Source organism: Aeromonas encheleia (assembly GCF_900637545.1).
GTDB lineage: Bacteria > Pseudomonadota > Gammaproteobacteria > Enterobacterales > Aeromonadaceae > Aeromonas > Aeromonas encheleia.
The window spans coordinates 67,501-123,582 of record NZ_LR134376.1; the positions used below are offsets into that span (position 1 = coordinate 67,501).

Annotated in this window: 52 protein-coding genes and 2 rRNA genes (1 of these 54 only partly in view); 33 read left to right on the forward strand and 21 right to left on the reverse strand. The window is 64.0% G+C overall.

All coding sequences use genetic code 11. From position 1 onward, the window contains the following. Both EL255_RS00320 and rrf read left to right on the forward strand, forming a co-directional pair. Positions 1-947, forward strand: a 23S ribosomal RNA gene (locus tag EL255_RS00320) (it extends 1,943 nt beyond the left edge of the window). Between the two features lie 124 nt (positions 948-1,071). Next, positions 1,072-1,186, forward strand: a 5S ribosomal RNA gene (gene rrf / locus EL255_RS00325). Positions 1,187-1,311: 125 nt separating this feature from the next. On the opposite strand, the gene EL255_RS00330 is transcribed toward rrf, so the two are convergent. The 3 genes from EL255_RS00330 to ilvY all read right to left on the reverse strand — a co-directional run bounded on the left by EL255_RS00330 (position 1,312) and on the right by ilvY (position 5,188). After that, the gene (locus tag EL255_RS00330; protein ID WP_042654469.1) at positions 1,312-3,885 is read right to left on the reverse strand and encodes a bifunctional acetate--CoA ligase family protein/GNAT family N-acetyltransferase; all 2,574 of its coding nucleotides are present in this window, start codon (positions 3,883-3,885) and stop codon (positions 1,312-1,314) included. Positions 3,886-3,976: 91 nt separating this feature from the next. Next, positions 3,977-4,168 (reverse strand): hypothetical protein, encoded by a 192-nt coding sequence (locus EL255_RS00335; protein WP_042654468.1) that lies wholly within the window; start codon positions 4,166-4,168, stop codon positions 3,977-3,979. A gap of 129 nt (positions 4,169-4,297) precedes the next feature. Next, complete coding sequence (gene ilvY, locus EL255_RS00340) at positions 4,298-5,188, reverse strand: HTH-type transcriptional activator IlvY (RefSeq protein ID WP_042654467.1); 891 nt, start codon at positions 5,186-5,188, stop codon at positions 4,298-4,300. Positions 5,189-5,418: 230 nt separating this feature from the next. On the opposite strand from ilvY, the gene ilvC reads away from it, so the two are divergent. Continuing rightward, complete coding sequence (gene ilvC / locus EL255_RS00345) at positions 5,419-6,900, forward strand: ketol-acid reductoisomerase (protein WP_042654466.1); 1,482 nt, start codon at positions 5,419-5,421, stop codon at positions 6,898-6,900. 235 nt (positions 6,901-7,135) lie between these two features. Here the strand turns inward: ilvC and pgi are convergent, their stop codons facing one another. After that, positions 7,136-8,785, reverse strand: a complete 1,650-nt coding sequence (pgi, locus tag EL255_RS00350) for a glucose-6-phosphate isomerase (protein WP_042654465.1) — start codon at positions 8,783-8,785, stop codon at positions 7,136-7,138. A gap of 408 nt (positions 8,786-9,193) precedes the next feature. Between pgi and EL255_RS00355 the strand changes: the two genes are divergently transcribed. Beyond that, on the forward strand, positions 9,194-9,382 hold the full coding sequence (locus tag EL255_RS00355; protein ID WP_042654464.1) for a hypothetical protein: 189 nt from the start codon (positions 9,194-9,196) through the stop codon (positions 9,380-9,382). Between the two features lie 140 nt (positions 9,383-9,522). Here the strand turns inward: EL255_RS00355 and EL255_RS00360 are convergent, their stop codons facing one another. From EL255_RS00360 to coaBC, 5 genes are all read right to left on the reverse strand, one after another. After that, positions 9,523-10,359 carry a mechanosensitive ion channel domain-containing protein gene (locus EL255_RS00360; RefSeq protein WP_042654463.1) on the reverse strand — a complete coding sequence of 279 codons (837 nt, stop codon included), beginning with the start codon at positions 10,357-10,359 and terminating at the stop codon, positions 9,523-9,525. A gap of 154 nt (positions 10,360-10,513) precedes the next feature. Continuing rightward, entirely contained in the window at positions 10,514-10,708 is a 195-nt protein-coding gene (locus tag EL255_RS21765) for a hypothetical protein (RefSeq protein ID WP_408608791.1), read from the reverse strand. Further along, complete coding sequence (slmA, locus tag EL255_RS00365) at positions 10,623-11,219, reverse strand: nucleoid occlusion factor SlmA (protein WP_042654462.1); 597 nt, start codon at positions 11,217-11,219, stop codon at positions 10,623-10,625. The genes EL255_RS21765 and slmA overlap by 86 nt, the downstream gene beginning before the upstream one ends. Positions 11,220-11,288: 69 nt before the next feature. Then, positions 11,289-11,747, reverse strand: a complete 459-nt coding sequence (gene dut, locus EL255_RS00370; RefSeq protein WP_042654461.1) for a dUTP diphosphatase — start codon at positions 11,745-11,747, stop codon at positions 11,289-11,291. A 98-nt stretch (positions 11,748-11,845) separates the two neighbouring features. Continuing rightward, positions 11,846-13,048, reverse strand: coding sequence for a bifunctional phosphopantothenoylcysteine decarboxylase/phosphopantothenate--cysteine ligase CoaBC (gene coaBC / locus EL255_RS00375; protein ID WP_042654483.1), 1,203 nt, complete (start codon positions 13,046-13,048; stop codon positions 11,846-11,848). 147 nt (positions 13,049-13,195) lie between these two features. Here coaBC and radC point away from each other — a divergent pair, with 147 nt between their 5' ends. The 6 genes from radC (at position 13,196) to EL255_RS00405 (ending at position 16,858) form a co-directional block, all read left to right on the forward strand. Next, a complete protein-coding gene (gene radC, locus EL255_RS00380) occupies positions 13,196-13,870 on the forward strand; it encodes a RadC family protein (protein ID WP_042654460.1) in 675 nt (224 codons plus the stop codon). Positions 13,871-14,009: 139 nt separating this feature from the next. Continuing rightward, positions 14,010-14,246, forward strand: coding sequence for a 50S ribosomal protein L28 (rpmB, locus tag EL255_RS00385; RefSeq protein WP_005307492.1), 237 nt, complete (start codon positions 14,010-14,012; stop codon positions 14,244-14,246). An 11-nt stretch (positions 14,247-14,257) separates the two neighbouring features. Further along, positions 14,258-14,425: a 50S ribosomal protein L33 gene (rpmG, locus tag EL255_RS00390; protein WP_005323752.1), complete on the forward strand. Its 168-nt coding sequence runs from the start codon at positions 14,258-14,260 to the stop codon at positions 14,423-14,425. A 93-nt stretch (positions 14,426-14,518) separates the two neighbouring features. Then, positions 14,519-14,974 carry a hypothetical protein gene (locus EL255_RS00395; protein WP_042654459.1) on the forward strand — a complete coding sequence of 152 codons (456 nt, stop codon included), beginning with the start codon at positions 14,519-14,521 and terminating at the stop codon, positions 14,972-14,974. Positions 14,975-15,002: 28 nt separating this feature from the next. Further along, a complete protein-coding gene (mutM, locus tag EL255_RS00400; RefSeq protein WP_042654458.1) occupies positions 15,003-15,815 on the forward strand; it encodes a bifunctional DNA-formamidopyrimidine glycosylase/DNA-(apurinic or apyrimidinic site) lyase in 813 nt (270 codons plus the stop codon). A 176-nt stretch (positions 15,816-15,991) separates the two neighbouring features. Continuing rightward, positions 15,992-16,858, forward strand: a complete 867-nt coding sequence (locus tag EL255_RS00405; RefSeq protein WP_084228390.1) for a VirK/YbjX family protein — start codon at positions 15,992-15,994, stop codon at positions 16,856-16,858. 38 nt (positions 16,859-16,896) lie between these two features. On the opposite strand, the gene coaD is transcribed toward EL255_RS00405, so the two are convergent. Then, complete coding sequence (coaD, locus tag EL255_RS00410; RefSeq protein ID WP_042654456.1) at positions 16,897-17,379, reverse strand: pantetheine-phosphate adenylyltransferase; 483 nt, start codon at positions 17,377-17,379, stop codon at positions 16,897-16,899. Positions 17,380-17,547: 168 nt separating this feature from the next. Here coaD and EL255_RS00415 point away from each other — a divergent pair, with 168 nt between their 5' ends. Further along, positions 17,548-18,594, forward strand: a complete 1,047-nt coding sequence (locus EL255_RS00415) for a glycosyltransferase family 9 protein (protein ID WP_042654455.1) — start codon at positions 17,548-17,550, stop codon at positions 18,592-18,594. Positions 18,595-18,656: 62 nt separating this feature from the next. On the opposite strand, the gene EL255_RS00420 is transcribed toward EL255_RS00415, so the two are convergent. Further along, complete coding sequence (locus EL255_RS00420; RefSeq protein WP_042654482.1) at positions 18,657-19,445, reverse strand: glycosyltransferase family 2 protein; 789 nt, start codon at positions 19,443-19,445, stop codon at positions 18,657-18,659. 217 nt (positions 19,446-19,662) lie between these two features. On the opposite strand from EL255_RS00420, the gene waaF reads away from it, so the two are divergent. The 3 genes from waaF to EL255_RS21285 all read left to right on the forward strand — a co-directional run bounded on the left by waaF (position 19,663) and on the right by EL255_RS21285 (position 22,775). Further along, complete coding sequence (gene waaF, locus EL255_RS00425; RefSeq protein ID WP_042654454.1) at positions 19,663-20,763, forward strand: lipopolysaccharide heptosyltransferase II; 1,101 nt, start codon at positions 19,663-19,665, stop codon at positions 20,761-20,763. Between the two features lies 1 nt (position 20,764). Then, positions 20,765-22,030 carry a lipid IV(A) 3-deoxy-D-manno-octulosonic acid transferase gene (waaA, locus tag EL255_RS00430; protein ID WP_042654453.1) on the forward strand — a complete coding sequence of 422 codons (1,266 nt, stop codon included), beginning with the start codon at positions 20,765-20,767 and terminating at the stop codon, positions 22,028-22,030. A 226-nt stretch (positions 22,031-22,256) separates the two neighbouring features. Next, positions 22,257-22,775 (forward strand): tetratricopeptide repeat protein, encoded by a 519-nt coding sequence (locus EL255_RS21285; RefSeq protein WP_048823180.1) that lies wholly within the window; start codon positions 22,257-22,259, stop codon positions 22,773-22,775. Positions 22,776-22,854: 79 nt separating this feature from the next. Here EL255_RS21285 and EL255_RS00440 read toward each other — a convergent pair whose 3' ends face one another. Further along, positions 22,855-23,718, reverse strand: a complete 864-nt coding sequence (locus tag EL255_RS00440; protein WP_042654452.1) for a YicC/YloC family endoribonuclease — start codon at positions 23,716-23,718, stop codon at positions 22,855-22,857. Positions 23,719-23,864: 146 nt separating this feature from the next. Between EL255_RS00440 and rph the strand changes: the two genes are divergently transcribed. The 9 genes from rph (at position 23,865) to EL255_RS00485 (ending at position 33,512) form a co-directional block, all read left to right on the forward strand. After that, positions 23,865-24,581, forward strand: a complete 717-nt coding sequence (rph, locus tag EL255_RS00445) for a ribonuclease PH (RefSeq protein ID WP_042654451.1) — start codon at positions 23,865-23,867, stop codon at positions 24,579-24,581. An 87-nt stretch (positions 24,582-24,668) separates the two neighbouring features. Beyond that, positions 24,669-25,322 (forward strand): orotate phosphoribosyltransferase, encoded by a 654-nt coding sequence (gene pyrE, locus EL255_RS00450; RefSeq protein WP_042654450.1) that lies wholly within the window; start codon positions 24,669-24,671, stop codon positions 25,320-25,322. A 133-nt stretch (positions 25,323-25,455) separates the two neighbouring features. Then, positions 25,456-27,855, forward strand: a complete 2,400-nt coding sequence (locus EL255_RS00455) for a heavy metal translocating P-type ATPase (protein WP_042654449.1) — start codon at positions 25,456-25,458, stop codon at positions 27,853-27,855. A gap of 10 nt (positions 27,856-27,865) precedes the next feature. Continuing rightward, a complete protein-coding gene (cueR, locus tag EL255_RS00460) occupies positions 27,866-28,255 on the forward strand; it encodes a Cu(I)-responsive transcriptional regulator (RefSeq protein WP_042654448.1) in 390 nt (129 codons plus the stop codon). 182 nt (positions 28,256-28,437) lie between these two features. Further along, the gene (locus EL255_RS00465; protein ID WP_042654447.1) at positions 28,438-29,592 is read left to right on the forward strand and encodes a GGDEF domain-containing protein; all 1,155 of its coding nucleotides are present in this window, start codon (positions 28,438-28,440) and stop codon (positions 29,590-29,592) included. A 31-nt stretch (positions 29,593-29,623) separates the two neighbouring features. Further along, on the forward strand, positions 29,624-29,887 hold the full coding sequence (locus EL255_RS00470; RefSeq protein ID WP_042654446.1) for a YihD family protein: 264 nt from the start codon (positions 29,624-29,626) through the stop codon (positions 29,885-29,887). 196 nt (positions 29,888-30,083) lie between these two features. Further along, positions 30,084-31,532 carry a cytochrome c oxidase accessory protein CcoG gene (gene ccoG / locus EL255_RS00475; protein WP_042654445.1) on the forward strand — a complete coding sequence of 483 codons (1,449 nt, stop codon included), beginning with the start codon at positions 30,084-30,086 and terminating at the stop codon, positions 31,530-31,532. 142 nt (positions 31,533-31,674) lie between these two features. Further along, positions 31,675-32,664, forward strand: a complete 990-nt coding sequence (locus EL255_RS00480) for a serine/threonine protein kinase (protein ID WP_042654444.1) — start codon at positions 31,675-31,677, stop codon at positions 32,662-32,664. Between the two features lie 239 nt (positions 32,665-32,903). Beyond that, positions 32,904-33,512 (forward strand): thiol:disulfide interchange protein DsbA/DsbL, encoded by a 609-nt coding sequence (locus tag EL255_RS00485; RefSeq protein ID WP_042654443.1) that lies wholly within the window; start codon positions 32,904-32,906, stop codon positions 33,510-33,512. Between the two features lie 103 nt (positions 33,513-33,615). On the opposite strand, the gene phnE is transcribed toward EL255_RS00485, so the two are convergent. The 5 genes from phnE to EL255_RS00510 form a co-directional block, all read right to left on the reverse strand. After that, positions 33,616-35,154, reverse strand: coding sequence for a phosphonate ABC transporter, permease protein PhnE (gene phnE, locus EL255_RS00490; RefSeq protein WP_042654480.1), 1,539 nt, complete (start codon positions 35,152-35,154; stop codon positions 33,616-33,618). Further along, positions 35,151-35,912: a phosphonate ABC transporter ATP-binding protein gene (locus EL255_RS00495; RefSeq protein ID WP_042654442.1), complete on the reverse strand. Its 762-nt coding sequence runs from the start codon at positions 35,910-35,912 to the stop codon at positions 35,151-35,153. The genes phnE and EL255_RS00495 overlap by 4 nt, the downstream gene beginning before the upstream one ends. After that, on the reverse strand, positions 35,909-36,754 hold the full coding sequence (locus EL255_RS00500) for a putative selenate ABC transporter substrate-binding protein (RefSeq protein WP_084228388.1): 846 nt from the start codon (positions 36,752-36,754) through the stop codon (positions 35,909-35,911). The genes EL255_RS00495 and EL255_RS00500 overlap by 4 nt, the downstream gene beginning before the upstream one ends. A gap of 123 nt (positions 36,755-36,877) precedes the next feature. Then, entirely contained in the window at positions 36,878-38,056 is a 1,179-nt protein-coding gene (pncB, locus tag EL255_RS00505; RefSeq protein WP_042654440.1) for a nicotinate phosphoribosyltransferase, read from the reverse strand. 180 nt (positions 38,057-38,236) lie between these two features. Then, positions 38,237-38,872 carry a nicotinamidase gene (locus tag EL255_RS00510; protein ID WP_042654439.1) on the reverse strand — a complete coding sequence of 212 codons (636 nt, stop codon included), beginning with the start codon at positions 38,870-38,872 and terminating at the stop codon, positions 38,237-38,239. A 74-nt stretch (positions 38,873-38,946) separates the two neighbouring features. Between EL255_RS00510 and EL255_RS00515 the strand changes: the two genes are divergently transcribed. Beyond that, on the forward strand, positions 38,947-39,597 hold the full coding sequence (locus EL255_RS00515) for an NUDIX hydrolase (protein WP_042654438.1): 651 nt from the start codon (positions 38,947-38,949) through the stop codon (positions 39,595-39,597). Next, the gene (locus tag EL255_RS00520; protein ID WP_042654437.1) at positions 39,594-40,076 is read left to right on the forward strand and encodes a 2-thiouracil desulfurase family protein; all 483 of its coding nucleotides are present in this window, start codon (positions 39,594-39,596) and stop codon (positions 40,074-40,076) included. Before EL255_RS00515 ends, EL255_RS00520 begins: the two co-directional genes overlap by 4 nt. Here EL255_RS00520 and EL255_RS00525 read toward each other — a convergent pair. The 3 genes from EL255_RS00525 to EL255_RS00535 form a co-directional block, all read right to left on the reverse strand. After that, positions 40,022-40,975 carry a 1-acylglycerol-3-phosphate O-acyltransferase, YihG family gene (locus EL255_RS00525; protein ID WP_042654436.1) on the reverse strand — a complete coding sequence of 318 codons (954 nt, stop codon included), beginning with the start codon at positions 40,973-40,975 and terminating at the stop codon, positions 40,022-40,024. The two genes, EL255_RS00520 and EL255_RS00525, sit on opposite strands and share 55 nt — an antisense overlap. Positions 40,976-40,984: 9 nt before the next feature. Beyond that, positions 40,985-41,884 (reverse strand): 1-acylglycerol-3-phosphate O-acyltransferase, YihG family, encoded by a 900-nt coding sequence (locus EL255_RS00530; protein WP_033129035.1) that lies wholly within the window; start codon positions 41,882-41,884, stop codon positions 40,985-40,987. 137 nt (positions 41,885-42,021) lie between these two features. Beyond that, the gene (locus EL255_RS00535; protein WP_042654435.1) at positions 42,022-43,536 is read right to left on the reverse strand and encodes a YifB family Mg chelatase-like AAA ATPase; all 1,515 of its coding nucleotides are present in this window, start codon (positions 43,534-43,536) and stop codon (positions 42,022-42,024) included. Between the two features lie 383 nt (positions 43,537-43,919). On the opposite strand from EL255_RS00535, the gene ilvG reads away from it, so the two are divergent. The 6 genes from ilvG to ompA all read left to right on the forward strand — a co-directional run bounded on the left by ilvG (position 43,920) and on the right by ompA (position 51,722). Then, positions 43,920-45,566 carry an acetolactate synthase 2 catalytic subunit gene (gene ilvG, locus EL255_RS00545; RefSeq protein WP_042654434.1) on the forward strand — a complete coding sequence of 549 codons (1,647 nt, stop codon included), beginning with the start codon at positions 43,920-43,922 and terminating at the stop codon, positions 45,564-45,566. Next, a complete protein-coding gene (gene ilvM / locus EL255_RS00550) occupies positions 45,563-45,811 on the forward strand; it encodes an acetolactate synthase 2 small subunit (RefSeq protein WP_033129032.1) in 249 nt (82 codons plus the stop codon). The genes ilvG and ilvM overlap by 4 nt, the downstream gene beginning before the upstream one ends. Positions 45,812-45,823: 12 nt before the next feature. Next, positions 45,824-46,756, forward strand: a complete 933-nt coding sequence (locus EL255_RS00555; RefSeq protein WP_042654433.1) for a branched-chain amino acid transaminase — start codon at positions 45,824-45,826, stop codon at positions 46,754-46,756. A gap of 147 nt (positions 46,757-46,903) precedes the next feature. Then, on the forward strand, positions 46,904-48,745 hold the full coding sequence (gene ilvD / locus EL255_RS00560; RefSeq protein ID WP_042654432.1) for a dihydroxy-acid dehydratase: 1,842 nt from the start codon (positions 46,904-46,906) through the stop codon (positions 48,743-48,745). A gap of 88 nt (positions 48,746-48,833) precedes the next feature. Then, a complete protein-coding gene (ilvA, locus tag EL255_RS00565; protein WP_042654431.1) occupies positions 48,834-50,354 on the forward strand; it encodes a threonine ammonia-lyase, biosynthetic in 1,521 nt (506 codons plus the stop codon). 246 nt (positions 50,355-50,600) lie between these two features. Beyond that, positions 50,601-51,722 (forward strand): porin OmpA, encoded by a 1,122-nt coding sequence (gene ompA / locus EL255_RS00570; RefSeq protein WP_042654430.1) that lies wholly within the window; start codon positions 50,601-50,603, stop codon positions 51,720-51,722. 75 nt (positions 51,723-51,797) lie between these two features. On the opposite strand, the gene priA is transcribed toward ompA, so the two are convergent. Further along, the gene (gene priA / locus EL255_RS00575) at positions 51,798-54,005 is read right to left on the reverse strand and encodes a primosomal protein N' (protein ID WP_042654429.1); all 2,208 of its coding nucleotides are present in this window, start codon (positions 54,003-54,005) and stop codon (positions 51,798-51,800) included. A gap of 147 nt (positions 54,006-54,152) precedes the next feature. Between priA and rpmE the strand changes: the two genes are divergently transcribed. After that, positions 54,153-54,368, forward strand: a complete 216-nt coding sequence (rpmE, locus tag EL255_RS00580) for a 50S ribosomal protein L31 (protein ID WP_042654428.1) — start codon at positions 54,153-54,155, stop codon at positions 54,366-54,368. A 116-nt stretch (positions 54,369-54,484) separates the two neighbouring features. Next, entirely contained in the window at positions 54,485-55,918 is a 1,434-nt protein-coding gene (locus EL255_RS00585) for a DUF2867 domain-containing protein (RefSeq protein ID WP_042654479.1), read from the forward strand. The last annotated feature ends 164 nt before the right edge of the window (positions 55,919-56,082 follow it).

Consider the following 56,082-nt stretch of genomic DNA (forward strand, 5'->3'; position numbering starts at 1 on the left):
GACCTGCACGAATGGTGTAACCATGGCCATGCTGTCTCCACCCGAGACTCAGTGAAATCGAATTCGCCGTGAAGATGCGGTGTACCCGCGGCTAGACGGAAAGACCCCGTGAACCTTTACTACAGCTTGGCACTGAACATTGAACCTACATGTGTAGGATAGGTGGGAGGCTTTGAAGGCGTGACGCCAGTTGCGCTGGAGCCGTCCTTGAAATACCACCCTTGTATGTTTGATGTTCTAACGCAGGGCCCTGAATCGGGCTCGCGGACAGTGCCTGGTGGGTAGTTTGACTGGGGCGGTCTCCTCCCAAAGAGTAACGGAGGAGCACGAAGGTTGGCTAATCCTGGTCGGACATCAGGAGGTTAGTGCAATGGCATAAGCCAGCTTAACTGCGAGACGGACAGGTCGAGCAGGTACGAAAGTAGGTCATAGTGATCCGGTGGTTCTGAATGGAAGGGCCATCGCTCAACGGATAAAAGGTACTCCGGGGATAACAGGCTGATACCGCCCAAGAGTTCATATCGACGGCGGTGTTTGGCACCTCGATGTCGGCTCATCACATCCTGGGGCTGAAGTCGGTCCCAAGGGTATGGCTGTTCGCCATTTAAAGTGGTACGCGAGCTGGGTTCAGAACGTCGTGAGACAGTTCGGTCCCTATCTGCCGTGGGCGTTGGATGATTGAAGGGAGTTGCTCCTAGTACGAGAGGACCGGAGTGAACGAACCTCTGGTGTTCGGGTTGTCACGCCAGTGGCACTGCCCGGTAGCTAAGTTCGGAATCGATAACCGCTGAAAGCATCTAAGCGGGAAGCGAGCCCTGAGATGAGTCATCCCTGACCCCTTGAGGGTCCTAAAGGGCCGTTGGAGACCACAACGTTGATAGGTGGGGTGTGTAAGCGCGGCGACGTGTTGAGCTAACCCATACTAATTACCCGTGAGGCTTAACCATACAACACCCAAGAAGTGTTCTGGGCCTTGTAGCAGATGAAGAACTACTTACTTAATTCAGTGATAGTGACCAAGCTAAGCGCTTAGTCGTTATTCACGTCAGCTTTCCGAGATTGAAGTTTTTGCCTGGCGGCCATAGCGCCGTGGAACCACCTGATCCCATGCCGAACTCAGAAGTGAAACGCGGTAGCGCCGATGGTAGTGTGGCATTCGCCATGCGAGAGTAGGACACTGCCAGGCTCCCAATTGAAGAAGCCCGCTCAATCGAGCGGGCTTTTTTATTGCCTGAAATTGGCCGTTTTCGTCTGATGCGCGGCCAATCCATATACTGCTTACTGCTTACTGCTTCCTGCCTTTATATGCCTTTATATGCCTTTATCTGCGCAGGGCAGCGCCATATTGACCACCCCGTCTTCCAGCTGGATGTCGATCTGAAAACCCAGCCGCTTGGCCAGATTGATCATGCCGCGATTGCTGGGCATGGTCATGCCGGAGAGCTGGCCGATGCCACGCTCCCTGGCGTAGCGGACTATCTTCTCCATCATCAGCTTGCCCAGCCCCATACCTTTCAGGTCCGAGCGGATCAGAATGGCAAATTCCGCATCGGACAGATCCGGGTTGGAGATGGCGCGCACCACCCCCAGGATCTGCTGGTTGAAGGCGCCATCCTGTCCCACGGCGACGAAGGCCATCTCCCGGTCGTAGTCGATCTGGGTCATGCGGGCCAGTTCCTCGTGGCCCAGCTCCCCCACATCGGCGAAGAAACGCTTGTACCTGTCTTCATCGGAGACCTTGAGCACGAACTGCTTGTGGGCTGGTTCGTCCTCCGGCCGGATTGGGCGCAGCAGGACATGGCTCTGATCCTTGAGCCAGGCCCCCTCCTCCAGCTCGGTGGGATAGGGGCGAATGGCTAGGGGGAGTGCCTGCTGGCCCTCCGCCAGCAAGACGAGCCTGGCATCCAGGATCACCATCTCGTCGGCGCAGGCCTGCAGTGGATGTAGATCGAGCTCCTGGATCTCGGGGAAGGCCAGCAGCAGCTCCGACAGCTGACACAGCACCCGGCCGAGGGCATCGATATCGAGCCGCGCCGGACTGGCTTGCTCGCGGATCTTGCCCTGCTTGAGGGCGCCGATGATCTGGTAGCGGGCCAGCGCCTGGTTGAGCGGCGGCAGGGCGGCGACCATCTCGTGTGGAGCGGCGCCGGATTCACCGAGCAGGATGACGGGGCCGAAGACGGGATCCTGCTGCAGGCGGATGCGCAGCTCGAGTCCACCGCTGCGTTTTGCCATGCGCTGCACCAGCAGGCCTTCGATGCGGGCCCCCGGATCGTGCTGACGGACCCGGTCCAGGATGGCATCCGCCGCCTGGGCCACCTCGGCCGAGGTGCGCAGGTTCAGCATGACACCGTGTACCTCGGACTTATGGGTGATATCCGGCGAGCGCAGCTTCACGGCTACCGGATAACCGATCTGCTCTGCGGTCAGCGCTGCCTCGATGGCGTCCGAGACGATCCAGGTTGGCAGGGTGGAGAGCCCGGCGGCCTGCATGATGGGGTGAACCAGGTGGGTATCGAGCACCCGTTGCTTGCGATCCAGCGCCTGCTGGATCAGCTGCTGGCAGCGTTCGACATCGAGTTGGCCAGCTTGCAGGGAGGCGGGGGTTTCCATCAGCTGCTTCTGGTTGCGGCGATATTCCACCATGTGCATGAAGGCGGTGACGGCACTCTCCGGGGTGCGATAGGTGGGAATGCCCGCCTCATTGAACAGGCGGCGGCCGGCTTGCGCCGAGTATTCCCCGGCCCAGTTGGTCAGGATGTTGAAACGCCTGGCTCTGGGATGCTGCTTGATAAAGTCGATCAGGTTGCCAGCCAAGGCGGCGCCCCGTGCGGTGAGGGAGGGGGCATGGATCAGCAGGATGGCGTCGGCGCCGTCCCCCTGCAGCAAGGCATCCAGCGCCTGCCGGTAGGCATCGACATCCGCATCGCTGCCGATGTCTTGCGGCGGCATGGCCAGCTTGCCACCGCGCTCCAGCAGCACATCGGCGGCCATGTTGGCCAGCCCACGGCCGTTGGAGAGGATGGCGAGCCGCTCCCCCTTGAGGGTCAAGGAGTGGCTGAGGGTCTCGACGGTGGCAAACAGCTCATGGGTATCCCGTACCCGCAGCATGCCGGCCCGGCGGATGGCCGCGTCGTAGACGTTGTCGAGCCCGTTGGCCGGATCGTGGCGACCGCTCTTGAGCACCAGGATCGGCTTGTTGCGCGAGGCGGCGCGGGCGGCCGAGAGGAAGTGGCGGGCATCGTGCAGCTTGTCCATGTAGATCAGGATGGCGCGGGTCGAGCCGTCGCGGGAGAGCTGATCCAGCAGCTGGCCAAAGTCGATGTCGCAATGATCCCCGAGGGAGACGAAGGCCGAGAAACCGATCTCCCGCTGTTTGGCCCAGTCGAGGATGGTGGTGCTGACCGCCGCCGACTGGGAGAGGAAGGCCACCTGCCCTGGGGTGGCGGCGATGGGGGAGAAGCTGGCGTTGATGCCCTGCCCCGGCAAGAGCATGCCCATGCTGTTGGGGCCGAGCAGGCGGATGCCGTATTGGCGGCACAGCCTCTGCAACTGATGGCGATCCTCGGCGGAGAACTGGGCGGCCAGTATGATGGCGGCGCCTGTGCCCTTCTTGCCGAGCTCCTCGATGAGTGGCAGTACCCGCTCGCGCCGGGTGCAGACGATGGCAAGGTCGGGGGACAGCGGCAGGCTGGGGATATCGGGATAGGCGAGCACGCCGGCGATGGCCTGGCTGTGGGGGCTGACCGGCAGTATGGGGCCCTTGAACTGACCCGCGAGCAGGTGCCTGATCACCACATGGCCCGCCTTCTGCGGGTCGGTCGAGGCGCCGATGACGGCAATCGATTGGGGTTTGAAGAGCCGATCCAGGCCGCTTGGTTTCATGGGCACTCCTCATGGCGACCCCCGGAGGCGAGGGTGACGGATGGTGCCAGTCTAATACGCTTTCAGGGTATGTTCTGTGACCGATTGCGGATCATGGCCGGACCAGGGCGTTGGCTCTCAGGTAGAACCGCAGTTCCCCCTGAATGCGCCTGATGGTGGCCAGGTGCCGATCCTGCAGATAGATCTCCTGCTCCCGATCGAGCGGGCAACGGCGGACGCCAAGGCTCTGCAGATACTCTTCAAACAGGATGGACCCCTTGATCTCGACAAGATGCTGGCTCACGGCGTGCTCCTCTGTGGCTGATGTGCTCGTCGGGCAAGTCTCCGCTCTTAGCGGGTACTTTCCTACTGACACATCTGACACCTGATAGGAGCGCCATCCCGTCTGCGCTTGCCGGGCCTGATCCTTCCCTCAGCGCAGGGGGTGGCCGCGAGCCGTATCCCAGAAGGCGCGGATCAGCGGCTCTTCCAGCCGCTTCTTGAGCACGGCGATGCCCACGTCGAACGGCTTGAGGGTGGGTTTGGGCTCGACGATACGCACCTTGTCCCCCATGGGACTGTGATCGATCACGGCGGCAGGCACCAGACCCACCCCGAAGCCGAGCGCCACCATGGCGACTATGCCCTCGTTGCCGGCGACCTCGGCGTAGATGTTGGGGGCTATGCCCTTGTTGCGAAACCACTGGTCACAGCGTTTGCGAGCCAGTCCCTGCTCGGAGAGGATCAGCGGCAGCCGCTCCCAGTCCGGCTCGCCCTGCAGGAACCACTGGTTCGGTTGGGGGGCATTGCGTGGCGCGATAAACACCAGCGGCACCTGCTGCAGGCTGGCAAACTCCAGCTTGGCGGAGAGGGCATCCGGCCTCGCTGCGATGGCGAGATCGGCCTCGTCGGCCAGGATCTTGTCCACCGCCAGCGCCGGGTCGCCGGTCTCGAGCTTGATCTCGAGCTGGGGATAGCGGCGGCGGAAGCGTTCCAGCACCTCGGGCAGCAGAAAATAGCTGGCGGTGACCGAGCAGAACACCCGCAGTCGACCCTGCAGCGGTTCGTCGCTGCGCTTGAGCTCCTGCTTGAGCCGGCGCCACTCCTGCAGCAGGCTACCGCCGAACTCCCGCAGCTTCTCGCCGGCGGAGGTGAGCCGCACGCTGCGGTTGTCCCGCTCGAACAGCACGCAGCCGGTTTCCTGCTCCAGCCGCTGGATGGCGCGGCTCAGGGTGGAGGGGCTGACCGCCATGGCATCGGCGCTCTTGCCGAAGTGAAGGGAGTCGGCGAGGTGGAGAAACAGCTCGAGATTGCGAAGGTCCATCTTTCATTCCTGCAACGGCATCGGGTGCCGAATTGTTCAGCTCAGGCAACAACCCCTCCGGCGCTCTTGCCGAACTGGGGGAGATCCCGCCTGAGATTGCGCAGAATCATCTTTCAATTTCTGCAACGTACTGTTCCGAATATATCAGTTCAGGCAATAAGTGTCCCGCGCTATAGTGGTTCAGACAACGCCGCCATCCGGCATGGAATCAATCGAACGGAGCAATCACCATGGCTAATTATTTCAACACCCTGAACCTGCGTCAGCAGTTGGCCCAGCTGGGCAAGTGTCGTTTCATGCAGCGCGAAGAGTTCGCTGACGGTTGTGCGGCGCTCAAGGGCAAGAAGGTGGTGATTGTGGGTTGTGGCGCCCAGGGTCTGAACCAGGGCCTGAACATGCGCGACTCCGGGCTGGACATCTCCTACGCCCTGCGCAAGGCCGCCATCACCGAGAAACGTGCCTCCTGGCAGAAGGCGACCGACAACGGCTTCGTGGTCGGCACCTATGAAGAGCTGATCCCGAGCGCCGATCTGGTGCTGAACCTGACTCCGGACAAGCAGCACGCCGACGTGGTGAAAACCGTGATGCCGCTGATGAAGCAGGGCGCGGCCCTGGGTTACTCCCACGGCTTCAACGTGGTGGAAGAGGGTCAACAGATCCGCGCCGACATCACAGTGGTCATGGTCGCTCCCAAGTGCCCGGGTACCGAGGTGCGTGAAGAGTACAAGCGTGGCTTCGGCGTGCCGACCCTGCTCGCGGTACACCCGGAGAACGATCCCCAGGGTGAGGGCATGGCCATCGCCAAGGCCTGGGCCTCCGCCACCGGCGGCGATCGCGCCGGGGTGCTGGAATCCTCCTTCGTGGCGGAAGTGAAATCCGACCTGATGGGCGAGCAGACCATCTTGTGCGGCATGCTGCAGGCCGGCTCCCTGCTGTGCTATGACAAGCTGGTCGCCGAGGGGACGGATCCGGCCTACGCCGGCAAGCTGATCCAGTTCGGCTGGGAGACCATCACCGAGGCCCTGAAGCAGGGTGGCATCAGTCTGATGATGGACCGCCTCTCCAACCCGGCCAAGCTGCGTGCCTTCGAGCTGTCCGAGCAGCTGCGCACCCTGATGCGTCCGCTGTTCGAGAAGCACATGGATGACATCATCGCCGGTGAGTTCTCCCGCGGCATGATGGCCGACTGGGCCGAGGATGACGCCAAGCTGTTCGGCTGGCGCGAAGAGACCGGCCAGTCCGCCTTCGAGAATGCCCCGGCTTATGCGGGCAAGATCGCCGAGCAGGAGTACTTCGACAACGGCGTGGTCATGGTGGCCATGGTCAAGGCGGGGGTGGAGCTGGCGTTCGAGACCATGGTGGCCTCCGGCATCTATGAAGAGTCCGCCTACTACGAATCCCTGCACGAGCTGCCGCTCATCGCCAACACCGTTGCTCGCAAGCGTCTGTATGAGATGAACGTGGTGATCTCGGATACCGCCGAATACGGCAACTACCTGTTCGCCAACGCCGCCGTGCCCTTGCTGCGCGAGCACTTCATGCCGACCCTGCAGGCCGGCGATCTGGGCAGCTCCCGTGCCGAGAGCAAGGGGATCGACAACCAGGCCCTGCTGGCCGCCAACGAGGCGACCCGCAGCCACCCCATCGAGCAGATCGGCCAGACCCTGCGTGGCTACATGAAGGATATGAAACGTATCGCTGTCGGTGGCTAATGAGGCTGCGGCCCGTAACCATGCCCTTGTCAGACCCTGCGTTGTTATAGATGAAAGACATGAAGCGCATCGCCGTCGGCGGTTAAGCTTCATCGGGGTGGGGGTGACGATCCCCGCCTGCTGGCTGGCTTAGACACCTGGCCAGGTGCCCGGAGTATGCAAACAAGCCGGTTATCGGCCACAAAAAAGCCCCGCTCATCGAGCGGGGCTTTTGCATTCAGGCAAGCACCGGAAATCAGGCTTTCCAGGCTTTCCAGGTGTTGATCAGGCCGTTGGTGGAGCAGTCGTGGCTGGTGACCGCCGCCTCGGTGTTGAGCTCCGGCAGGATCTTGTTGGCCAGCTGTTTGCCCAGCTCCACGCCCCACTGATCGAAGCTGAAGATGTTCAGGATGGCGCCCTGCACGAAGATCTTGTGCTCGTACATGGCGATCAGGGCACCCAGCGTCTTCGGGGTCAGGCTCTTGAACAGTATGCTGTTGGTCGGGCGGTTGCCTTCGAACACCTTGAACGGTACCAGATCCTTGACCTGCTCCAGCGTCTTGCCGGCGGCCAGGAACTCGGCCTCGACCTGTTCCTTGCTCTTGCCGAAGGCCAGCGCCTCGGTCTGGGCGAAGAAGTTCGCCAGCAGTTTCGGATGGTGGTCGCCGATGGGGTTGTGGCTGATGGCCGGGGCCAGGAAGTCACAGGGGATCAGCTTGGTGCCCTGGTGGATCAGCTGATAGAAGGCGTGCTGGCCGTTGGTGCCCGGCTCACCCCAGATGATGGGGCCGGTCTGGTAGTCCACCGGCTTGCCGTTGCGATCCACCTGCTTGCCGTTGGACTCCATGTTGCCCTGCTGGAAGTAGGCAGGGAAGCGGTGCATGTACTGATCGTACGGCAGTATGGCCTCGGACTCTGCGCCATAAAAGTTGTTGTACCAGAGGCCGATCAGCGCCAGCAACACAGGTACGTTCTGCTCGTAGGAGGCGGTGGCGAAGTGCATGTCCATCTCGAAGGCGCCTTGCAGCAGGGCCTCGAAATTCTCGAAACCGATCGACAGGGCGATGGGCATGCCGATGGCAGACCAGGAGGAGTAACGGCCGCCGACCCAGTCCCAGAACTCGAACATGTTCGCGGTATCGATACCGAACTCGGCCACGGCCTTGCCGTTGGTGGAGAGCGCGGCGAAGTGCTTGGCGACGTGGGCCTTGTCACCGGCGATCTTGATGAACCAGTCGCGGGCGGTCAGGGCGTTGGTCATGGTCTCCTGGGTGGTGAAGGTCTTGGAGGCCACCAGGAACAGGGTGGTTTCCGGATCGATCTTCTTCAGGGTCTCGGCGATGTGGGTGCCATCGACGTTGGAGACGAAATGCATCTGCAGGTGGTTTTTGTACGGGCGCAGTGCCTCGGTAATCATCACGGGGCCGAGGTCAGAGCCACCGATACCGATGTTGACCACATGCTGGATCGCCTTGCCGGTATAACCCTTCCACTCGCCTCCGATTACCTTCTCGCAGAAGCCCTTCATCTTGGCCAGCACGGCGTTCACTTCCGGCATCACGTCCTTGCCATCGCACTCGATCGGGCGATCGGAGCGGTTGCGCAGGGCCACGTGCAGCACGGAGCGCCCCTCGGTCATGTTGATCTTGTCGCCGTTGAACATGGCGTCGATGGCGCTGCGCAGGTCGGTCTCTTTGGCCAGATCCACCAGCAGCTTGAGGGTCTCTTCGGTGATCAGGTTCTTGGAGTAGTCGACCAGGATGTCACCGCCGAAGGTGAGGGAGAACTTGTCGAAACGCTGGGGATCCTGTGCGAACAGATCCTTGAGCCGGGTCTCTTTGTGAGCCGCGAAGTGGGTTTCCAGGGCCTGCCAGGCCTTGGTCTGGGTTGGATTGATGTTTTTCATAGGATTCCTGAGATTCCAAGTTGTGTTTGAACCTTGCAGGCAAGGCTCCCGCCAAACCTTATTATTCGAACATTATACCGAGCCCTGCGTGTGGCCCGTGTAACAGAGCTTTACCAATTGTCTGTCATCGAAGGAGTTTACATCCAAAACGCTGCGATTATGAGTCAGCAGGGGCCATCAGATCTTGCGCTTGCGCATGCTTCCCCGGCCTCGTCCGGCTGAAAGGGCTTTCAGTGCAGGGTGTGGGCAGATCGGCCTTGCCTCCGCTTCAAAGCAGGCATGGAGAGGCATCTTTCCGTCTATTTTATGAGCAAACGCAACTTTACCCCGCCAACGGCTGGTTATCATCTGAGCCAGATGGACGAGTCTCCCAGGGATGGCCAATGTTGTTGGAACGAGGAGATCGACATGAAACGCGCTTTATCCCTGTTTGCCCTTAGCCTGATCGCCACCGGCCTCATCGGCCTGCTGACCCTGGTGCTGACCAGCGCCGCCCCGACCCTGGAGATGCGGGTGCTGGCCGTGATGGCCGCCGTGCTGGGAGGCTATGTGCTGGTGCAGCCGCTGCTCAACCGGGTCGCCCGCCGGCTGGTGTGAGGGCTCGCCGGCCCGAGGCCGCGGGTGATAGTGACTGGCTTATCTCCGGCCCCGGTGGCCGGATTTTTTATGGCCACGCCCGGGGCCCGAAAACGACAATGCCAGCCCGGAGGCTGGCATTGTCGTCATCAGGTCTGGATTCAGGCCTGGGACTTTTGCATGTGCATGACCATCTGCGGGAAGGGGATCTCGACGCCTTCGGCATCGAAGGCCAGCTTCACCTTCTCGTGGAAGTCGAACCAGACACCCCAGTAGTCGGCGGTCTTGACCCAGGGGCGCACCACTATGTTGACCGCGGAGTCGGCCAGGGCGGCGACGGCGATGACGGCTTCCGGATCCTTCAGGATGCGCGGCTCCTCGTTGACCAGTTGCTCCAGGATCTGTTTGGCCTTGCGCAGGTCAGAGCCGTAGCCGATGCCGAAGGTCATGTCGACCCGACGGGTATCCATGCGGGAGTAGTTGACTATGGTGCCGTTGAGGATGGCGGAGTTCGGCACCACCACCATCTTGTTGTCACCGGAGGTGAGAGTGGTGGTGAACAGTTGCACCGACTGCACCACGCCCGCGGTGCCGGCCACTTCGATGAACTCGCCCGCCTTGATGGGGCGGAAGATGATCAGCAGGAAACCGGCGGCAAAGTTGGAGAGGGAGCCTTGCAGCGCCAGACCGATGGCCAGACCGGCGGCACCTATGATGGCGACGAAGGAGGCGGTCTGTACCCCGACCCGGCCGAGGGCGGCGATCACCACGAACACCAGGATGGTGTACTTGAGGATGCTGCCGACGAAGTGGGTCACGGTAGTATCCAGCTTGCGGGTCTGCATCACCTTGACCACGCCACCGCTGAGGATGTTGGCGGCGATGTAACCGATCAGCAGGGTGAGCAGAGCGGCGGCGATATTGACCGCGTACTCGATGATCAGCCCCTGGTTATTGGTCAACCAGGTCTGTGCTTCTGTGATGATCTCGGGTTCCATAGGATATCCTGTTGGTATAAAGGTTTATGGCGCATGAATCTAACACCGGGACGCGACAACCTGGGTCGCATCTGGTGCTTATTTTGTGCCATAGAAAGCTGCCACAAAAAACAAGGGAGGCCAAGGCCTCCCTCTTTGTTCAATCCCGGTTGGCTCAGCTTTGCAGCAGCTGGCTGCGCATGAATTGCCACTGATCCTCGAACCCGGCGGTGGGTTTGAGTTTGAACTCGGAGCGGACAAACTGGCTGATCCGCCCCTTTGGCTCAGCTCTGCAGCAGCTGGCTGCGCATGAATTGCCACTGGTCTTCAAACCCGGCGGTGGGTTTGAGTTTGAACTCGGAGCGGACAAACTGACTGATCCGCCCCTCGGCATAGGCCAGCAGCAGGTTGGCCAGCATGGTCTCGTCGAGCTGGAAACCCTGGCCTTCCCGCAGCCGCTTCTCGCGCAGCGCCTGTTTGAGCTGGGTCTCCAGCTTGTCGAACAGGGTGCTGATGCGATCTCGCAGCCGATCGTGCTCGCCCAGCAGGGCATCGCCGTTGAGGATGCGGGTGATGCCGGGATTACGCTCGGCGAACACCAGCAGCAGCTGCAAGATGTGGTGGCAGCGGGCCATGGTGTCCTTCTCCTCGGCCATGATCAGGTTGACCCGTGACAGCAGGGAATCCTCGATAAAGTCGATCAGCCCCTCGAACATCCGCGCCTTGCTGGGAAAATGTCGATAGAGGGCGGCCTCGGACACGCCCACCTCGGCCGCCAGACGGGCCGTGGTGATGCGCTGGCCCGGGCTGCTTTCCAGCATATGGGCGAGTGCCTGCAGGATCTGATCGCGCCGACTCTGTTTCTGGTTACTGCTTGCCATGGATTCCCCTAAAAAAACAATGGCTTGATTCCGTTATTAGGCACCGGTCACGAGGACTGGTGTGGTCTGTTATTGGCGACCAGAGGAACCAAACCCGCCTTCACCCCGTTCACTCTGATTGAATTCGTCGACCAGCTGGAAGCTGGCCTGCACCACCGGCAGGATCACCAGCTGGGCGATGCGCTCGCCGGGCTGCATGGTGAAGCTGTCGTTGCCGCGATTCCAGACCGAGACCATCAGCTGGCCCTGGTAGTCGGAATCGATGAGGCCGACCAGGTTGCCGAGCACTATGCCGTGCTTATGGCCGAGGCCGGAGCGGGGCAGTATGGTGGCGCACAGGCCCGGATCCTGGATGTGAATGGCGAGGCCGGTCGGCACCAGGCTGGTGTCCCCCGGTGCCAGGGTCAGCGGCGCATCCAGCAGGGCGCGCAGATCCATGCCGGCAGAACCCGGTGTGGCGTAGGCAGGCAGCGGGAATTCGGTGCCGATGCGGGCATCCAGGATTTTCAGTTCAATTTGTGTGTTCATGAATCGTTCGTTTTCAATGAGTGCTTGTGTGGACGCCCAGAATTTTCAATGCAATCTGCGCCGTCATGAATCTTTCGTCAGTTGGAATGGGCCGGGGCTCAGGGTCGATAGTGGCGTGCAATCAGGGCAATGAGATGACGAGCCAGCGTCAGCTTATCGGCCAGGGGCAGGGCGGCTTGACCCCCTTGCCAGAAGACGGTCAGGGCGTTGTCATCGGCATTGAAGCCTTGGCCTGCGCGGGACACGTCGTTGGCGGCGATCATATCCAGCCGTTTTCGCTGCAGTTTATCGAGGGCGTATTGTTCCACATCCACGGTTTCGGCGGCAAATCCGACGGTGAAGGGCTTGTTCGGCAGCGCCCCCACGGCGGCGATGATGTCGGGATTCTTGACCAGGGTCAGCAGCATCTGGTCGTTGCCACCGGTCTTCTTGATCTTCTGCTCGGCGACCCGCTCCGGGCGATAGTCCGCCACGGCGGCGCAGCCGATGAAGAGGTCGCACTCGGCAACTCGGCTCATCACCGCCTGGTGCATCTGCTCGGCGCTCTCCACCTCGACCCGTTCCACCCCCTGGGGGGCGGCCAGGGTGACCGGGCCGCTCACCAGCGTCACCTCGGCGCCCGCCTCACGGGCAGCGCGGGCGATGGCATAGCCCATCTTGCCGGAGCTGTGGTTGCTGATGTAGCGCACCGGATCCAGTGCCTCGCGGGTCGGCCCGGCGGTGAGCAGCAGTTTGACGCCCGCCAGCAACGGCTCGGCGGCAAGCTGCTGGCAGCAGCGTTCGACCAGTTCGAGGGGATCCAGCATCCGGCCTGGGCCGACATCACCACAGGCCTGGCTGCCGGAGTCCGGCCCCCACAGCAGGATGCCACGGCTGGCCAGGGTATCGAGGTTGGCCTGAGTGGCGGCGTTGCGATACATCTGCTGGTTCATGGCCGGGGCCAGCGCCACCGGTGCCGGCGTCGCCAGGCAGAGGGTGGTCAGCAGCTCGTCGGCCATGCCGGCGGCCATGCGCGCCATCAGATTGGCGCTGGCGGGGGCGATCAGCACCAGATCGGCCCACTTGGCCAGCTCGATGTGGCCCATGCCCGCCTCGGCAGCGGGATCCAGCAGGCTGTCGGCGACCGGGTGGCCGGAGACCGCCTGCAGGGTCAGCGGGGTGATGAACTCCTTGGCGGAGCGGGTCATCACCACGCGCACCTCTGCCCCCTGATCTTTCAGGCGGCGTACCAGCTCGGCACTCTTGTAGGCGGCGATCCCGCCACTGACACCCAACAGGATGCGTTTATCGGCCAATCTCATCTGCTGCATCTCTTCCGGCTCACTCTGACTGGTCGGCTAAGATACCACAGGCGACGGGCGACGACAGAGGCTGACATGGGGGAGTTGTGGTCGGGCTCCCGTGATTTTTTGCTATGGTTTCTCTCAATAGGGATGAGGGAGAGACAAATGAGCATCAAGGAGTGGCCGGAGGAGGAACGCCCGAGAGAGAAGCTGTTGCGGCGGGGGGCGGGGGTACTGTCCGATGCCGAATTGCTGGCCATCTTCCTGCGTACCGGGGTCAACGGACTGAGTGCGGTGGACCTCTCCCGCCAGCTGTTGCAGCAGTTTGGCTCGCTGCGGGCACTGCTCGGCGCCGAGCAGCAGAGCTTCTGCAGCGCCCACGGACTGGGGCCTGCCAAGTACGCCCAGTTGCAGGCGGTGCTGGAGATGGGCAAGCGCCATCTGGCCGAGCAGTTGCAACGGGGGGATGCGCTCACCTCGCCCCAGCTGACCCGGGATTATCTGCAGGCCCAGCTGCGGGATAGACCGCGGGAGGTGTTCGCCCTGTTGCTGCTGGACAACCAGCATAGAGTCATTCAATTCGTTGAACTTTTCTACGGCACCCTCGATTCGGCGAGCGTCTGGCCCAGAGAAATCGTGCAGATCGCGCTCAAACATAATGCAGCCGCCGTGATTCTGGCGCATAATCACCCGTCCGGCGTAGCCGAGCCCAGTCGGGCCGACCGCCAACTCACGGATCGGATCTTGGCCGCCTTGGCCCTGATCGATATCAGAGTGCTGGATCACTTGGTGATCGGTGATGGCATCACGGTTTCTTTCGCAGAGCGTGGTTGGTTGTAACTGGGCTCTGGCACTGTATTAGTTGATCTTTGATCACGGATGCTGTATAAAATGCCGCCTTCTGTTTGCCCCGCAATCGAAGGCCAGCGGGGCAGATATTTGCTCGAGCAATAATGAAGTAAGATTTGGAGAGACTGACATGTCTAGAGTATGCCAAGTAACCGGCAAGCGCCCGGCAGTTGGTAACAACCGTTCGCACGCTAACAACGCGACCAAGCGTCGTTTCCTGCCGAACCTGCACACTCACCGTTTTTGGGTTGAGAGTGAAAAACGCTTCGTGAGCCTGCGCGTATCCGCAAAAGGCATGCGTATCATCGACAAGCGCGGCGTTGAAGTGGTTCTGGCTGAACTGCGTGCCAGCGGCGTTAAGGTATAAGGAATTAGATCATGGCTAAAGGTATTCGCGATAAGATTCGTCTGAACTCCAGCGCCGGTACTGGTCACTTCTATACCACTACCAAGAACAAGCGCACCATGCCCGAAAAAATGGAGATCAAAAAGTTTGATCCCGTGATTCGTCAGCATGTGATCTACAAGGAAGGCAAAATCAAGTAATTACTTGATGCTGCATTCCCAAAAGCCCGGCTTCGTGCCGGGTTTTTTTATGGCCGGAATTCAGTACACTGCCGGTTGAAAGGGAGGCTTGTCATGTTCAAATTGAGCCGTAAAGGCTGGAATAACGTGATCATCGTGGTGGTGCTGATCGTGATCACCCTGCTGCACCGGTTGGAGCAGGCCCAGCAGGAGAACAGCGCCCAACGGCCGCGGCCCCTGTTGCCGGACGCCGCCGTGGTGCTGACCTGGCAAGGCCCGAGCTGGCAGATAGAACGCATCGGCCAGGGCTGGCGCAGCGGGCCGGATCTGGGGCTGAGCAGCGCCCAGCTGGCCGCCCATATCGAGGCGTGGCAAGGCTGGTTGCTGCCACCCGGCGACGCCGTGCGCGGCACCCCTGTCACCCTCAAGGTGTGGATCGCCGGCCAGAGCGATCCGATCGAGCTGGGGCTCTATCAGGACAGCGGCAAGTTTGCCGCCCTGCTGCCCCCCTCAACCTGGCTCAGCCTGAGCCAGGCGCAATACCGCAGCCTGCTGCGGCCAACCCCCTGATCCACACTCATTAGCGTGAGAGCCATTTATGCCTGAATTACCGGAAGTCGAAGTCAGCCGCCAGGGTATCTCCCCCTGGCTCACCGGCATCAAGGTGACGCGCGTGGTGGTGCGGGACGGGCGCTTGCGCTGGCCGGTGCCCGGCGAGATCCAGGAGCTGGTGGATCTGTGCATCAACCGGGTCAGCCGCCGCGCCAAGTACCTGCTGCTGGAGACCGACTTCGGCACCGCCATCCTGCATCTCGGCATGTCCGGCAGCCTGCGGGTGCTGGACATCGGCACCCCGGCCGAGAAGCACGATCACGTGGATATCGAGCTCGCCAACGGCAAGCTGCTGCGGCTCAACGATCCGCGCCGCTTCGGGGCCCTGCTGTGGACCCGCGAGCCGGCCGAGGCCCATGCGCTGCTGGCCAAACTCGGCCCTGAGCCGCTCACCGAGGCCTTCAGTGCCGAGTACCTGCAGGGGCGCGCCAAGGGGCGCAGCACCACCATCAAGACCTTCCTGATGGACAATCACGTGGTGGTCGGGGTGGGCAACATCTACGCCAACGAGGCGCTCTACGCCGCCGGCATTCACCCCAAACGGGCCGCGGGCAACATCAGCGCCGAGCGGCTGGCGACCCTGGTGGCCGAGATCAAGCGGGTGCTGGCCGCCGCCATCCAGCAGGGGGGCACCACCCTCAAGGATTTCACCAGCGCCGATGGCAAGCCCGGCTATTTCGTGCAGCAGTTGCAGGTCTATGGCCGCGGCGGCCAGCCCTGCTACCAGTGCCATACCCTGCTCAGCGAAGTGCGGCTGGGGCAGCGTACAACAGTGTTCTGTTCTCATTGCCAGCGCTGATCCGGACCATTTGGGGGTAGACGCGGCGAAGTTGTAACGACGTATTTCCAGTCTGTTGAAGCCCCGGCTGTCGCTGACTAGTATCTCGCTGTACACGCAGAAGAGATAATAAAATGACAGCAAAATCAATGGACTGGGATCATTTATCCCGGCAGGGGCACTATTGCGCCCAAAAAATGGCCCGCTTCCTCTACCCCGACGACAGCGCCCGCAAGACCTTCAATCGCGGCAAGTTCGTGCTGCGCAGCCTGCTCTACCGGCCACAGCTGAGCCGGGTGTTCGAACTGTTCCAGGCAGAACCCCTGCGGGCCCTCCCCGCCCAGCATCCCGAGTTGCTCGACAAGCCGATGCGACCCTATCGCTTCGCCTGCTCGACCGTGCAGCAGCGGGTCGAGATGGTGGAGGCACACTATCGGCTGCTGCTGGCCCGCTACCCGGCGCAGATCGACCCGCTCTATCTGGGGGAGGGGATCGAACTCGGCCGTTACCCCGACAGTGAGCATCGCATCGTGCTGCGCCACGATGGCACCTTCCGCCGCGAGGCCGAGCTGGCCCTCTCCATCGTCAACGCGCGGGGCGAGCGGCTCTACAGCTGCGCCTTCTCGCTGGCCGGCAGCAGCACCGAGCTGGCGCTGGTGATAGGTTCGGTGCAGGGGCCAGAACCCGGCGTTTCGCAGCCGCAACAGCAGGTGCGGGCGCTGACCAAGGCGGGCCATGGCCTGAGGCCCAAGTCGCTGGTGGTGATGATGGTGCTGGCGCTGGCCGAGGCGATGGGGGCCGCGCGTGTCTCGGCGGTGCGGATGAAGGCGCATATCTTCCAGGCCAAGCGCTACAGCAAGAAGAAGAGAGCCTGTCTGCAGGCGGATTATGACGAGCTGTGGCAGGAGTTCGGCGCTATCTCGCAGGACGCCAACTTCGTGCGGTTGCAGCCGGTGGTGCGCAAACCGCTGGAGGAGATCGCGGCCAAGAAGCGCGCCATGTACCGGCGCCGCTACGCCTGGCTCGACGAGTTGCAGCTGGCCTGCCGTCAGGCCCTGAGCTGACGCCAGGGCCCTGGCTGGCTATGACGGGCCACTGGTCGTCACTTGCCTCGCTTGGCGGCAATCGCCTTGGCGACGAGGGGATCGACGAACTGGTGAATGTCGCCACCGTGCAGGGCGACCTCCTTCACCAGGGTGGAGGAGATGAAGGAGTTCTCCTCCGCCGGGGTGAGGAAGACGCTCTCCAGCTCCGGCATCAGGCGACGGTTCATGTTGGCCAGCTGGAACTCGTACTCGAAGTCGGAGACGGCGCGCAGGCCCCGGATCAGCACGTTGGCCTGCTGCTCCCTGGCAAAATCCACCAACAGGCCGGAGAAGCCGACCACCTTGACGTTGGGCAGATGGGCGGTCACCTGGCGAGCAAGTTGGACACGTTCTGCCAGATCGAACAGCGGTCGCTTGCTCGGGCTGTTGGCCACCCCGACCACCACCTCGTCAAACAGCCTGGCGGCCCGGCCAATCAGGTCGGTATGGCCATTGGTGATGGGGTCGAAGGTGCCGGGATAAATTACCTTGTTGGTCATGCTGTTGAGTCCTGCAACCGGGAAATTTGGTCGCATTATAGGGGCTGTTGAGGTTTTGTCGCGACCGCGACTGAGTCATCGCTTGAGAATAGCAGTGCATCAGGCAAGAATACCGGCACCGCGCATCAAGCCTTCCTGCATTGGTGACAGGAAGCATAGGGATTTCTTATGAAACGCATTCTGGTAGTACGCAATGACAAGATTGGCGACTTCATGCTGGCCTGGCCGAGCTTTGCCATGCTCAAGCGCTCCATGGATTGTCATGTGACTGCCCTGGTGCCTGCCTACACGGCGCCGCTGGCCCGCCTCTGCCCCTGGATCGACGAGATCATCCTGGACCCGGGGGCCCGGGCCGACAAGGAACAGCAACGGGCCTTGCAGGCCCGCATCAAGGCCGCTGCCTTCGATGCGTCCATCTGCCTCTTTTCCAACTCCCGCAACGCCATGCTGGTGTGGAAGGCGCACATCCCTTACCGGCTGGCGCCCGCCACCAAGCTGGCCCAGGTGCTCTACAACCAGCGCCTGATCCAGCGCCGCTCCCGCTCCCAGAAGCCGGAGTACGAATACAACCTGGACCTGGTGCGCCGCTTCCTCGCCGATCAGCAACAGAGCGTGGTGGAGCCGCAGGCTCCCTACCTCAGCTTCGATGAGCAGAGCCTGCAGCAGGTGCGCGAGCAGGTCGCCAGCCGGCTGAAGCTGGACGCCAGCCGACCCTGGCTGATGGTCCATGCCGGCAGCGGTGGCTCGGCCAACAACCTCTCCATCGAACAGTACTCGCGGCTCATCATCAAGCTCAACCAGGCCTGCCCCGAGTTGCAGTGCGTGCTGACTGCGGGACCGGGGGAGGAGGGCAAGGCCGAGCAGCTGGCGGCGGAACTGCTGGCCCACGGCGGCAACGGCTGGATCTACCGCTCCGACGAGGGGCTGCCCAAGTTCTGCCAGGTGATGGCCAACGCCGCCCTGTTCGTGGCGGGCAGCACGGGGCCGCTGCACATAGCCGCGGCGCTGGACGTGCCGACCATCGGCTTCTTCCCGGCCCACCGCTCCGCCACCCCCCTGCGCTGGCGGCCGCTCAACAGTGAGGGGCGCCATCTGGCGTTCAGCCCGCCGGAAGACAGCGATCACCCGGATGACATGAGCCAGCTCGATCCCAAGACCATGGCGGCGGCGATCGCCCGCTGGGCCTCGCCGTTCTGGCAGGAGAAAAACGGATAGACAGCAACAGGGCCCTCGCGGGCCCTGTTTCATCATGCTGGTTTATCCGGTTGGGGCCGGCGTTACTTGTCCGCTTGGTCCGGCGCCTGGGGCTGCTGCCGGATCCAGAGATCCGCGTACTTCACGAAGGTGGAGTGGGCGGAGAGGATGGCCAGCAGCAGACCCTGCTTGCCATCGAGGAAGCCGGCCTTGAGCAGGTACATCTTCAGGAAGCAACCCAGCGCATGCACCAGCCCCTGGCCGAGGGAGCCTTTCTTGCCGCGGACGGTGCGCTGATCGGCCCAGGCCCTGGCGTAACCGGCTGACTTCACCAGATAGTGCTCAAGATCCCGATAGGTGAAGTGAAGCAGGTCGCCGTGCAGGTTGACTATCTTCATGTTGGCGCGCACCTCCACCTTCTCGTGCACCAGCACCTCGTTGTAGCTGGTCAGCGCCTTGGGATAGAGGCGCAGCACCCGATCCGGATACCAGCCGCTGTGGCGGATGAAGCGGCCGAACACCCAGGAGAGGCGTGGCAGGGAGTAGATGGTGTCCTGGGCCGGGTTGGCCATGACGGTGGCGATGGCCGCTCTCAGTTCGGGGGTGAGCCGCTCGTCCGCGTCCAGCCACAGCACCCATTCCGACTGGACGTGGGACTGGGCGAGGCGGCGCTGGCGGCCGAAGCCGGGCCACTGGGCGTTGACGAAGAAGCGAGCGCCGAATTCGGCGGCGATGGCGGGGGTCTCGTCCTGGCTGCCGGAGTCCAGGATGACGATCTCGTCCACCAGATCTTCGAGGGAGGCGAGGCAGGCGCGCAGGTTGTCGGCTTCATTCTTGACGATCAGGACGGCCGCCAGGGTCGGTTTTTTCACGGGTTCAGGGCTCTCGTTGGCGCCCGGCGGGCGGGTCATGCTCAGATTGGCGCCCATTCTAGCCTAAAACACCGGCCGGAGCATGGGTCTGCGACCAGGTTCGGGCATGTCCTTTTGGCATGTGCTGAGCGGGTTATCGGGGATCTTCGGCCATTCTTGGGGCATAATCTCGCCCAGCAACGATTAACCGCAGGGCTTGGCCCAAGAGACGCGTGAGATGAAGATATTGGTGATCGGCCCCTCCTGGGTCGGCGACATGGTGATGTCCCAGAGCCTCTACAAGGCGATCAAGGCCAATCACCCCGACAGCGAGCTGCATGTGATGGCCCCGGCCTGGTGTGTAGCCCTGCTGGAGCGGATGCCCGAGGTGGACAAGGCGATTCCCATGCCGCTCGGCCACGGCGACTTCAAGCTGGGGGCCCGCCGCCGGCTCGGCAAGCAGCTGGCCGCCGAGCAGTACGATCAGGCCATCATCCAGCCCAACTCCATGAAGTCGGCGCTGATCCCCTGGTTTGCCAACATCCCGGTGCGTACCGGCTGGAAGGGGGAGCACCGCTTCGGCCTGCTCAACGATCTGCGCAGCAACAAGAAGGCCTTCCCGCTGATGGTGGAGGCCTATCTGGCGCTGGCCTATCCCAAGGCGCAGATGAAGAGCCGGACCGACATCCCGACCATTCCCCATCCCTCCCTCCATGTGGACCTCATCAACCAGGACAAGGCGCTGGTGCGGCTCGGGCTGGATCGCGCCCGCCCTGTGCTGGTGCTCTGTCCGGGGGCCGAGTTCGGGCCGGCCAAGCGCTGGCCTGAGGGGCACTACGCCGTGGTGGCCCAGAAGCATCTGGATGAGGGCTGGCAGGTGTGGATCTTCGGCTCCGGCAAGGATGTGGAGGTGGCCAACACCATCCGCGATCGGATCAATCCGCTGTCGCGCTCCAACTGCCACGTGCTGGCGGGCAAGACCAGCCTGCACGAGGCGATCGATCTGATGGCACTGGCCGGTCGGGTCATCGCCAACGACTCCGGCCTGATGCACGTCGCCGCCGCCCTCAACCGGCCGCTGATCGGCGTCTATGGTTCCACCTCGCCGCTCTACACGCCGCCACTGGCGGATCGGGTCGAGATAGTGCACACCGACATCGAATGCCGCCCCTGCTTCAAGCGCATCTGCAAGTTTGGCCACCTCAAGTGCCTGATCGAGCTGATGCCGGAGCAGGTAATTGAGGCGGGTAAACGCTTGGAGCGGGGCGAGTCGGCGGAGCTGGTCATCGCGCTGCAACCGGTCAACGACGGTGCCGCCGGCTCGGGACAGGGCCAGTAGCATGGGGTACCGGCTGCTCTACAACCTGCTGATCCATTTGGGCTTGCCGCTGGCGCTGCTGGCGCTCTACCGGCCGAAGAAGGGCAAGCCGGGCTTCGGGGCACGCTGGGCCGAACATCTGGGTCGCTCTCCCGCCAGCGGGCAGGAGGCGCCACTCTGGATCCACGCGGTCAGCGTGGGCGAGACCCTCGCCATCACCCCCTTCATCCGTGCCCTCAAGGCCGAGCGGCCGGATCTGCCCATTCTGCTCACCACCACCACCCGCACCGGTGCCGAACAGGCGGCCAGGCTCGGCGAGCTGGTGGTGCATCGCTACGCGCCCCTCGACTACCCCTGGGCGATCGCGGCCTTCCTCAAGCGCTTCCAGCCCCGCGCCCTCTGGGTGATGGAGACCGAGCTGTGGCCGAACTGGCTGGCCGCCTGCGAGGCACACCACCTGCCGGTGACCATCCTCAATGCTCGCCTCTCCGAGCGATCCTGCCAGCGTTATGCCCGTTTCCAGGGGGCGTTCGATGCCCTCAGCCGGCCGCTGACCCACCTGCTCTGCCAGCATCAGGACGACGCGGATCGCTTCCATCGGCTTGGGCTGGGGCGCGAGCGGCTGGCGGTGACCGGCTCCATCAAGTTCGATATCCAGCTGGGGGACGAGCTGCTGGCCAAGGGCCACAGCCTGCGCCAGACCTTGGGGGAGGCGCGCCCGGTGTGGATCGCCGCCAGCACCCATCAGGGCGAGGACGAGCAGGTGCTGACCGCCTTCGAGCGGGTGCTGCGCACTCATCCCGAGGCGCTGCTGATCCTGGTGCCGCGCCATCCCGAGCGTTTCGATCGGGTGGCCGAGCTGTGCGCCCCCTATGGCTGCGTGCGGCGCACCAGCGCGGCATCGATCAGGGCCACCGATCAGGTCTACCTGGGGGACACCATGGGCGAGCTGCCGCTGATGCTGGCGGCGGCCGATCTGGCCTTCGTCGGTGGCAGCCTGGTGCCCGTCGGCGGCCACAACCTGCTGGAGCCGGCGGCGCTCGGCAAGCCCTGCCTGACCGGTCCTGCCTACTTCAATTTCAGCGACATCACCCGCCAGCTGGTGGCTCAGGGCGGTGCCGCCCTGGTGGCGGACGCCGCCGCCCTCGGCGACAAGGTGAGCGAGCTGCTCAGCGATGGCGGTGCCCGCCGCCAGATGGGCGAGCAGGCCCGCGCCGTGGTGCTGCGCAATCAGGGGGCGCTGGCGCGCACCCTGTCCCACTGCCTCGCCAGCCTGGAAAACGACTGACCCCCGGGGCCGGCAAGCCGTCGGCCCTTATCACCCGCCGCCGCGGTTCTCTCTTTCCCCCCTCACTGCGTGCTTCGCCTGCCGGTATCCTGGTGCCTGCCATTTCCTTGCCTCTGCTCCCGGGGCTGGTCAGTTGCACCATGGCTGCCCGGCCTCGCTTATTCGGGCCCAAGAGGGGTCTAACCTAGTAGTTGGGATCCTGATATCGAACCTGTGGAGGCGAGTCATGAAAGTCCTGAGCATATTGTTGGTGGGCATCCTGTGCTTCAGCAGCAGCGGCCTGGCGCTGGCGGCAGGGGGCGGCGGCAGCAGTGGTGGAGGGAGCAGCGGGGACGGTGGATCAGGCTCGTCGTCGACCCAGCGGCAGTTGCAGCGGGTCGAGCAGCTGGTCGGGGCGCAGCAATGGCAGCAGGCCGAGGCGCTGTTGCGGGATCTGCGCCAGGACGCGGCCAACTCCGCCGACGTCTGGAACTGGTCAGGCTACGTGGCCCGCAAGTCTGGCCGGTTGGCGCAGGCCTTTCCCTATTACGACAAGGCGCTGAGGCTAGATCCGGAGCACCGCGGCGCCCACGAGTATCTGGGGGAGGCCTATCTGCAAAATGGTGAACCCCAGAAGGCGCAGGAGCAGCTGCGGATCTTGCAGGGCCTGTGCGGGCGATGCGAGGAGGCTGACGATCTGTCCGCCGCGCTGAGGGCGGCGCCCCAGCCGAAGAAGCCGAGCTCCTCCTTCCTGCTCGGCGGTTGACTTGGTATCGCGAGCCACGACACCCACAAAAAAGCCCTTGTTAACAAGGGCTTTTCAATCAGTTCGGCAACCGAAGCGATCACTCGATGTTCTGGATCTGCTCGCGCATCTGCTCGATGAGGACCTTCAGCTCGACCGCGGACTGGGTCACCTCGGCGTTGATGGACTTGGAGCCCAGCGTGTTCGACTCGCGGTTGAACTCCTGCATCATGAAGTCGAGGCGACGGCCACAGGCGCCGCCCTTCTTCATGATCTTGATGGTCTCGCTGATGTGCATCTCCAGGCGATCCAGCTCCTCGGCCACGTCGATCTTCTGGGCCAGCAGCACGATTTCCTGCTCGATGCGGGCCGGATCCAGCTCGACCTTGGCCTCGGTCAGGCGGTCGGTGAGCTTCTGGCGCTGCCACTCAATGATCTGCGGCAGGTGTACCCGTACCTTCTTCACTTCCACCTGGATGCCGTCCAGACGCTGCTCGATCAGCGCCTTGAGGTTGGTCCCTTCGCTGGCGCGGGAGGCGAGGAAGTCTTCCATGGTCTGATCAAAGCCGCCGAGCAGCTCGGTGGCGACCGCGTCCATGTCCTGCTCGGCGGCAGCCATGACGCCGGGCCAGCGCAGCACGTCGACCGGGTTGAGCTGGCCCTGACCGGCCTCTTTCATCACCCAGTTGGCGCTGTCGATGATCAGTTTGGCCAGCTCTTCATTGATGTGCAGCTGGCTGGCGGCAGCCTGGGCCGCCTCGAACCGCAGGTTGCACTCCACCTTGCCGCGCTGCAGCTTGGCACGGAAACGCTCACGCAGCACCGGCTCCAGGCTGCGCAGCTGCTCGGGCAGGCGGATGTAGGTTTCCAGATAGCGCTGGTTGACCGAACGAATTTCCCAAACGGCTGTGCCCCAGTCGCCCTTGAATTCCTTGCGGGCGTAGGCGGTCATGCTGTGAATCATTGATAGTTCCGGGCTTGATGAAGTGTGGGGCCAGTATACTCAGCCAGGCTTGCCCCGTCAGCCGACAGCGTGGTTTTAGCGGCTGATATTTGGGCTGGGATGGCTTATACTCCTGCGCCAATTCAGCCAGCCCAGAGGTCAGTCCCATGTCCCGTCCCAGCGATCGCAGTGCCGCGCAAGTGCGCCCGGTTACCATCACCCGCCACTTCACCAAACATGCAGAAGGCTCGGTACTGGTGGAGTTCGGCAGCACCCGCGTACTCTGCACCGCCAGCGTCGACACCAGCGTGCCGCGCTTCCTGAAGGGCAAGGGCCAGGGCTGGGTCACCGCCGAGTACGGCATGCTGCCGCGCTCCACCCATTCGCGCATGAACCGTGAAGCCGCCGCCGGCAAGCAGAGTGGTCGCACCCTGGAGATCTCCCGGCTGATCGCCCGCTCCCTGCGCGCCGCCGTGGACCTGACCGCCCTGGGCGAGCACTCCATCACGGTGGACTGTGACGTGCTGCAGGCCGACGGTGGCACCCGCACCGCCGCCATCACAGGTGCCTGTGTGGCGCTGGTGGACGCGCTGAACTGGATGGTGGAGAAGGGTCTGCTCAAGCAGAGCCCGCTCAAGCACATGATCGCGGCTGTCTCCGTCGGCATCTTCCAAGGGGAAGCCATCTGCGATCTGGAGTACCTCGAGGACTCCGCCGCCGAGACCGACATGAACGTGGTGATGACCGAAGATGGCCGCATCATAGAGGTGCAGGGCACCGCCGAGGGCGAGCCCTTCACCCACGAGGAGCTGCTGGCCATGCTGGCGCTCGCCAAGGGCGGCATCGACGACATCATAGCGCTGCAGAAGCAGTCGCTCTCCTGATTTTGAAAACGCGGCATTGGCCGCGTTTTTTATGCCTATGACTTTTACCCCCACAATGTGCAAAGACGACACCCGCAAGGAGCCAGAATGAAAGCCTACCAGCGTCAATTTATCGAGTTCGCCCTGGAGAAGCAGGTTCTCAAATTCGGTGAGTTCACCCTGAAATCCGGCCGCAAGAGCCCCTACTTCTTCAACGCCGGCCTGTTCAACAGCGGTCGCGATCTGGCCCGCCTCGGTCGCTTCTACGCCGCCGCCCTGATGGATGCCGGGATCGAGTTCGACGTGCTGTTTGGCCCGGCCTACAAGGGGATCCCCATCGCCTCCGCCACCGCGGTGCAGCTGGTGGAGCAGCACGATGTGGACGTGCCCTGGTGCTTCAACCGCAAGGAGGCCAAGGATCACGGCGAGGGCGGCAACCTGGTGGGCAGCCCGCTCAAGGGGCGCATCATGCTGGTGGATGACGTCATCACCGCCGGCACAGCCATCCGCGAGTCCATGGATCTGATCCAGGCCAACGGTGCCTCCCTGGCCGGCGTGCTGATCGCGCTGGATCGCCAGGAGAAGGGCAAGGGCGAGCTCTCCGCCATTCAAGAAGTGGAGCGCGACTACGGCGCCCACATCATCGCCATCATCCAGATGGGGGATCTGATCAAGTATCTGGAAGAGAAGCAGGCAGAGCAGCCCGCGCTGGCCGAGCAGCTGGCGGCCATGAAGGCCTACCGTGCCCAGTACGGCATCTGATCGCCGTCTCCGGAGTGTTAAATGCGGCGCCTTTTGGCGCCGTTTTTTATGCGAGCAAAAAGTGAGTGCGGTCGCTTGAGCTTACCCTTACTGTAAAGGTTAAGGTTTGCTGGTCTATCCGAGGAGGATTGTCATGACCATGCATATTCAACTTCCCATCAGCGGCATGAGCTGCGCGAACTGCGCCAGCCGGATCAGCACCGCCCTCAACAAGCTCGACGGGGTGCAGGCCACCGTCAACTTCGCGCTGGAGCAGGCGGCCATCGAACTGAGCCAGGATGCCCGGCTGCCCGAGGTGCTGGACAGCATAGAGGCGCAGGGCTACGGCTATGGCAGCGAGTCGTTGTCGTTCCAGATCAGCGGGATGACCTGCGCCGGTTGCTCGGCCCGGCTCGGCAAGATGCTGACCGCCTTGCCGGGTGTCCTCTCGGCCGATGTGAACTTCTCCCTCGAGCAGGCCCGCATCACTCTGGTACCCGGGGCGCAGACGCCGGCCTCGCTGCGTGGGCAGATCGAGGCGCTCGGCTTCGGTGCCCAGCTGGCGCAAGGCAGTGCCAGCGCCCGCCGTCAGCAGTTGCAGGAGCGTGAGGCGCAGGAGGCGGCCATCGCCCACAAGGCCTTGATCCAGGTGGTTGTCTCGGCCCTGCTGACGCTGCCGCTGCTGGTGGGGATGGTCGCCATGGCCGGGCTGCTGCCCTGGCATCTGCCAGCCTGGCTGGAGCTGGCGCTCGCCACCCCGGTGCAGTTCTGGATCGGGGCCCGCTTCTATCGCGGCGCCTGGCTGGCCCTCAAGAACCGCTCCGCCAACATGGATGTGCTGGTGGCGACCGGGACCAGCGCCGCCTACTTCTACAGTCTCTACCTGTTGCTGACCCTGGGGGCGGCCGCCAGCGGCAAGCTCTACTTCGAGGCGAGTGCCATCATCATCACCCTGATCTCGTTAGGGAAGTTGCTGGAGGCGCGCGCCCGGCGCAGCACCCAGTCCGCCATTCGCGAGCTGATGGCGCTGCGTCCCGAGACCGCTACCGTCTGGCGCGGTGAGGCGTGGCAGAGCCTCTCTGTCGACGAGGTGCTGCGCGGCGATCGGCTGCGGGTGCTGGTCGGTGAACGGGTGCCGGTGGATGGCAAGATCACCAGCGGCGAGAGCGAGCTCGATGAATCCATTCTAACCGGCGAGAGCCTGCCGGTGCTGCGCACCTTGGGTGACAGCGTGCTGGGCGGGGCCATCAACCGCTCCGGCGTGCTGGAGATCGAGGCCACCACAGTGGGGGAAGACTCCAGCCTCAGCAAGATCATCGCCCTGGTGGAGAGTGCCCAGATGGGCAAGGCCCCGCTGCAACAGCTGGTGGACAAGGTCTCCGCGGTGTTCGTGCCGGTGGTGATGGCCATCGCCCTGCTCACCTTGCTGGTGTGGTACGCCATCGGCAACGACTTCGGCCAGGCGCTGCTGGCGGCGGTGGCCGTGCTGGTGATCGCCTGTCCCTGCGCCCTGGGGCTGGCCACGCCGGCCGCCATCGTCACCGGCACCGGGGTGGCGGCGCGCCACGGCATTCTGATAAAAGACGTGGATACCCTGCAAAAAGCCCACGCCATCAAGGCGCTGATCTTCGACAAGACCGGCACCCTCACCCAGGGCAAGCCAGTGCTGGCGAGCTGGAGCGGCACCCCGGCGCAACTGCGCCTGGCCGCCGCCCTGCAACAGGCGAGTGAACACCCGCTGGCGCTGGCCATGCGTGAGGCGGTCAGTGGCGATGCCCTGCCGCAACCGGACGAGGTGGAGGTGCGGGTCGGTGCCGGCATCCTCGGCAAGGTGGCGGGTCATGAGGTGGCCATCGGCAACCCCTCCCTGCTGAGCGCGCTCGGGATCTCGATGCCGCAGCAGGATGAGGCGGACGGTGATGGCGCGACCCGGGTTTGGGTCGCCATCGACGGCGTGGCGGTTGGCATCGCCGCCCTGGCCGACACCCTGCGCCCCGAGAGCCCGGCCGCCATCGCCACTCTGCGCCAGCGCGGCATCGCCTGCTGGCTGGTGAGTGGCGATGCGCCGTCCCCCGTGGCCCATATCGCCGCCAAGCTGGGGTTGGACGGGGCCTTCGATTCTGTGCTGCCCGCCGGCAAGGTGGCCAAGGTCGAGGCGCTGCGCGCCCAGGTCGATGGCCTGGTGGCCATGGTCGGGGACGGGGTGAACGACGCCCCGGCTCTGGCGGCGGCCGATGTGGGGATCGCCATGGGCTCAGGCTCCGACGTGGCGATGGAAACCGCCTCCATCACTCTCATGAGATCGGATCCGCGGCTGGTAGCCGACGCCATCGACATCTCGGCGGCGACCTGGCGCACCATACAGCAGAATCTGTTCTGGGCCTTCGTGTTCAACATCATCGGCATTCCGCTGGCCGCTTTTGGCTACCTCAGCCCCGAACTGGCGGGGGCGGCCATGGCCCTGAGCAGCATCACCGTATTGAGCAATTCCCTGTTACTGAAACGCTGGCAGCCCAAGGCGGCGAGCCATGCTGGCACTCATTCGAACATTTAAGGAGGCACAGATGAACATCAGCAAGGTTGCCAAGGCCACCGGCCTGACCGCCAAGACCATCCGCTACTACGAGAGCATCGGCCTGATCGCGGCGCCCGTGCGCAGCGATAACGGCTACCGCAGCTATAACGATGGGGCGCTGCGGGAGCTGCGCTTCGTCAAGCGGGCGCGGGAGACGGGCTTCAATCTGGAGGAGTGCCAGGAGTTGCTGGCACTCTACCGGGACGAGCACAGGACCAGCGCCCAGGTGAAGAAGCTGGCGCAGGAGAAGATCGTCGACTTGCGGGCCCGCATCCAGGGTCTGCAGGCCATGCTGGCCTCCCTCGAGGAGGTGGTGGGCTGCTGTCACGGTGACGAGAGCCCTGAGTGCCCCATCCTCGACGAGCTGGATCGTGGCTGATCTGGCCGGGGTTGCCGGGTCGGCCCGCGCTCGTGGCGGGCCCGGCGGTCTCCCGGCCTGAGCCGGTGCCGATCGGATGCTTACCGCGCGCTGGCTGAGCGGCAGCATAATAGCGGGCAATTGATTGTTGGCCTGGAAGGGGGAGTGCTAAACTGCCCGGCTCTTGTACAGGGAGTATCCAGTTGACCCAGAGTGTCACACGCCAGGTGCGGCAAGCCATCATGGCCCAACTCTATGCCCACGCCTCGTTCAGCCTGCCTTGTCTGGCGCTGTTGGCGCTCGGCTGGAGCCTGTTGTTTCACGACTATCTGCCGGCCGGGGAGGCGCTGGGTTGGCTGGGGCTGATCTGCCTGCTGCTGCTGGCACGCTGGTGGCACCTGCGCTGGCGCCGGCCAAGGCTGGCGCAGATCCCATTGCCGGTGCTGGAGCGGGAGCTGTTCATCGGGGTCACCATCACCTCCATCCTCTGGGCGCTCGGGGTGCTGCTCTACATGGATCGGCTGCCCGACACCTATCGCGCCGCCATGATGATGCTCGCCAGCCTGATCCTCACCGGCAGCGCCATCATGCTGTTCGGCTGTCGCCGTGCGCTCTACGGCGCCGTGCTGCCGCTTGGCCTCGCCATGCTGTTCGAGCTGGGGGGTGGCAACGAGCAGGAACGCCTCGTCTCCTGCCTGCTGGCGGGTTACCTGTTCGTGTTTCTGCCGACCCTGTTGCGCCGCCTGCGGCGGGATCAGGTGGCCTCCCTCTATCACCGCTTCGCCAACGCGGATCTGGTGGCCGAGCTCAAGACGGTGTCCGAGCACCTCAGGCTCACCTCCCGGCTGGACGGGCTGACCGGCATCGCCAACAGAGCCCACCTCGACGACACGCTGGCACGCGCCTGGCGTCGCTGCCAGCGGGCCAGGGCGCCCCTCTCCCTAGTGCTGGTGGACGTGGATTACTTCAAGCAGTTCAACGATCTCTACGGCCATCAGCTGGGGGACGACTGCCTGCAACAGGTGGCCTGCCTGCTGGCCGAGGTGCTGCGACGGGAGGACGATCTGGCCGCCCGCTACGGCGGGGAGGAGTTTGCCCTGCTGCTGCCCTGCACCGGCCTGCAGGGGGCCATCCAGATCGCCGAGCAGGTGCGCAGGGCCCTGCGTTCCCTGGGCATCCCGCACCAGAAATCCCTGGTCTCCGGCCGGGTCAGTTGCAGCTTCGGGGTGGCCACCCTGGTGCCGGATCCCAGCCTCTCGACCGCCGAGCTGATCCAAAAAGCGGATGCGGCGCTCTATCAGGCCAAGCATAATGGGCGGGATCGTATCGAAGTAGCCTTGATGGGTAAGGTTGCCTGAGTTTCACATGACAGATTTAAAGAGGTCGTCTATGCAATGTCATCGTATCGAAGAGCTGCTGGAGCTGCTGCAGCCCGCCTGGATCAAGGAACAGGATCTCAGCCTGGTGCAGTTCGTCAGCAAACTGGCGGCAGAGGCCGGTTATGACGGCGCCCTGGCCGAGCTGACCGACGACATGCTGATCTACCACCTCAAGATGCGGGAGTCCGACAAGCAGGCGATGATCCCGGGCCTGGCCAAGGATCATGTCCCCGACTTCAAGGAAGCCCTGCTCAAGGCGCGCGGCATCAAGTAAAGCTTGCTCCTGCGGTAGGCTTTGAGGTTTTCAAAAGAATCTCTAAAAAGAGCCCATAGTCAACCGACTATGGGCTCTTTTTGTTAGCCGAAATTGCGACAACACTCGAACTATAGATACATTTAACCCACACAATTAGCAGGCTGTTTAAGATATAATCGGCTTCATAACAATATGAGTGGAGCTATGTGTTGAAATGGCCGACCAGGACAAGATCAATATCAAGGATGTCACCGGCGATGTCACCGGGACCTTCAATCCCAACACGTTCAAAGCCGGCGATGACAGGTTCAACCCCGGTAACAGCATCTATGTGAGATCCCAGACCGGCTACTGGCAGCGGGTGCGCAAGGCCATGGGCTGGTTCTTCGTCGCCCTCTTCGTCACCCTGCCCCTGCTGCGCTACGACGGCCGCCAGGCGGTGCTGTTCGATCTCGAGCACCAGCAGTTCCACATCTTCGGCGCCACCATCTGGCCGCAGGATCTGACCCTGCTGGCCTGGGTCTTCATGATCGCCGCCTTCGCACTCTTCTTCGTGACCACCTTCCTCGGCCGGGTCTGGTGTGGCTACCTCTGCCCGCAGACGGTGTGGACCTTCATGTTCATCTGGTTCGAGGAGAAGCTGGAAGGCTCCGCCAACAAGCGCCGCAAGCTGGACGCGGCCCCCTGGAGCGGCGAGAAGCTGGCTCGCAAGGGCACCAAGCATCTGGCCTGGCTCCTGCTGTCGCTCGGCACCGGCCTCACCTTCGTCGCCTACTTCCAGGATGTGTTCCAGCTGGTACCGGAATTCTTCACCCTGCAGGCGAGCGGCTGGGTCATCTTCTGGGTGCTGTTCTTCGCCGCCTGCACCTACGGCAACGCCGGCTGGATGCGCGCCATCATGTGCATCCACATGTGCCCCTATGCCCGCTTCCAGTCCGCCATGTTCGACAAGGACACCTACATCGTCGGCTACGACAGCAAGCGCGGCGAGACCCGCGGCGCCCGCAGCCGCAAGGCCGATCCCAAGGCGCTGGGGCTGGGGGACTGCATCGACTGCGATCTCTGCGTGCAGGTCTGCCCGACCGGCATCGACATCCGCGACGGCCTGCAGTACGAGTGCATCAACTGCGGCGCCTGCGTCGATGCCTGCGATCAGACCATGGATCGGATGGGCTATGCGCCCGGCCTCATCAGCTACACCACCGAGCACAAGCTGGCCCACAACGTCACTCAGGTGGCGCGGCCCAAGTTGCTCGGCTATGGCCTGGTGATGGTCATCATGCTGGGGGTGTTCGTTTACAACGCCATGTCCATCATGCCGATGGGGCTCGACATACTGCGGGATCGCAACCAGCTGTTCCGCGAGAACAGCGAGGGGCTGATTGAGAACACCTATACCCTCAAGATCCTCAACAAGACCCTGCAGCCCCAGACCTATCAGCTGGATGTAGAAGGGCTGCCGGAGCACCAGTGGTTCGGCCCGCGCGAGGTGACTCTCAAACCAGGGGAAATCTTCACCCTGCCGGTGAGTGTGGCGGTGGACCCCTTCAACCTGAAACGGCCGACCCTGGACATCCAGTTCGTGCTGAAGCGGGAAGGGGCGGCAGAGGGCGACAGCAAGGGCACCCTGCGCCAGGCCAGCAAGTTTATCAGCCGGCTGTGACGGCCTTGGCCATGAGCGGAGTGGATCCGCCATGGCGGCCGTTCTCTGCCCAGGTGCAACCCGGCCGGCTTATCGACCGGTGCCGAGGGCGGTATTCATCCGCCATCTCGGATAGAATGGGGCGCAACAGCGCCCCTTTCTCATGGTGGATGACATGCGTTTCAACTATTCCGACCTCAATCCCGATCTCATCATGGATGCGATCGATCTCAGCGGCCTGCGCATCGATTCCGGCCTCATCGAGCTCAACAGCTATGAGAACCGGGTCTACCAGTTCCAGGATGAGGATCGCCGCCGCTTCGTGGTAAAGTTCTATCGTCCCGGCCGCTGGAGCCGGGCCCAGATCCTGGAGGAGCACGGCTTCTCCGCCCGCCTCAACGAGGCGGAGATCCCGGTGGCGGCGCCGCTCGCCTTCGCCGGTGAGACTCTGCTGGAGCATCAGGGCTACCCCTTCGCCATCTGGCAGAGCGTGGGGGGCCGTCAGTTCGAGGTGGACAACCTGGAGCAGCTGGAGTGGGTGGGGCGCTATCTCGGCCGCATCCACCGCATCGGCGCCAGCCGCCCCTTCCATCACCGCGTCCGGCTGGACGTGGAGAGCATGCTGCACGAGCCGCGCCAGCTGCTGGCGGCCGGTGAGTGGGTGCCGAGCGGGCTGGCCAAGCAGTTCTTCGGGGTGCTCGACGAGCTGATCCGGCATGTCTGCGACGCCATGACCCTGGACGTGGCCCAGATCTCCCTGCACGGGGATTGCCACCCCGGCAACATACTGTGGCGCGATGGCCCCATGTTCGTCGATCTCGATGACTGCCGCACCGGCCCCGCCATCCAGGATCTGTGGATGCTGCTGTCCGGGGATCGCAACGAGCAGCTGATCCAGCTCGATACCCTGCTGGCCGGCTACGAGGAGTTCATGGAGTTCGACCCGCGGGAGCTGGCGCTGATCGAGCCACTGCGGGCCATGCGCATCGTTCACTACATGGCCTGGCTGGCCCGGCGCTGGGAAGATCCAGCGTTTCCGCGCCACTTCCCCTGGTTTGGCACCGATCACTACTGGCACCAGCAGATCGCGACCCTGCATGACCAGCTCGCCGCCCTGCAGGCCCCGCCGCTGTCACTGACGCCGGGGTGGTGATGCCAGGGATGGGGATGCTGTTTGCAGATCGCCATCCCTGAGCACGATCAGCTCGCCGCCCTGCAAGCGCCGCCGCTGTCGCTGACGCCGGGGTGGTGATGCCGTTTGCGGGTCCTCGTGCCCGCTGGCGATCCTGCCTGGCTCGCCTTGGGCATTGACGGCAAGAGGGTGACGCAATAGGCTTGGACTGCTTCGGTTCGCCGGGCGTGCCTCACAGTGATCCCTTAACAGGAAACGTCATGAAAAAAGTACTATTTTTCCTCGCTGCCATGCTGATGATCCCCATGGTTCACGCCGCCCCGGAATTCAAGGAAGGCGTCAACTATGACGTGGTTACCCAGACCGGCAGCGCCCAACCGGAAGTGCTGGAGTTCTTCTCCTACTTCTGCCCGCACTGCGCCAAGTTCGAGCCGATTGCCGAGGATCTGAAGAAGAACCTGCCGGAAGGCGTGCCGATGAAGAAGAACCCGGTGGCCTTCCTGGGTCGCGAGATGGGTCCCGAGATGCAGCGTGCCTATGCGGTCGCCAACCTGCTGAACGTGGAAGGCAAGCTGACCCCGGCCATCTTCGACAAGATCCATACCCAGCGTCAGATGCCGCAGAGCCGTGCTGACGTGAAGCAGATCTTCGTGGACAACGGCGTACCGGCCGAAGAGTTCGACGGTGCCGTCGACAGCTTCGCGGTCTCCGGCATGGTCTCCCAGTTCGATCGCAACACCGAGAGCTACAACGTGCGCGGTGTGCCGGCCTTCCTGGTCAACGGCAAGTACATGGTGAAGATTGAATCCATCACCTCCCAGGAGCAGTTCAACCAGCTGGTGAAGTACCTGCTGGCCAAGAAAGACTGATCCCGCCTGACCTCATGAAAAAAGCCCGCCGGTGCGAACCGGCGGGCTTTTTTGTTTTTTACGGCCATCTCGGCGGGCAAGGCAGACGGAGGTTAATCCGGATTCAGATCTGGCAGTCCCGCTGGGACGGCGCCGGCCGCGGCAGCCGGGTGCGACGGCTGATGGCCTCCGCCAGCCAGACCAGCAGCAGTATGGCCAGGATCAGGGTGGCCGCCTGATCGTAACGGAACAGGCTCAGGGACACATAGAGCTGCTGCCCCAAGCCGCCGGCGCCCACCACCCCGAGGATGGTGGCGGCGCGCAGGTTCATCTCGCCGCGATAGAGGCTGTAGGCCAGCCACTGGCGCGCCACTAGCGGGAACAGGCTGTACCAGAAGCTGGCGATGCGACCGGCGCCGCTCAGCTGCAGGGCGAGGCGAGGGGCCTGATCCGCATTCTCCAGCGTCTCCACGAACAGCCGTGCCAGCACCCCGGTGGTGTGCAGCGCCAGCGCCAGTATGCCCGCCACCGGCCCCAACCCGACCGCGATCACCAGCAGGCTGGCGAAGATGAGCTCGGGCACGGAGCGCAGCAGGTTGAACAGCAGTCGCAGCGGCCAGCAGTGACGGGCGAGGCAGGCCAGCGGCAGGGCCAGCAGGGCGCTCAGCAGGGTGCTCAGCAGCGCCATCTGCACCGTATCGAGAAGGCCGGTGCCCACCGTCAGCAGGAAGGGCGTCGACCAGTCCGGCTGCAGAAACTCGCCGATGAACTGCCCCACTCCGCCGAAGGAGAAGCTCAGCATGCGCCAGTCGAGCTGGTGGAACGCCAAGGCGCCGGCCAGCCCCAGGCAGGCCAGCAGTTGCAGCCCGGGGGAGCGGCTGTGGCGCAGCCAGGCGCTGAGGCCGTCGGCCAGGGTCACCAGCAGGATGAAGGCCAGCAGCAGGGTCACCACCTCGCCGCCGGCAAACATGCGCAGGGAGAGTTCGAGCTGCTGGCCGAGCCCGCCGGCGCCGACGAAGCCCATGATGACGGAGGCGCGCAGGGCGCACTCCCAGCGATAGACGGTGTAGGAGAGCAGCTCCTGGCGTACCGCGGGCAGCACGCCATACCAGAGCGCCTGCAGGCGGCCGCTGCCACTGAGCAGCAGGGCGCGGGCCGGTTGCAGGGCGCCACTCTCCATGATTTCGTTGTAGACCTTGGCCAGCATGCCGCCGTAGCTGACGGCGATGGCCAGGATGGCGGCCAGGGGCCCGAGCCCGGACAGCCGCACGAACAGCAGCGCCCAGATGAGCTCGGGCAGGCTGCGCAGCAGGATGGCGATCAGCCGGCTGAGGGTCCGCAAGGCGCCGCGCAGCGGGCTGGGAATGGGACCCAGCTCGGCCAGCGACAGGGCGCGGGAGCCGAGCAGGGCGAACGGGACGCCGAGCAGCAGGGCACCGGCCAGCCCCAGGGTGGCGACCGCCAGGCTCTCCAGGGCAGCGCTCAGGGTCAGGCCGAGAAAGTCCTGATCTATGCGGGGTGGCCAGCTGGTGGCGAGGAAGTTGCCCATCTGCCGCCAGCTCTGGCCGTCGAACAGTCCGAGCCAGCCCTCGGCATGCTGCCACAGGCTGAAGCCGATCAGCGCCAGCAGCCAGGGCAGGGGATGGCGCCAGCGATCCGTCAGCCCAGGCACGCATCCACCTCGTCGTCGCCGGCGTAGAGCGCGCTCAGCATGGCCGGGGTGACCGCCTGGGCGGGGCAGTCGAACTGCACCCGTCCCTCGCGCAGGCCTATGATGCGGGGGAAGCGCTCGAGCGCCAGTTCGACCGCATGCAGGTTGGCGATGAGCGTGCTGCCCTGGGCGCGGGCCTGGGTCAGCAGGGCGTCCAGGCTGCTGCGGGCGAGCACGGGGTCGAGGGCGGAGACAGGCTCATCGGCCAGGATCAGCTCCGGCTGCTGATAGAGCACCCGGGCTATGCCGACCCGCTGCAACTGGCCGCCGGAGAGCTCGCCGCAGCGCTGCTGCCACTTGTCGGCGAGGCCGAGGCGGGCCAGCTCGGCCCTGGCCCCCTCGGGGTCGCAGGGGCGCAGCAGCGAGAGCAGGGCGCGGCCGAGGGACCACTGGCCCAGCCTGCCGGCCAGCACGGCGGTCAGCACCGGCTGGGAGGCGGGCAGGGGCGGCTGTTGCCAGACCATGCCGATCCGGCTGCGCAGCCGCTGGCGGGCGTGGCTGGAGAGCGCCCAGGGATCCTGCCCCCAGAGACTGAGGTTGCCCTCCCCGCGCAGCTCGGTGCCGAGCAGGCGCAGCAGGCTGGTCTTGCCCGCCCCGCTCGGCCCTATGATGGCGACGCATTCACCCGCCTCCAGCCGCAGGCTGAACGGGTGCAGGATGCGGCTCTGACCGAGCCGCAGTCCCTCCCCTGACAAGGCGACGGCGATCACTTCAGCAGGCCGGCCTGGGTCGCGGCGGCTTCGATGCCTAGGTAGTTCTCAGGCTTGGTCTCGATGAAGCGGCTGGCCCGTTGCAGCTTGAGTATCTCGGCCTGGGCCGGAACGGCGGGATCCAGCTTGAGGAAGGCCTGCTTGATCTTCTCCTGCAGCGCTGGGTCCAGGTCGCCGCGCACCGTCCAGTTGTAGTCAAAATAGGTCGGCGTGGTCCAGATCACCTTCACCTTGGCGGTATCGACCTTGCCCTCTTCCACCAGCTTGTCCCACACGGAGGCGTTGAGCGCACCGGCCGGCACCTTGCCGGAGGCGACCCAGGCGACGGTGGCGTCGTGGGCGCCGGAGAAGGCGACGTGGGCGAAGTCACGCTCCGGCACTATGCCTTGCTCGGCCAGGAAGTGGCGCGGCATCAGGTGGCCCGAGGTGGAGGAGGGGGAACCGAACGCGAAGTCCTTGCCCTTGGTGTCGGTCAGGGTCTTGATGCCGCTGTCCGCGTTGGCGATGAACTTGGAGGTGAACTGGGCATCTTCCTGACGCTGCACCAGCGGCACTACCTTGTCGGCCCGGCGATGGGCCTGCACGTAGGTGAAGCCCCCGAGCCAGGCCATGTCGAGCTTGCCGGAGGCCAGCGCCTCCACCACGGCGGCGTAGTCGTTGACCGGCACGAACACCACCTCGCGGCCGGTCTGCTCAGCCAGGTAGTCACCCAGCGGGGCAAACTTGCGCTGTAGCTCGGTGGGAGCCTCGTCCGGAATGGCGGAGACGCGCAGCGGCTCGGCGGCGGTGGCACCCAGGCTGGCGAGCAGGGTGGTGAGGGCAAACATCCATTTACGAGTCATGGCAGTTCCTTGTGGTCTGTCGTTCGGGCAAGAGAAAGGCCCGACAACTGTCGGACCTGGCAAGTGAATCATGGTAGGGCGCCGGCGGCGTGATGCACAAGGCGGCGCCCCTAAAAAGCTACCTTACACCCCGACGTGAAACGCCTGCTTGAGGTTGCGGATGAAGTCCGCATCCCGGCACAGGGTCTTGCCCGGGCTGTCGGAGATCTTGGCGACCGGGCCGCCGTTGCACTCCATCAGCTTGAAGACGATGTTCATCGGGCTGACGCCGGGCAGATCGCAGGTGAGCTTGGTGCCGATGCCGAAGCTGGTGTTGATGCGGCCGCGGAAGTGGCGGAACAGCTGCACCGCCTTGTCGAGGTTGAGGCCGTCGGAGAACACCAGCGTCTTGTCTCTGGGGTCTATGCCGAGCCGCTGATAGTGGCTGATGGCCTTCTCGCCCCACACCACGGGATCGCCGGAGTCGTGGCGCAGGCCCTGGTAGCGGCTGGCCAGCTCGAAGTCGAAGTCGCGCAGGAAGGCATCCATGGTGATGCAGTCGGTCAGGGCGATCCCCAGGTGGTTGGTGAACTCGTCCAGCCAGCTGGTGAGGGCCGCACGCTGGCTGTGCTCCAGCGGGAAGCCGAGCTGCTGGTGGGCCTGGAACCATTCGTGGGCCTGGGTGCCCACCGCCGGCAGCCGGTATTTCTGGGCCAGCTGGTAGTTGCTGGTGCCCTTGAATGCCGGCAGGCGCTCCTTGAGACGGCCCACCACGGCATCCTGCACCGCGTGGGAGAAGCGGCGGCGAGTACCGAAGTCGATGAGGTTGAAATCCTGCATCTCCGCCGGGCTCAGCTCATGCTCCAGCTTGTCGATCTTCTGATCCAGCCGATCCAGCGCCTGGCTCACCCCGAACTGGGGATAGCGGAAGCGGTTGCGCATCTCGCTGATGATGGCGAGCACAGGGATTTCCCACAGGATCACGTCCTGCCAGGGGCCCTCGACCCGCACATTGATGCGACCATCCTGCTCGAACACCCGCAGCAGGGAGGCGTCGAGCGGCTTGCGGCGCAGGTGATCGAGGTAATCGGCGGTGAAGAAGGGGCGCTCGGCCAGGAAGTCGAGCTCGGGCTTGGTCAGCCGCAGGGAGCCGGCGAGGTGCAGCTGCTCCTCGATCTGGCCCATCATGGGCAACAGATCCTCTTCGTTGCGGCTGTGGAACTCGGCCACCACCTCGGCATCCGGATAGCGATGGAACACGGCCTGCTGCATGTGCAGCTTGTAGGCGTCGGTGTCGAGCAGGCTGGTGAGAATCGGCGGCATATCAGACTCCCCGCAGGCTGGTGAGCGCGATGACGTTCCCCTGCCGCATAGGTAATTTGCAGGCATCGGTGTCGAGCAGGCTGGTGAGGATAGGAGGCATATCAGTATCCTGGCAGGCGGGTGACCTGCCGCATGGGTAAGTTGCAGGCGCCGGGCAGGCTGGTGAGAGTGATGGGCATGTCAGGCGTCCAGCAGGCGTTGTACATCGGTCAGGGTCTGGACCAGTTCGGCGCCAGCCTCGATCATCTGGGTGCGGGCCTGGGCCACCGTCTCGGGGTTGATGCCACGGCAGGCGTCGAGATGAACAATAACCCGCAGGCCGGCCCGGCGCAGTTGCAACACGCTGGTCTTGACGCAGTAGTCGGTGGCGAGGCCGCCGACCAGCACAGTGCTGACGCCGCGGGACTGCAGAAACTCGATGAGGCCTGTACTGCGCCGCTCGGCCAGGTCGTGGAAGCAGGCGCCGTAGGGATGCAGATCCGGCTCGACCCCCTTCCAGACGAAGAAGTCGTAATCGATGGGGGTGGGCAGGCCGTCCAGCAGCTCGAAGCCAGGGGTGCCCGGCACGCAGTGCACCGGCCAGCTGAGGTCGGCGTTGGGCAGATCCAGCGGCTGCAGCATGTCGGCGGGGTCAGAGACGGCCCAGGCGGCATTGCGGGGATGGGCATCCTTGCTGCCTGCCCGCAGGCTGGCGAGGCGGGCCTGGGCGTTGAGTGCAGCCACAATAGCATCCCCGCCCGCGACGGGCAGTTCGTTCGGGCAGAGGGGGGTGAAGCCCTTCTGCGCATCAATATCCAGGCTGGCGACGGTTCCCATGATTGGCTCCTGCACATACTATCCTTGTGATATTATCTACCAAACATTATTGGAAGGCGAGCAGGTCAGTCAGGATGCCGAGAATGAGTCTGGATATGGTGGTGCTGCGGTTGAACGAGGAGCGGCTCGAGCTGCTCCTCGAGACCCGCGATCGCCCCCCCTTTGCCCATAGCTGGCAGTTGCCCGCGCTGCGCATCGACGAGACGCGGGACCGGGATCTGGACGCCGCCCGCCATCGCCTGCTGGCGGAGTGGGGGCTGGGCCACTGCTACAGCGAGCAGGTCTGCACCCTCGGCAATCTGGAGCGGGATCCCCGCGGCTGGTCCACCACCCTGGTCTACCTGTGCCTGGTCGAGCCTGAGGTGGAGGCGGTGCGCGGCTGCTGGCATCCGCTCTCTGTCTTGCCGGGCCTCGGCCTCGCCTTCGACCACGGCCAGCTGATCGCCAAGGGGCTGGAGCGGCTGCGCATCAAGAGCCGCTACAGCACCCTGCCACTGCAACTGCTTGGCCCCGAGTTCACCCTCTCCGAGGTGCAGCGCGCCTTCGAGGTCATCCTGCAGACCCCAATGAATACGGCGGCGTTTCGCAAGCGCATCCACCGCGCCGATATCCTGGTGGATACCGGCCGCAAGCGCACCGGCAAGCAGCGCCCGGCCATCCTCTACCGGCTGGAGAGCCCCTGCTGCGTGATGTTTGATCAGGTGATGAATGGAGCCGAAGCATGAACCATAAACCGCTACGCGTGCTGGTCAGCGCTTGCCTGCTCGGGCAGCCGGTGCGGTATGACGGTCAGAGCAAGGGGATCCTCTGCGACTGGCTGAGCGCGCTGGGGGCCGAGGGGCGCACCCTGGCCTTCTGCCCCGAGGTGGCCGGTGGCCTGCCGACCCCGCGCCCGCCCGCCGAACGGCAGGGGGAGTTGGTGGTGACTCAGTCTGGGCTGGACGTGACCGCCGAATTCGATCGTGGCGCCGAGCTGGCGTTGCGGCTCTGCCAGAGCCAGGGGATCCGCTTCGCGCTGCTCAAGGAGGGGAGCCCCTCCTGCGGCAGCGGTCGCATCTACAACGGCGGCTTCGAGGGAGTTTCGATGGCGGGTGAGGGCAAGACCACGGCCCTGCTGCGGCGCCACGGCATCGCTGTCTTCTCGGAGGATCAGCTGCCCGAGCTGGCCTCGGCGCTCACCTTGGCGACCACCGCCTCGACCTGAGCCGCCGCATCGGTCTCCTGCCACTGCGCCAGCACCCTGTCCTTCTCCTGCCAGCGTTGGTTCAGCCACTGCTGGAAGCCCCGCTTGAACTGCTTGTCGTTGAAGTAATCCCCCACCAGCGGCTCGTCGACGGGTAGCTCCTCGATGCGCACCCGAATGCGCTTCATCCGCCCCATCAGGAAGTCCTTGAACGGGGTCTCGGCGTTGTCTGGATAGCTGATGGTGACGTTGATCAGGCTGTCGAACTGCTCCCCCATGGCGGCCAGGGTGAAGGCGAGCCCCGCCGCCTTGGGCGGCATCAGATGACGGTAGGCTGAGCGCACCGCATCCCGCTTGGACTCGGTGAAACGGGTGCCTTCCACGAAGTTGATGACGGTGGTGGGGATGTGGCGAAACTTCTCGCAGGCGTTGCGGGTGGTCTCTATGTCCTTGCCGCGCAGGTGCGGGTTGCGCAGCAGGAATGCCCGCGAGTAGCGGCGCATGAAGGGCATGTCCAGCCCCCAGCAGGCCAATCCCATCAGCGGGATGTAGATCAGCTCGTGCTTCATGAAGAACTTGGGCACCGGCAGCCGGTCCCTGAACAGATGACCCAGCACCACTATGTCGGTCCAGCTCAGGTGGTTGCTGACGATCAGATACCAGCCATCCTTGCGCAGCCGGGTATCGTCTTCGATCTGCCACTCGATGCGGGTGGTGAGGCGGATCACCAGGGCGTTGCAGCTCAGCCAGAAGCGCATGATGCCGTTGTTGATCCGGCTGCAGGCGTGGCTGAGGCCCGGGATCGGCAGCAGCTTGATCAGCGACACCAGCAGGATCAGGCTGGAGACCAGGATGATGAACAATATGGTCAGGCTGGCGCTGATGAGCAGCACCAGCGGGCCGGGAAGAAAGGTGAGCATGGGTGTCGTTTACTGTGTCTCGTCCGCCAGCAGTTGGCTCAGGGTCTGATCCTTCTCGTGCCAGATCCCGTTCAACCACTGTTGAAACTCTTGTTGGAACTCGGGGTCATTGAAGTAATCCCCCACCAGATTGCGTTCGATCGGCAGATAGCGCACCCGAACCTTGATTTCCCTGACTCGCCCGCACATGAAGTCCCAGTAACTGGGGATGCCGCCCGGATAGGCGATGGTCACATCCACCAGCTGGTGCAGTTGATCCCCCATGGCCGCCAGGGTAAAGGCGACCCCGCCCGCCCTCGGGTGCAGCAGATGGCGATAGGGGGCGGCCTGCTTGTCATGCTTGTGGGCGGTGAAGCGGGTGCCCTCCACGAAGTTCATCACGCTCACCGGAATGTGGCGGAACTTGGCACAGGCCTTACGGGTTGTTTCTATGTCCTTTCCCTTCAGATGAGGGCGTTTTTCCAGAAACTTTCGGGAATAACGTCGCATGAAGGGGAAATCCAGCGCCCACCAGGCCAGACCGAGAAAAGGTACCCAAATCAGTTCTTTCTTGAGGAAAAACTTCAGGAAGGGGATTTTCTGATTAAAAATCCGCTGCAATACCAGTATGTCGACCCAGGATTGATGGTTGGCAATCACCATATACCACTCATTCCGGCGCCCTTTGTCCACTCCGACCACCTCAAAAGTGGTTCTGATGATGACTTTCTGGATCAGATTGTTGAAACCTATCCAGCAGCTGGCGCAGCCATCCAGCAGGGCGTTGCAGAGGGTACGCCAGCCCCTGATCGGCAGCAGCAGCTTGACCAGGCCGAGCAGCAGTATGGGGACAAACCAGAACAGGGTATTGAGGAAATAGAGCAGGGTCGAGAGGCTGCCGCGCAGTCGCTCTATCAGCTTGTTTTGCATGAATCGAGTCCGTCTTCTTGTCTGTGGATGACCAGCAAGTGGTCAGATCTGTGGCCATAATATCAGCCGATGGCGCGCTAAACCATGTCTGGCAGCCACGGACCACATAGGACTCACTTTCCCATAATCCCAGTCATTCAGCCGCTGCGCAGGCGGGAGAGCAGCCGATCCATGGCCCTGTAGCCGAGCGCCTCGATCAGGTGTTCCTTCTCGATGGCGGGCCGGCCTGCCAGATCCGCTATGGTGCGCGACACCCTCAGTATGCGGTGCCAGGCCCGGATGCTGAGCCCCAGCTTCTGGATGGCGCTCTCCAGAAACTCGGCATCTTGCGGCGATAGTCGGCAAATATCTTCGATCTCGCGGCTATCCAGCAGGTTATTGAGCTTGCCATTGCGGCTCAGCATCCGCTCCCGCGCCGCCAGCACCCGCTCCCGGATCTGGCGGCTCGGCTCACCGCGCTCCGCCTTGCCGGTAAGGCTGCCCTTGGGCAGCAGCGGCACCTCCACCGTCAGATCGAAGCGATCGAGGAAAGGGCCGGAGAGCTTGCCGAGATAGCGCAGGATCTGATCCGGGCTGGAGCGGGTCTGGCCGTCCCCATAGTGACCGCAGGGGCTGGGATTCATGGCGCCAATCAGCTGGAAGCGGGCGGGGAAGTCCACCTGGCGCGCGGCCCGGCTGATGGTGATGTGGCCGGTCTCCAGCGGCTCGCGCAGGGAGTCGAGCACCTTGCGCTCGAACTCCGGCAGCTCGTCGAGAAACAGCACCCCGTTGTGAGCCAGGGAGATCTCGCCGGGTCTCGGGTGGCTGCCACCCCCCACCAGGGCCACCGCCGAGGCGCTGTGATGGGGCGTGCGATAGGGCCTGTGATGCCAGTGGCCGACCCGGGGAGTGAGTCCGCCGATGGAGTGGATGGCGGCGGTCTGCTGCGCCTCCTGCTCGCTCAGCGGCGGCAGTATGCCGGGCAGGCGGCTCGCCAGCATGCTCTTGCCTGTGCCGGGGGGGCCTATGAACAGCAGGTTGTGGCTGCCGGCGGCGGCGATCTCCAGCGCCCGCTTGGCCTGGGACTGGCCGATCACATCCTGCAGATCCGGCACGTCGGGCAGTGTCTCCGTGCTCTGGGGCTCTGGCAGTGGCAGCTCATACTGGCCCGCCAGCCAGGCTGTCACCGCCAGCAGCTGATGGGCGGTGCGCACCTCCGCATCCTGGATGAGGGAGGCCTCGGGGCCGTTCTCCCGCGGCACCAGCAGGGTGCGGCCCGCATCGCGGCAGGCGAGCACCGCGGGCAAGACCCCGAGCACGGGACGGATCTCGCCGGTCAGGGCCAGCTCCCCCAAAAATTCATGATCGAGCAGGTATTTTGCCGGTATCTGCTTGGAAGCGGCGAGAATGCCGATGGCGATGGCCAGATCGAAACGGCCCCCCTCCTTGGGCAGGTCGGCGGGGGCCAGGTTGACCGTGATGTGCTTGCTCGGGAACTCGAAGTTGCCGTTGAGCAGGGCGCTGCGCACCCGATCCCGCGACTCCTTCACCGAGGTTTCCGGTAATCCCACCATGTTGAAGGCGGGCAGCCCGTTGGATAAATGGACTTCCACCGTGACTTGCGGCGCCGCGATCCCCAGGCTGGCACGGCTATAAACCACAGCTAATGACATAAATCCCGTCCTTGGTTTGATGTATGTGCTGGTTAACCGTTTTTTATTAGTTTTTTGTGCCAGTCAGAGGCCGTCGGCGCGCTTGAAATCAGAGTCTTGTCAGCTAAAAAACGCTTGCCAAATAAAAATCACCGTGCTAGTTCTAATAGCTATTCGCGGTGCAAACCGCCCCGATTTCACAGGATTTCCGGTTGTAACTATGAACATGGCCTCCCGTTTCGTCAGCATTATTGTGGTCCTAGTGGTGATTATTATCTCACCGCTCGGGGCTCGTTTAGCTGCACGGAACAAGGGATAGACCCACCACCGGACAGAACGAAACAAGCGACCCCCGAGCCTCACGGCTCGGGGGTTTTTTTTCGACCAAAGGACAGGATTTCCACATGAACGGCGCGCAGTTTTTGGTACAGGCTCTCAAGAAACAGGGTGTGACCCAGGTGTTTGGTTACCCGGGCGGGGCCATCATGCCGGTCTACGATGCCCTGTATGACGGTGGTCTGGCCCATCAGCTCTGCCGCCACGAGCAGGGTGCCGCCATGGCGGCGGTGGGCTATGCCCGCGCCTCCGGCCGGGTGGGGGTCTGCATCGCCACCTCGGGCCCGGGCGCCACCAACCTGGTGACCGGGTTGGCGGAGGCGCTGCTCGATTCTGTGCCGCTGGTGGCCATCAGTGGCCAGGTGGCTTGCGCCGCGGTGGGCACCGATGCCTTCCAGGAGGTGGACGTGCTCGGCATGTCGCTCTCCTGCACCAAGCACTCCTTCATGGTGACCGACCCCGCCGATCTGGGGCGGGTGCTGGCCGAAGCCTTCGCCATCGCCACCGAAGGCCGCCCCGGTCCCGTGCTCATCGATTTCCCCAAGGATATCCAGCTGGCCGCCGTGCCCACCCTGAGCCCGCTGTTTGCGGTGGCGGAGCCGGAGGCCCTCAACCCGGCCGAGATCGGCGCGGCCCGCGCCCTGCTGGCGGCCGCCGAGCGCCCCGTGCTCTACGTCGGGGGTGGGGTCGGCATGGCCAATGCCGAGGCCGAGCTGCGCGAGTTTGCCGCCACCAGCGGCATGCCGGCGGTCACCACCCTCAAGGGGATAGGGGCGCTGGATCCCGATAGCCCCGTCTATCTCGGCATGCTCGGCATGCACGGCACCAAGGCCGCCAACTACGCGGTGCAGCAGTGTGATCTGCTGCTGGTGGTGGGCGCCCGTTTCGATGATCGGGTGACCGGCAAGCTGGACGAGTTCGCCCCCCACGCCAGGGTGGTCCATCTGGACGTGGACGCCGCCGAGTTCGGCAAGCGCCGCGCCGCCGAGGTGGGCATCACCACGGATCTGAGGCTGGTGCTGCCGGCGCTGGCCATGGCCCTCGACATCGCACCCTGGCGCGAGCACTGCGCCGCCATGGCACGGGAATATGCGTTTCGCTACGACCACCCCGGCCAACCCATCTATGCCCCAGCCCTGCTCAAGCAGCTCTCCGAGCGCCTGCCCGAGAGCAGCGTGGTGGCCTGCGACGTGGGCCAGCACCAGATGTGGGTGGCCCAGCACATGCGCTTCACCAGCCCGCGCAACCATCTCTCCAGCGCCGGCCTCGGCACCATGGGCTTCGGCCTGCCCGCCGCCATCGGCGCCAAGATGTCGCGGCCGGATGATGAGGTGGTGCTGGTGAGCGGTGACGGCTCCTTCATGATGAACGTGCAGGAGCTCGGCACCATACGCCGCGCCCAGCTCAAGGTGAAAATGGTGCTGATCGACAACCAGCGTCTCGGCATGGTGCGCCAGTGGCAGGAGCTGTTCTTCGACGGCCGCTACAGCGAGACCATACTCTCGGACAACCCGGACTTCATCGCCCTGGCCGCCGCGTTCGGCATCCCCGGCGAGACCATCAGCTGCAAGGCGGAGATAGCGCCGGCACTGGGCCGTCTGCTGGCGAGCGAGAGCGCCTACCTGCTGCATGTTGCGATTTCAGAGGAAGAAAACGTCTGGCCCCTGGTGCCACCAGGAGTCGCCAACCACAAGATGATGGAGCAACGCCCATGAACCAGCACACATTGCATATTCACGCCCAGCCGAGACCCGAAGTGATGGAGCGGGTGCTGCGGGTGGTGCGCCACCGCGGCTTCGCGCTCTGCGCCCTCAATATGGAGCAGGATTGCCAACAGCTGCGGATCACGGTTACTGTCGAGTCGGTGCGTCCCATCCAGCAGTTGTGGAGCCAGCTGGTCAAGCTGGTGGACGTCTCCCGGGTCGATGCACTGGAACAGCAGCCCCGGATCAGCGCTTAAGGAGCAAAGCCAATGTCACAGCCTTCCCACCCCCAGTACATCTGGTTCAACGGCAAACTGGTGCCCTGGCAAGATGCCCAGGTCCACGTCATGAGCCACGCCCTGCACTACGGCTCCTCGGTGTTCGAGGGAGTGCGTGCCTACGACACCCCCAGGGGAACCTGCATCTTCCGCCTGCAGGAGCACACCCGTCGCCTGTTCGACTCCGCCAAGATCTACTGGATGGACGTGCCCTACAGCGAGGCCGAGGTGAATGACGCCTGCCGCACCGTGGTGCGCGAGAACGGCCTCAAGAGCGGCTATCTGCGCCCGCTGGCCTTTGTCGGCAACGTGGGGCTTGGGCTGCATCCGCCGCTGGATGCCAAGGCGGATCTCATGGTCGCCGCGCTGCCCTGGGGCGCCTACCTCGGTGAGGAGGGGCTCAAAAACGGGGTGGATGTGTGCGTCACCTCCTGGAGCCGGCTCGCGCCCAATACCATCCCCACCGGTGCCAAGGCCGGCGGCAACTATCTCTCATCCCAGCTGATCAGCCGGGAGGCCAAGCGCAACGGCTTCGCCGAGGGGCTGGCGCTGGACGTGAACGGCTATCTGAGCGAGGGGGCCGGGGAGAACCTGTTCCTGGTGAAGAACGGCGTGCTGTTCACCCCGCCCGCCGCCGCCGCCATCCTGCCCGGCATCACCCGCGACACCATAATGACGCTGGCTAAAGATCTGGGCTATGAGGTGCGCGAGCAGGCGCTGCCGCGCGAAGCGCTGTACGTGGCGGACGAGATCTTCATGACCGGCACCGCCGCCGAAGTCACGCCGGTGCGATCCGTGGATCGGATGAAAGTCGGGGCCGGGAGCCGTGGCCCCGTGACTGAGCGGCTGCAGAATGCCTTCTTCGGCCTGTTCAACGGCCAGACCGAGGACAAGTGGGGTTGGCTGACCCCGGTCAACGACTGATCGAAGGCTGAGCGGGCGATCCGTCGCCCGATCTCAGACAAGAGTCGGCTATGGCAAGGGCAGGTCCCTTGCCACAACCGATTTGCAGTGACAGTTTTGCATCACTAATTTGCCCAACCGGGCTCATGTATTCAGGGAGTAGAGACAATGCCGAAGTTGAGATCCGCCACCACCACCCACGGACGTAACATGGCCGGGGCCCGCGCCCTCTGGCGTGCCACCGGCATGACAGATCAGGATTTTGGCAAGCCCATCATAGCCGTGGTCAACTCCTTCACCCAGTTCGTACCTGGCCACGTTCACCTCAAGGATTTGGGCCAGCTGGTGGCCCGCGAGATCGAAGCCGCGGGTGGCGTCGCCAAGGAGTTCAACACAATCGCCGTGGATGACGGCATCGCCATGGGCCACGGCGGCATGCTCTATTCGCTGCCGTCCCGGGAGCTGATCGCCGACTCGGTGGAGTACATGGTCAACGCCCACTGCGCCGATGCCATGGTCTGCATCTCCAACTGCGACAAGATCACCCCGGGGATGCTGATGGCCGCCCTGCGCATCAACATACCCGTGATCTTCGTCTCCGGCGGCCCCATGGAGGCGGGCAAGACCAAGCTCTCCGATCAGATCATCAAGCTGGATCTGGTGGATGCCATGATCCAGGGGGCCGATCCCAAGGTCTCCGATGCCCAGAGCGATCAGATAGAGCGCAGTGCCTGCCCCACCTGTGGCTCCTGCTCCGGCATGTTCACCGCCAACTCCATGAACTGCCTGACCGAGGCGCTCGGCCTCTCCCAGCCGGGCAACGGCTCCATGCTGGCGACCCACGCCGATCGCGAGCAGCTGTTCAAGCTGGCGGGCCAGCGCATCGTCACCCTGGCCAAGCGCTGGTATGAGCAGGATGACGAGACAGCCCTGCCGCGCAACATCGCCACCAAGGCGGCGTTCGAGAACGCCATGGCGCTGGACATCGCCATGGGTGGCTCCACCAATACAGTGCTGCACCTGCTGGCGGCGGCGCAGGAGGCCGGGGTGGACTTCACCATGGCCGACATCGACCGCATGTCGCGCAAGGTGCCCCAGCTGTGCAAGGTGGCGCCCTCTACCCAGAAGTACCACATGGAAGACGTGCACCGCGCCGGTGGCGTGGTCGCCATCCTGGGCCAGCTGGAGAAGGCGGGTCTGGTGCACGGCGATACCCGCACCGTACTGGGCGGCTCCCTGGCCGAACTGCTCAACGAATACGACGTCAGCCGCCAGCCGAGCCAGGAGGTGGTGGACTTCTACCGCGCCGGTCCGGCCGGGATCCGCACCACCAAGGCGTTCAGCCAGGATTGCCGCTGGCCCGAGCTGGATGTGGACAGAGCCGAGGGCTGCATCCGCTCGCTGGACAATGCCTACAGCCTGGAGGGCGGCCTGGCCGTGCTCTCCGGCAATCTGGCCCTTGATGGCGCCATCGTCAAAACGGCCGGCGTGGATGACGAGAACCTCTGCTTCCGTGGCCCGGCCCGGGTATTCGAGAGCCAGGACACCGCCGTCGCTGGCATCCTGGACGGTACGGTCAAAGCCGGTGAAGTGGTGGTGATCCGCTACGAAGGGCCCAAGGGCGGTCCCGGCATGCAGGAGATGCTCTATCCCACCACCTATCTCAAGTCCATGGGATTGGGCAAGCAGTGCGCCCTGATCACCGATGGCCGCTTCTCTGGCGGTACCTCGGGTCTCTCCATCGGCCACGTCTCGCCCGAGGCGGCCTCCGGCGGCACCATAGGGTTGGTGGAGGATGGCGACATCATCAACATCAATATTCCGGCTCGCAGCATGGTGCTGGAAGTGGCCGACAGTGTGCTGGCCGCCCGCCGCGTTGCCGCCTCGGCCCGTGGCTGGAAGCCGCTGGACCGTCAGCGTCAGGTCTCCTTTGCCCTGCGCGCCTACGCCATGCTCGCTACCAGTGCCGACAAGGGCGCGGTACGAGATCGCAGCAAGCTGGAGGAGTGATGATGACACTTAAGGCAAATTACCCGTATTCCGTCTGTGCCGTGCCGAGCATGGTGCGCGTTCATTCCGGCAAGGCGGAGGAGTAACCATGGTCTCTGCGGCAGATTATCTACGCAAGGTGTTGCTCTCCCCCGTCTATGAGGCGGCGCGGGTGACCCCCTTGCAGACCCTTAAAAAATTGTCCGAACGGCTCGGCAACCAGGTCTCCCTCAAGCGGGAAGACTTGCAGCCGGTGCACTCCTTCAAGCTGCGCGGTGCCTATCACAAGATCGCGACCTTGAGCGCCGAGCAGAAGGCGAACGGTGTGGTGGCGGCCTCTGCCGGCAACCATGCCCAGGGGGTCGCCCTGTCGGCGGCCAAGCTCGGCATCAAGGCCATCATAGTGATGCCCAAGACCACGCCGGACATCAAGATAGATGCGGTGCGCCGGCTGGGTGGCAACGTCATGCTGTTTGGCAATAGCTTCGACGAGGCCTATGCCGAGAGCCGCCGCCTCTCCGAACTGGAGGGCTACACCCTGATACCGCCGTTTGACGACGTCGAGGTGATCGCGGGCCAGGGTACCATCGGCAAGGAGCTGCTGGAGCAGGATACCCACCTCACCCACGTGTTCGTGCCTGTGGGGGGCGGCGGCCTGGCCGCCGGTGTGGCCGTCTACATCAAGCAGCTGCTGCCGGATGTGAAGGTGATCGGGGTGGAGGCGGAAGGCTCCGCCTGCCTCAAGGCCGCCATGGAAGCCGGCGAGCCGGTCAATCTGGATCGGGTCTCGCTGTTTGCCGACGGTGTGGCGGTCAAGCGCATCGGCACAGAGACGTTTCGTCTGTGCAACCAGTATCTGGACGAGGTGGTGACCGTCTCCAACGACCAGATCTGCGCCGCGCTGAAAGATATCTTCGACGACTGCCGCGCCATCGCCGAACCCTCTGGCGCCCTGTCGCTGGCGGGGCTCAAGGCCTACAGCGAGCGTGAGCAGGTCAAGGGCGGCCGGATGGCGGCCATTCTGTCCGGTGCCAACGTCAACTTCCACAGCCTGCGCTACGTGTCGGAGCGCTGCGAGATAGGCGAGAAGCGCGAGGGCATGCTGGCGGTGACCATACCCGAGCGCAAGGGGGCCTTCCTCGACTTCTGCCGCCAGCTCGGCCCGCGCATGGTGACCGAGTTCAACTACCGCTACGCGGATGCGGCCCAGGCCTCCCTGTTCGTCTCGGTGCGCCTCACCGGCGGCGACGAGGAGTTGACCCAGATCCAGCATCAGCTGGAGGGAAATGGCTACCCTGTGGTCAACATGACCGAGAGCGAGCTGGCCAAGAACCACGTGCGCTACATGATTGGCGGCCGCCCGGCCCGGCCCCTCGGTGAACGGCTCTACAGCTTCAAGTTCCCGGAGCAGCCGGGCGCCCTGATGCGCTTCCTGGAGACCCTGGGCTGTCGCTGGAACATCAGCCTGTTCCACTACCGCAACCACGGTGCCGACTATGGTCGGGTGCTCTGTGCCTTCGAGCTGCCGGATGAAGACGTGGCCGCCTTCCACGACTACCTGCACGAGATTGGCTACGGCTGGAAGGAGGTGAGCGACGATCCCGCCTACCGGCTGTTCCTGGCCAGCTAGGGAGGATGGCCACCGGCCTCTGCCCAGACCCGAAACCGGAGAGCCCAGCTCTCCGGTTTTTTTTGAGGGGCAGGGGGTGCAGGGGAGAACATCTGTCGATAATGTCGCCAATATCACACTCCTGAGTCCCTGGTCGTTTGAGGCTTGCAACAGATGGGATAACCTGAGTAAGGGGCTAGGTTCAGGGCCCCGTCAGGGAAGAGAGGCGCATCCGGCGTCATAACAATTCATTGCAGGGGCTCATCCATGAACAAATCTACGCTCGCCGTCCTGATCGGCGGTCTGATGGCTACGGGGGCGCTGCAGGCCGCGCCGCAAGACAACACCTGGTATGCCGGTGGCAAGGCCGGTTGGTCCAATTTTTACGGGGTGGATTACGACGATCAGGTCAAGGAGGTGCTCGATACCTTCGATCCCGGCCAGGATCACAGCGATCTCGGCCTTGGCGCCTTCGTGGGCTATCAGGTCAACAGGAATGTGGCCGTCGAGCTGGGGTATGACTGGCTCGGCAAGTATCAGGTCGATCAGCGCTTCAGCAGCAACGGGGTCGAGGCGGGACTGGATGGGGAGGCCAAGGCGCAGATGATCCAGGCCACCATGAAGATCGGCTTCCCGGCGACCGAGACCCTGGACATCTATGGCCGGCTGGGGGGCGCCTATGCCTGGACCGATAGCTCCATCAGCGCCTGGGCCAACGATGGCACCAGCAACCTCACCGAGTCGGGTGGCGGCAAGTATCACGGCGCCGCCTTCGTCGGCGCACTCGGTCTGGAATATGCCATCGACAAGGATTGGTCCGCCCGCCTCGAATACCAGTACACCACTCCGCTCGGCAAGACCTCGCTCGATGAGTCCGGCATAGAGCTGGACAACGGCCTGCTGGCGGTCGGCATGGTCTATCACTTCAACCAGATCGGCGACGAACCCGTGGCCCCGACCCCACCCCCCGCCGCTGTCGTGGCGCCCGTGCTGGTCGAGAAGCAGTTCAGCCTGAACTCGGACGTATTGTTCGAGTTCAACAAGGCGACCCTGAGACCCGAGGCGAGCCAGGCGCTGGATAGCCTGTTCGCCCAGATAGTGGCCGCCAACCCGAAAGACGGGGTCGCGACCGTGATCGGTCATACCGACAGGCAGGGGTCCGACGCCTACAACCAGTCCCTGTCTGAGCAACGTGCCCGCAGCGTGGCCGACTATCTGGTCGCCAAGGGACTGTTTGCCGACAAGGTGCGGGCAGAGGGGCGCGGAGAGTCGTCCCCGGTGACCGGGGGCAGCTGTGGCGAGCAGTCGAGGCAGGCGCTGATCGCCTGTCTGGCGCCGGATCGCCGGGTCGAGGTGCGGCTGGAGGGGGTCTCCCAGCCCGCGCAATAAGGGGCTGCTGCAGATACAACAAGGGGGCGCAGGCCCCCTTGTTGTATCTGTCGGTTCGCCCGCACCTGGTTCAACTTAGTTCAACTCGGTGGGGTCTATATCCAGGCTCCAGCGCACCTTCTTGGTCTCGGGCCAGCCGTCCAGCTCCTTGACCGCCCAATCCAGCAGCTGCGCCAAGGGGGCCCGGTTAGGCCCCTGCACCAGCAGTTGCATCCTGAACTTGCCCGCCTTGCGCTCCATGAAGCCGCTGATGGGCCCCAGCACCTGCACATGGGGATACTGGGCGCTGCGCAGAGTCTCGGCGAGCCGGCCGAGGAACAGCTGCACCTCGTCGCGGCCGTTGGCCTCGGCCCGGAACAGCCCCTGATAGCTGAACGGCGGCAGCCCCAGCAGGCGGCGCTCTTTCAGCGCGGTGTCGGCGAAGTGACCGTAGCCGTTCTGGGTCAGATCCTGCAGCAGGGCGTGCTCAGGGTGGTGGCTCTGCAGCACCACCAGCCCTGGTTTGCTGGCACGACCGGCGCGGCCGGCCACCTGGGTGTAGAGTTGGGCCAGCTTCTCGGCGGCGCGAAAATCGGCGCTGAACAGGGCGCCATCCACGTCCAGCAGGCCGACTAGAGTCACATCCGGGAAGTGGTGGCCCTTGGCCAGCATCTGGGTGCCGATCAGGATCTTGTACTTGCCCGCCTTGATGTCGCCGAGATGGGTCTCCAGCTCGCCTTTACGGCGGGTGTTGTCCCGGTCGATACGGACCACAGGGTACTGGGGGAAAACGGTGGTGAGCAGCTGCTCAAGCTGTTCTGTGCCGACCCCGGAACCGATCAGCTCGTTGCTGCCGCACTCCGGGCAGTGGTGGGGCAGCGGGCGTATGCTGTCGCAGTGGTGGCAGTGCAGCCGGCGCCCGGCCTGATGCCAGGTGTACCAAGCGTCGCAGCGTTCGCAGGCGGCGCTCCAGCCGCACTGGTGGCAGATAAGCGACGGGGCATAGCCGCGGCGGTTGAGAAACAGCATCACCTGGTTGCCGGCCGCCAGGTGCTCCGCCATCAGCTGCTCCAGCTGGGGGGAGAGCCCGGCCTGCAGCCGCACGCTCTTGATGTCGAGGATCACCTGGCGGGCGGTCTGGGCGTTGCCGGCGCGCCGCGTCAGGCTGAGGTGGTGATACTTGCCGCTCTTGGCGTTGTGCAGCGTCTCCAGCGAGGGGGTGGCCGAGCCGAGCAGGATGGGGATGCCGGCGCGATGGGCCCGCATCACCGCGAGATCCCGGGCGTGGTAGCGGAAACCGTCCTGCTGCTTGAAGGAGCCGTCGTGCTCCTCGTCGATGATGATGATGCCGAGATCCTTGAACGGGGTGAACACCGCGGAGCGGGTGCCGATCAGGATGGCGGCGCCGCCATCGCGGCAGGCGAGCCAGGCATCGAGCCGCTCCCGATCGTTCATGGCGGAGTTCATCGCCACCACGGGCACCTGGAAGCGGCGCCGGAAGCGGTTGATGGTCTGGGGGGTGAGGCCTATCTCCGGCACCATCACCAGCGCCTGCTTGCCCGCCCTGAGCAGGGGCTCGAGGATGCTTAAGTACACCTCGGTCTTGCCGGAGCCGGTGATGCCGTCCAGCAGGAAGGCGCCGAACTGGTCGCCCTGACTGGTGATGGCGGAGACCGCCAGCGCCTGCTCGCCGTTGAGGCGCAGCCCCTCACCCGCCTCGAACCGGCTCGCCCAGTCCCCCTCATGACTCGGCTCCAGGCTGCGTCTCTCCAGCAGCCCCTTCTTCTCCAGCGCGGTGAGCGCCGCACTCTGGATCTCCTCCTGCTTGAGCGCGGAGGGGGTCTGCGGCCCCTTGCGCAGCAGGGCCAGGGCCTGCTGCTGCTTGGCGGCGCGCTTGAGCTCGTTGAGATCGATCGCCATCCCGGCTTCGGTGGCAAACCAGAACTCCAGCTCCCGGTAGGCGGCGGGCTCGCCCTTGCGCACCAGCACCGGCAGGGCGTGGGGCAGCACCTCGCCCAGCGGATGCTGGTAGTAGTTGGCACTCCACTCCATCAACGCCAGTATGTCCGGGCCCAGCACAGGCGCGCTGTCCAGCACCCGTTTGATGGGTTTGAGCTTGGCGCGGGGCACCTGACTCTCGCCAGGATGGGCCACCACCAGGCCGACCAGGGTCTGGGGGCCGAAGGGGATCTCGACCCGACAACCGGGCGCAGGCAGGGGCAAGGGGGAGAGATAGTCGAAATGACGGCGTAAGGGTACCGGCACAGCGACACGAACCAGATCAAGCGTTTGCGATGAATCCACCAGGGGTTGCCTATTTTTTCTGCGAAGCCACTTGCCTGAACTCAGGCATTTCCTATATTATTCGCAGCCTTTGAAACTGTGTTCAACAATCGTGTGGTGTCCGACAAGAGATCGGATGGCGACACGGCCTGATAATCGAGGTTGTCCATGAAAGCTAATATCCATCCTGAGTACGTCGCCATCACCGCCAAGTGCTCTTGCGGTAACGTCATCAACACTTTCTCTACCCTGGGTAAAGATCTGAGCCTGGACGTGTGTTCCGCGTGCCACCCGTTCTATACCGGCAAGCAGAAAGAAGTTTCTAGCGGCGGCCGCGTAGACAAGTTCAACAAGCGTTTCGGTGGTCTGACTGCCAAGAAGTAATCTTACTTCTGAAGAATTCTGAAAAAGGCGCCCATCGGGCGCCTTTTTTATTGGTTGGCGTTCTGTATTGAAGCGGTTTGCCCTATGGTGTTGGCTCAATCATGGGAGAAGAACAGATGCGCACATGTCTGGTGATGGGGGCGGCCGGTTATATCGGATCTTATCTGGTGCCCCACCTGCAAACGCTGGGCTACCGGGTCATCGCCGGGGCCCGCCGCCCCTGCCGGCTGCCGGAGGGGGTCGAGTTTCGCCTCGCCGACAGCCTCAAGCCCATCACCCTGCTGCCCGCCCTGGCCGGGGTCGACACCGTCTTCTATCTGGTGCACGCCATGGGTGCCGGCGCGGGTTTCCACCGGCTGGAGCAGCAGGGGGTGAAGAACTTCGCCGCCGCCGCCCGCGCCGCCGGGGTGCGCCGCATCATCTATCTGGGCGCCATCCAGCCGGAGCGCTGCAACAGCCGCCACCTCAACTCCCGCCGCCATTGTGGCGAGCTGTTTCGCGAGGCGGGGGTGCCGACGGTGGAGCTGCGGGCCGGCATCATCATAGGGCCAGGCTCCGCCGCCTTCGAGGTGATGCGGGATCTGGTGTTCAACCTGCCGATGATGGTCACCCCCAAGTGGGTGCGCTCCCGCACGCCGCCCATCGCCTTGTCCAACCTGCTGCACTACCTGGGCGGGCTGGTGGAGGCCGAGGGGGTGGATGGCCTGGTGCTGAACGCCGTGGGCCCCGAGCTGCTCAGCTATCAGCAGCAGTTGCAGAAGTTCGCCGCCCATATCGGCAAGCGCTTCCCGGTCATCCCCATCCCCTTCCTGAGTCCAAGGCTCTCCGCCTGGTGGCTGCAATTCGCCACCTCGGTGCCCCAGCCGGTGGCCAAGGCGCTGGTGGGTGGCCTCAAGCACGACATCCCGGCCGAGGGGGGCCAGCTGCAGAGCCTGCTGCCCCAGACCCTGCTCAGCTTCGACGAGGCGCTGACCGAGACCCTGGCGCTGGAGCAGCGGCTAGGGGCCGAGCAGCAGGGGGAGGAGACGCCGCTGGGCCTGCGCTGGCGCCATCCCGAATACGGTTTCTATGATCGCACCGCCAGCGGGGAGGCGGTCTGCCTCGCCGGCCCTGAGGTGGTGTGGCAGGTGCTGCAGCAGCTGGGGGGCGAGCAGCGCTACTTCTACATGAACGAGCTGTGGGTGGTGCGCGAATGGATGGATCACCTGATCGGTGGCCCGGCCCGCACCCGCGGCCGCACCAACCCGGATCGCTTCGTGAAGGGGGACATGCTGGACTCCTGGCAGATCCTCGGGGTGGACGAGGGGCGCAGGCTGGATCTGCTGTTCAACATGAAGGCCCCCGGGGTGGGGCGGCTGGAGTTCAACATCTTGCCGGAGGAGTCCGGCCTGACCCGGCTCAAGGTGACCGCCCACTGGCATCCGCAGGGCGCCTGGGGGCTGGCCTACTGGCTCGCCATGCTGCCGTTCCACCTGTTCATCTTCCAGGGGATGACGGAGGCCATCGCCCGTCAGGCGGAGGCGCGGGCCGGCATACCCGTGATGGACTGAAACCATATCTATAACTAAATAGGTATTTGTAGCTGGTGCGACATGCTAATAACTGGCGTGTCAGTGGCTCGTGGCAATACTTTCTACTGTGAAAGCCCGCTGGTTTTCTTTATGATCCCCAGCCCTCGCCGTCGGCGAGCCATGCACCACTACATTCATTTCCG

What these genes read in the sequence shown, in the direction of transcription:
- cueR (WP_042654448.1), top strand. Translation starts at nt 27,866, where the DNA reads ATGAACATCAGCAAGGTTGCCAAGGCCACCGGCCTGACCGCCAAGACC.
- EL255_RS00515 (WP_042654438.1), top strand. Translation starts at nt 38,947, where the DNA reads ATGCCGAGAATGAGTCTGGATATGGTGGTGCTGCGGTTGAACGAGGAG.
- EL255_RS00585 (WP_042654479.1), top strand. Translation starts at nt 54,485, where the DNA reads ATGCGCACATGTCTGGTGATGGGGGCGGCCGGTTATATCGGATCTTAT.
- EL255_RS00455 (WP_042654449.1), top strand. Translation starts at nt 25,456, where the DNA reads ATGACCATGCATATTCAACTTCCCATCAGCGGCATGAGCTGCGCGAAC.
- pgi (WP_042654465.1), bottom strand. Translation starts at nt 8,785, where the DNA reads ATGAAAAACATCAATCCAACCCAGACCAAGGCCTGGCAGGCCCTGGAA.
- EL255_RS00535 (WP_042654435.1), bottom strand. Translation starts at nt 43,536, where the DNA reads ATGTCATTAGCTGTGGTTTATAGCCGTGCCAGCCTGGGGATCGCGGCG.
- EL255_RS00440 (WP_042654452.1), bottom strand. Translation starts at nt 23,718, where the DNA reads ATGATTCACAGCATGACCGCCTACGCCCGCAAGGAATTCAAGGGCGAC.
- ilvD (WP_042654432.1), top strand. Translation starts at nt 46,904, where the DNA reads ATGCCGAAGTTGAGATCCGCCACCACCACCCACGGACGTAACATGGCC.
- EL255_RS00555 (WP_042654433.1), top strand. Translation starts at nt 45,824, where the DNA reads ATGTCACAGCCTTCCCACCCCCAGTACATCTGGTTCAACGGCAAACTG.
- radC (WP_042654460.1), top strand. Translation starts at nt 13,196, where the DNA reads ATGAGCATCAAGGAGTGGCCGGAGGAGGAACGCCCGAGAGAGAAGCTG.
- EL255_RS00330 (WP_042654469.1), bottom strand. Translation starts at nt 3,885, where the DNA reads ATGAAACCAAGCGGCCTGGATCGGCTCTTCAAACCCCAATCGATTGCC.
- waaA (WP_042654453.1), top strand. Translation starts at nt 20,765, where the DNA reads ATGGGGTACCGGCTGCTCTACAACCTGCTGATCCATTTGGGCTTGCCG.
- ilvY (WP_042654467.1), bottom strand. Translation starts at nt 5,188, where the DNA reads ATGGACCTTCGCAATCTCGAGCTGTTTCTCCACCTCGCCGACTCCCTT.
- EL255_RS21285 (WP_048823180.1), top strand. Translation starts at nt 22,257, where the DNA reads ATGAAAGTCCTGAGCATATTGTTGGTGGGCATCCTGTGCTTCAGCAGC.
- coaD (WP_042654456.1), bottom strand. Translation starts at nt 17,379, where the DNA reads ATGACCAACAAGGTAATTTATCCCGGCACCTTCGACCCCATCACCAAT.
- ilvC (WP_042654466.1), top strand. Translation starts at nt 5,419, where the DNA reads ATGGCTAATTATTTCAACACCCTGAACCTGCGTCAGCAGTTGGCCCAG.
- rpmG (WP_005323752.1), top strand. Translation starts at nt 14,258, where the DNA reads ATGGCTAAAGGTATTCGCGATAAGATTCGTCTGAACTCCAGCGCCGGT.
- waaF (WP_042654454.1), top strand. Translation starts at nt 19,663, where the DNA reads ATGAAGATATTGGTGATCGGCCCCTCCTGGGTCGGCGACATGGTGATG.
- ccoG (WP_042654445.1), top strand. Translation starts at nt 30,084, where the DNA reads ATGGCCGACCAGGACAAGATCAATATCAAGGATGTCACCGGCGATGTC.
- EL255_RS00510 (WP_042654439.1), bottom strand. Translation starts at nt 38,872, where the DNA reads ATGGGAACCGTCGCCAGCCTGGATATTGATGCGCAGAAGGGCTTCACC.
- dut (WP_042654461.1), bottom strand. Translation starts at nt 11,747, where the DNA reads ATGAACACACAAATTGAACTGAAAATCCTGGATGCCCGCATCGGCACC.
- EL255_RS00520 (WP_042654437.1), top strand. Translation starts at nt 39,594, where the DNA reads ATGAACCATAAACCGCTACGCGTGCTGGTCAGCGCTTGCCTGCTCGGG.
- EL255_RS00355 (WP_042654464.1), top strand. Translation starts at nt 9,194, where the DNA reads ATGAAACGCGCTTTATCCCTGTTTGCCCTTAGCCTGATCGCCACCGGC.
- coaBC (WP_042654483.1), bottom strand. Translation starts at nt 13,048, where the DNA reads ATGAGATTGGCCGATAAACGCATCCTGTTGGGTGTCAGTGGCGGGATC.
- mutM (WP_042654458.1), top strand. Translation starts at nt 15,003, where the DNA reads ATGCCTGAATTACCGGAAGTCGAAGTCAGCCGCCAGGGTATCTCCCCC.
- pncB (WP_042654440.1), bottom strand. Translation starts at nt 38,056, where the DNA reads ATGCCGCCGATTCTCACCAGCCTGCTCGACACCGACGCCTACAAGCTG.
- slmA (WP_042654462.1), bottom strand. Translation starts at nt 11,219, where the DNA reads ATGGCAAGCAGTAACCAGAAACAGAGTCGGCGCGATCAGATCCTGCAG.
- ilvA (WP_042654431.1), top strand. Translation starts at nt 48,834, where the DNA reads ATGGTCTCTGCGGCAGATTATCTACGCAAGGTGTTGCTCTCCCCCGTC.
- rpmB (WP_005307492.1), top strand. Translation starts at nt 14,010, where the DNA reads ATGTCTAGAGTATGCCAAGTAACCGGCAAGCGCCCGGCAGTTGGTAAC.
- ilvG (WP_042654434.1), top strand. Translation starts at nt 43,920, where the DNA reads ATGAACGGCGCGCAGTTTTTGGTACAGGCTCTCAAGAAACAGGGTGTG.
- EL255_RS00530 (WP_033129035.1), bottom strand. Translation starts at nt 41,884, where the DNA reads ATGCAAAACAAGCTGATAGAGCGACTGCGCGGCAGCCTCTCGACCCTG.
- ompA (WP_042654430.1), top strand. Translation starts at nt 50,601, where the DNA reads ATGAACAAATCTACGCTCGCCGTCCTGATCGGCGGTCTGATGGCTACG.
- rpmE (WP_042654428.1), top strand. Translation starts at nt 54,153, where the DNA reads ATGAAAGCTAATATCCATCCTGAGTACGTCGCCATCACCGCCAAGTGC.
- EL255_RS00525 (WP_042654436.1), bottom strand. Translation starts at nt 40,975, where the DNA reads ATGCTCACCTTTCTTCCCGGCCCGCTGGTGCTGCTCATCAGCGCCAGC.
- EL255_RS00470 (WP_042654446.1), top strand. Translation starts at nt 29,624, where the DNA reads ATGCAATGTCATCGTATCGAAGAGCTGCTGGAGCTGCTGCAGCCCGCC.
- EL255_RS00415 (WP_042654455.1), top strand. Translation starts at nt 17,548, where the DNA reads ATGAAACGCATTCTGGTAGTACGCAATGACAAGATTGGCGACTTCATG.
- pyrE (WP_042654450.1), top strand. Translation starts at nt 24,669, where the DNA reads ATGAAAGCCTACCAGCGTCAATTTATCGAGTTCGCCCTGGAGAAGCAG.
- EL255_RS00500 (WP_084228388.1), bottom strand. Translation starts at nt 36,754, where the DNA reads ATGACTCGTAAATGGATGTTTGCCCTCACCACCCTGCTCGCCAGCCTG.
- ilvM (WP_033129032.1), top strand. Translation starts at nt 45,563, where the DNA reads ATGAACCAGCACACATTGCATATTCACGCCCAGCCGAGACCCGAAGTG.
- EL255_RS00405 (WP_084228390.1), top strand. Translation starts at nt 15,992, where the DNA reads ATGGCCCGCTTCCTCTACCCCGACGACAGCGCCCGCAAGACCTTCAAT.
- EL255_RS00485 (WP_042654443.1), top strand. Translation starts at nt 32,904, where the DNA reads ATGAAAAAAGTACTATTTTTCCTCGCTGCCATGCTGATGATCCCCATG.
- EL255_RS00480 (WP_042654444.1), top strand. Translation starts at nt 31,675, where the DNA reads ATGGTGGATGACATGCGTTTCAACTATTCCGACCTCAATCCCGATCTC.
- EL255_RS00395 (WP_042654459.1), top strand. Translation starts at nt 14,519, where the DNA reads ATGTTCAAATTGAGCCGTAAAGGCTGGAATAACGTGATCATCGTGGTG.
- EL255_RS00360 (WP_042654463.1), bottom strand. Translation starts at nt 10,359, where the DNA reads ATGGAACCCGAGATCATCACAGAAGCACAGACCTGGTTGACCAATAAC.
- rph (WP_042654451.1), top strand. Translation starts at nt 23,865, where the DNA reads ATGTCCCGTCCCAGCGATCGCAGTGCCGCGCAAGTGCGCCCGGTTACC.